At 60.4% G+C, this 57,671-nt stretch carries 48 protein-coding genes (2 of these 48 only partly in view); 17 read left to right on the forward strand and 31 right to left on the reverse strand.

Annotated elements, in window-relative coordinates; all coding sequences use genetic code 11:
- The 6 genes from ACO6TG_RS12190 to ACO6TG_RS12215 form a co-directional block, all read right to left on the reverse strand.
- Nucleotides 1–825, reverse strand: the 5' portion of a protein-coding gene (locus ACO6TG_RS12190) for a dihydropteroate synthase (RefSeq protein ID WP_422378415.1). 60 nt of this gene lie to the left of the window's left edge; only the first 825 of its 885 coding nucleotides appear in the window; it begins with the start codon at nucleotides 823–825; its stop codon lies beyond the left edge, outside the window.
- Between the two features lie 91 nt (nucleotides 826–916).
- The gene (locus ACO6TG_RS12195) at nucleotides 917–1,336 is read right to left on the reverse strand and encodes a dihydroneopterin aldolase (RefSeq protein WP_422378416.1); all 420 of its coding nucleotides are present in this window, start codon (nucleotides 1,334–1,336) and stop codon (nucleotides 917–919) included.
- 94 nt (nucleotides 1,337–1,430) lie between these two features.
- Nucleotides 1,431–2,606 carry a mannonate dehydratase gene (uxuA, locus tag ACO6TG_RS12200; protein WP_422378417.1) on the reverse strand — a complete coding sequence of 392 codons (1,176 nt, stop codon included), beginning with the start codon at nucleotides 2,604–2,606 and terminating at the stop codon, nucleotides 1,431–1,433.
- Between the two features lie 55 nt (nucleotides 2,607–2,661).
- Nucleotides 2,662–3,402, reverse strand: coding sequence for an FCD domain-containing protein (locus tag ACO6TG_RS12205; RefSeq protein WP_422378418.1), 741 nt, complete (start codon nucleotides 3,400–3,402; stop codon nucleotides 2,662–2,664).
- Nucleotides 3,399–5,219 (reverse strand): glycoside hydrolase family 2 protein, encoded by a 1,821-nt coding sequence (locus ACO6TG_RS12210; protein ID WP_422378419.1) that lies wholly within the window; start codon nucleotides 5,217–5,219, stop codon nucleotides 3,399–3,401. Before ACO6TG_RS12210 ends, ACO6TG_RS12205 begins: the two co-directional genes overlap by 4 nt.
- A 45-nt stretch (nucleotides 5,220–5,264) precedes the next feature.
- The gene (locus tag ACO6TG_RS12215) at nucleotides 5,265–6,245 is read right to left on the reverse strand and encodes a TRAP transporter substrate-binding protein (protein ID WP_422378420.1); all 981 of its coding nucleotides are present in this window, start codon (nucleotides 6,243–6,245) and stop codon (nucleotides 5,265–5,267) included.
- A 244-nt stretch (nucleotides 6,246–6,489) separates the two neighbouring features.
- On the opposite strand from ACO6TG_RS12215, the gene ACO6TG_RS12220 reads away from it, so the two are divergent.
- Genes ACO6TG_RS12220 through ACO6TG_RS12235 form a run of 4 tightly spaced genes read left to right on the forward strand, consistent with a single transcriptional unit; the run spans nucleotide 6,490 to nucleotide 12,183 of the window.
- Nucleotides 6,490–7,017 (forward strand): TRAP transporter small permease, encoded by a 528-nt coding sequence (locus tag ACO6TG_RS12220; protein ID WP_422378421.1) that lies wholly within the window; start codon nucleotides 6,490–6,492, stop codon nucleotides 7,015–7,017.
- A gap of 17 nt (nucleotides 7,018–7,034) precedes the next feature.
- On the forward strand, nucleotides 7,035–8,342 hold the full coding sequence (locus tag ACO6TG_RS12225) for a TRAP transporter large permease (RefSeq protein ID WP_422378422.1): 1,308 nt from the start codon (nucleotides 7,035–7,037) through the stop codon (nucleotides 8,340–8,342).
- Nucleotides 8,343–8,347: 5 nt separating this feature from the next.
- A complete protein-coding gene (locus ACO6TG_RS12230) occupies nucleotides 8,348–10,741 on the forward strand; it encodes a TIM-barrel domain-containing protein (RefSeq protein WP_422378423.1) in 2,394 nt (797 codons plus the stop codon).
- On the forward strand, nucleotides 10,741–12,183 hold the full coding sequence (locus tag ACO6TG_RS12235; protein ID WP_422378424.1) for a mannitol dehydrogenase family protein: 1,443 nt from the start codon (nucleotides 10,741–10,743) through the stop codon (nucleotides 12,181–12,183). The genes ACO6TG_RS12230 and ACO6TG_RS12235 overlap by 1 nt, the downstream gene beginning before the upstream one ends.
- Before the next feature lie 17 nt (nucleotides 12,184–12,200).
- Here ACO6TG_RS12235 and proC read toward each other — a convergent pair whose 3' ends face one another.
- The 11 genes from proC to ACO6TG_RS12290 form a co-directional block, all read right to left on the reverse strand.
- Nucleotides 12,201–13,055, reverse strand: coding sequence for a pyrroline-5-carboxylate reductase (proC, locus tag ACO6TG_RS12240; protein WP_422378425.1), 855 nt, complete (start codon nucleotides 13,053–13,055; stop codon nucleotides 12,201–12,203).
- A gap of 258 nt (nucleotides 13,056–13,313) precedes the next feature.
- Nucleotides 13,314–14,339, reverse strand: coding sequence for a trans-3-hydroxy-L-proline dehydratase (locus ACO6TG_RS12245; RefSeq protein ID WP_422378426.1), 1,026 nt, complete (start codon nucleotides 14,337–14,339; stop codon nucleotides 13,314–13,316).
- Nucleotides 14,340–14,348: 9 nt separating this feature from the next.
- Nucleotides 14,349–15,452 (reverse strand): cis-3-hydroxy-L-proline dehydratase, encoded by a 1,104-nt coding sequence (locus tag ACO6TG_RS12250; protein ID WP_422378427.1) that lies wholly within the window; start codon nucleotides 15,450–15,452, stop codon nucleotides 14,349–14,351.
- Nucleotides 15,453–15,470: 18 nt separating this feature from the next.
- A complete protein-coding gene (locus ACO6TG_RS12255; protein ID WP_422378428.1) occupies nucleotides 15,471–16,721 on the reverse strand; it encodes an NAD(P)/FAD-dependent oxidoreductase in 1,251 nt (416 codons plus the stop codon).
- A gap of 57 nt (nucleotides 16,722–16,778) precedes the next feature.
- Nucleotides 16,779–18,209 carry an aldehyde dehydrogenase family protein gene (locus ACO6TG_RS12260; RefSeq protein ID WP_422378429.1) on the reverse strand — a complete coding sequence of 477 codons (1,431 nt, stop codon included), beginning with the start codon at nucleotides 18,207–18,209 and terminating at the stop codon, nucleotides 16,779–16,781.
- 15 nt (nucleotides 18,210–18,224) lie between these two features.
- Nucleotides 18,225–19,157, reverse strand: a complete 933-nt coding sequence (locus ACO6TG_RS12265; protein ID WP_422378430.1) for a proline racemase family protein — start codon at nucleotides 19,155–19,157, stop codon at nucleotides 18,225–18,227.
- Entirely contained in the window at nucleotides 19,148–20,107 is a 960-nt protein-coding gene (locus tag ACO6TG_RS12270) for a dihydrodipicolinate synthase family protein (protein ID WP_422378431.1), read from the reverse strand. Before ACO6TG_RS12270 ends, ACO6TG_RS12265 begins: the two co-directional genes overlap by 10 nt.
- Nucleotides 20,108–20,199: 92 nt before the next feature.
- Complete coding sequence (locus ACO6TG_RS12275) at nucleotides 20,200–20,922, reverse strand: amino acid ABC transporter ATP-binding protein (protein WP_422378432.1); 723 nt, start codon at nucleotides 20,920–20,922, stop codon at nucleotides 20,200–20,202.
- Complete coding sequence (locus tag ACO6TG_RS12280; RefSeq protein WP_422378433.1) at nucleotides 20,919–21,581, reverse strand: amino acid ABC transporter permease; 663 nt, start codon at nucleotides 21,579–21,581, stop codon at nucleotides 20,919–20,921. Before ACO6TG_RS12280 ends, ACO6TG_RS12275 begins: the two co-directional genes overlap by 4 nt.
- 11 nt (nucleotides 21,582–21,592) lie before the next feature.
- A complete protein-coding gene (locus tag ACO6TG_RS12285; RefSeq protein WP_094072626.1) occupies nucleotides 21,593–22,255 on the reverse strand; it encodes an amino acid ABC transporter permease in 663 nt (220 codons plus the stop codon).
- A gap of 272 nt (nucleotides 22,256–22,527) precedes the next feature.
- Complete coding sequence (locus ACO6TG_RS12290) at nucleotides 22,528–23,328, reverse strand: transporter substrate-binding domain-containing protein (RefSeq protein ID WP_422378434.1); 801 nt, start codon at nucleotides 23,326–23,328, stop codon at nucleotides 22,528–22,530.
- A 262-nt stretch (nucleotides 23,329–23,590) separates the two neighbouring features.
- Here ACO6TG_RS12290 and ACO6TG_RS12295 point away from each other — a divergent pair, with 262 nt between their 5' ends.
- The 3 genes from ACO6TG_RS12295 to ACO6TG_RS12305 all read left to right on the forward strand — a co-directional run bounded on the left by ACO6TG_RS12295 (nucleotide 23,591) and on the right by ACO6TG_RS12305 (nucleotide 25,962).
- The gene (locus ACO6TG_RS12295) at nucleotides 23,591–24,247 is read left to right on the forward strand and encodes a GntR family transcriptional regulator (RefSeq protein WP_422378435.1); all 657 of its coding nucleotides are present in this window, start codon (nucleotides 23,591–23,593) and stop codon (nucleotides 24,245–24,247) included.
- A gap of 25 nt (nucleotides 24,248–24,272) precedes the next feature.
- On the forward strand, nucleotides 24,273–24,665 hold the full coding sequence (locus ACO6TG_RS12300; protein ID WP_422378436.1) for a hypothetical protein: 393 nt from the start codon (nucleotides 24,273–24,275) through the stop codon (nucleotides 24,663–24,665).
- Between the two features lie 169 nt (nucleotides 24,666–24,834).
- Entirely contained in the window at nucleotides 24,835–25,962 is a 1,128-nt protein-coding gene (locus ACO6TG_RS12305; protein ID WP_422378437.1) for a patatin-like phospholipase family protein, read from the forward strand.
- Between the two features lie 27 nt (nucleotides 25,963–25,989).
- Here the strand turns inward: ACO6TG_RS12305 and ACO6TG_RS12310 are convergent, their stop codons facing one another.
- The 3 genes from ACO6TG_RS12310 to ACO6TG_RS12320 all read right to left on the reverse strand — a co-directional run bounded on the left by ACO6TG_RS12310 (nucleotide 25,990) and on the right by ACO6TG_RS12320 (nucleotide 29,374).
- Complete coding sequence (locus ACO6TG_RS12310) at nucleotides 25,990–27,015, reverse strand: Bug family tripartite tricarboxylate transporter substrate binding protein (protein WP_422378438.1); 1,026 nt, start codon at nucleotides 27,013–27,015, stop codon at nucleotides 25,990–25,992.
- 79 nt (nucleotides 27,016–27,094) lie between these two features.
- The gene (locus tag ACO6TG_RS12315) at nucleotides 27,095–28,060 is read right to left on the reverse strand and encodes a tripartite tricarboxylate transporter substrate binding protein (RefSeq protein ID WP_422378439.1); all 966 of its coding nucleotides are present in this window, start codon (nucleotides 28,058–28,060) and stop codon (nucleotides 27,095–27,097) included.
- 432 nt (nucleotides 28,061–28,492) lie between these two features.
- Nucleotides 28,493–29,374: a LysR family transcriptional regulator gene (locus ACO6TG_RS12320; RefSeq protein ID WP_422378440.1), complete on the reverse strand. Its 882-nt coding sequence runs from the start codon at nucleotides 29,372–29,374 to the stop codon at nucleotides 28,493–28,495.
- Nucleotides 29,375–29,430: 56 nt separating this feature from the next.
- Between ACO6TG_RS12320 and ACO6TG_RS12325 the strand changes: the two genes are divergently transcribed.
- Complete coding sequence (locus tag ACO6TG_RS12325) at nucleotides 29,431–31,035, forward strand: proton-conducting transporter membrane subunit (protein WP_422378441.1); 1,605 nt, start codon at nucleotides 29,431–29,433, stop codon at nucleotides 31,033–31,035.
- Nucleotides 31,036–31,052: 17 nt separating this feature from the next.
- Nucleotides 31,053–33,428, forward strand: coding sequence for a YbcC family protein (locus ACO6TG_RS12330; protein WP_422378442.1), 2,376 nt, complete (start codon nucleotides 31,053–31,055; stop codon nucleotides 33,426–33,428).
- 76 nt (nucleotides 33,429–33,504) lie between these two features.
- Here ACO6TG_RS12330 and ACO6TG_RS12335 read toward each other — a convergent pair whose 3' ends face one another.
- The 8 genes from ACO6TG_RS12335 to ACO6TG_RS12370 all read right to left on the reverse strand — a co-directional run bounded on the left by ACO6TG_RS12335 (nucleotide 33,505) and on the right by ACO6TG_RS12370 (nucleotide 43,491).
- Nucleotides 33,505–34,188, reverse strand: a complete 684-nt coding sequence (locus tag ACO6TG_RS12335; protein WP_422378443.1) for a hypothetical protein — start codon at nucleotides 34,186–34,188, stop codon at nucleotides 33,505–33,507.
- A 327-nt stretch (nucleotides 34,189–34,515) separates the two neighbouring features.
- Nucleotides 34,516–35,970 (reverse strand): caspase family protein, encoded by a 1,455-nt coding sequence (locus ACO6TG_RS12340; RefSeq protein WP_422378444.1) that lies wholly within the window; start codon nucleotides 35,968–35,970, stop codon nucleotides 34,516–34,518.
- 213 nt (nucleotides 35,971–36,183) lie between these two features.
- The gene (locus ACO6TG_RS12345; RefSeq protein ID WP_422378445.1) at nucleotides 36,184–38,013 is read right to left on the reverse strand and encodes an aminopeptidase P family protein; all 1,830 of its coding nucleotides are present in this window, start codon (nucleotides 38,011–38,013) and stop codon (nucleotides 36,184–36,186) included.
- Between the two features lie 3 nt (nucleotides 38,014–38,016).
- Nucleotides 38,017–39,003, reverse strand: coding sequence for an ABC transporter ATP-binding protein (locus ACO6TG_RS12350; RefSeq protein WP_422378446.1), 987 nt, complete (start codon nucleotides 39,001–39,003; stop codon nucleotides 38,017–38,019).
- Nucleotides 39,000–40,001 (reverse strand): ABC transporter ATP-binding protein, encoded by a 1,002-nt coding sequence (locus tag ACO6TG_RS12355; protein WP_422378447.1) that lies wholly within the window; start codon nucleotides 39,999–40,001, stop codon nucleotides 39,000–39,002. The genes ACO6TG_RS12350 and ACO6TG_RS12355 overlap by 4 nt, the downstream gene beginning before the upstream one ends.
- Complete coding sequence (locus ACO6TG_RS12360) at nucleotides 39,998–40,804, reverse strand: ABC transporter permease (RefSeq protein ID WP_422378871.1); 807 nt, start codon at nucleotides 40,802–40,804, stop codon at nucleotides 39,998–40,000. Before ACO6TG_RS12360 ends, ACO6TG_RS12355 begins: the two co-directional genes overlap by 4 nt.
- Before the next feature lie 56 nt (nucleotides 40,805–40,860).
- Entirely contained in the window at nucleotides 40,861–41,802 is a 942-nt protein-coding gene (locus tag ACO6TG_RS12365) for an ABC transporter permease (protein ID WP_422378448.1), read from the reverse strand.
- A gap of 90 nt (nucleotides 41,803–41,892) precedes the next feature.
- Nucleotides 41,893–43,491 carry an ABC transporter substrate-binding protein gene (locus ACO6TG_RS12370; protein ID WP_422378449.1) on the reverse strand — a complete coding sequence of 533 codons (1,599 nt, stop codon included), beginning with the start codon at nucleotides 43,489–43,491 and terminating at the stop codon, nucleotides 41,893–41,895.
- A gap of 282 nt (nucleotides 43,492–43,773) precedes the next feature.
- On the opposite strand from ACO6TG_RS12370, the gene ACO6TG_RS12375 reads away from it, so the two are divergent.
- Entirely contained in the window at nucleotides 43,774–44,370 is a 597-nt protein-coding gene (locus ACO6TG_RS12375; protein WP_422378450.1) for a helix-turn-helix domain-containing protein, read from the forward strand.
- 87 nt (nucleotides 44,371–44,457) lie between these two features.
- Here the strand turns inward: ACO6TG_RS12375 and ACO6TG_RS12380 are convergent, their stop codons facing one another.
- Entirely contained in the window at nucleotides 44,458–45,951 is a 1,494-nt protein-coding gene (locus tag ACO6TG_RS12380; protein WP_422378451.1) for an aldehyde dehydrogenase family protein, read from the reverse strand.
- A 2-nt stretch (nucleotides 45,952–45,953) separates the two neighbouring features.
- On the reverse strand, nucleotides 45,954–47,060 hold the full coding sequence (locus ACO6TG_RS12385) for a mandelate racemase/muconate lactonizing enzyme family protein (RefSeq protein WP_422378452.1): 1,107 nt from the start codon (nucleotides 47,058–47,060) through the stop codon (nucleotides 45,954–45,956).
- A gap of 313 nt (nucleotides 47,061–47,373) precedes the next feature.
- On the opposite strand from ACO6TG_RS12385, the gene ACO6TG_RS12390 reads away from it, so the two are divergent.
- From ACO6TG_RS12390 to ACO6TG_RS12420, 7 genes are all read left to right on the forward strand, one after another.
- Nucleotides 47,374–48,873, forward strand: coding sequence for a PLP-dependent aminotransferase family protein (locus ACO6TG_RS12390; protein WP_422378453.1), 1,500 nt, complete (start codon nucleotides 47,374–47,376; stop codon nucleotides 48,871–48,873).
- Between the two features lie 100 nt (nucleotides 48,874–48,973).
- Complete coding sequence (locus ACO6TG_RS12395; protein WP_094072647.1) at nucleotides 48,974–50,050, forward strand: extracellular solute-binding protein; 1,077 nt, start codon at nucleotides 48,974–48,976, stop codon at nucleotides 50,048–50,050.
- Nucleotides 50,051–50,198: 148 nt separating this feature from the next.
- Entirely contained in the window at nucleotides 50,199–51,323 is a 1,125-nt protein-coding gene (locus ACO6TG_RS12400; protein WP_422378454.1) for an ABC transporter ATP-binding protein, read from the forward strand.
- Nucleotides 51,323–52,189 carry an ABC transporter permease gene (locus ACO6TG_RS12405; protein WP_094072649.1) on the forward strand — a complete coding sequence of 289 codons (867 nt, stop codon included), beginning with the start codon at nucleotides 51,323–51,325 and terminating at the stop codon, nucleotides 52,187–52,189. The genes ACO6TG_RS12400 and ACO6TG_RS12405 overlap by 1 nt, the downstream gene beginning before the upstream one ends.
- Nucleotides 52,190–52,200: 11 nt before the next feature.
- The gene (locus tag ACO6TG_RS12410; RefSeq protein WP_094072650.1) at nucleotides 52,201–53,061 is read left to right on the forward strand and encodes an ABC transporter permease; all 861 of its coding nucleotides are present in this window, start codon (nucleotides 52,201–52,203) and stop codon (nucleotides 53,059–53,061) included.
- A gap of 8 nt (nucleotides 53,062–53,069) precedes the next feature.
- Nucleotides 53,070–54,692 (forward strand): GMC family oxidoreductase, encoded by a 1,623-nt coding sequence (locus ACO6TG_RS12415; protein ID WP_422378455.1) that lies wholly within the window; start codon nucleotides 53,070–53,072, stop codon nucleotides 54,690–54,692.
- 8 nt (nucleotides 54,693–54,700) lie between these two features.
- Nucleotides 54,701–55,999: an FAD-dependent oxidoreductase gene (locus tag ACO6TG_RS12420; protein WP_422378456.1), complete on the forward strand. Its 1,299-nt coding sequence runs from the start codon at nucleotides 54,701–54,703 to the stop codon at nucleotides 55,997–55,999.
- A gap of 200 nt (nucleotides 56,000–56,199) precedes the next feature.
- Here ACO6TG_RS12420 and ACO6TG_RS12425 read toward each other — a convergent pair whose 3' ends face one another.
- A protein-coding gene (locus ACO6TG_RS12425) for a GMC family oxidoreductase (protein ID WP_422378457.1) crosses the window boundary here: on the reverse strand, nucleotides 56,200–57,671 show its 3' portion. It continues 148 nt past the right edge of the window; 1,472 of the gene's 1,620 nt are visible here — the last part of the coding sequence; its start codon lies off the right edge, out of view; its stop codon occupies nucleotides 56,200–56,202.

Raw genomic sequence — 57,671 nt, forward strand, 5'->3', positions numbered from 1 at the left:
CAGGTTGGCTTTGGACATGACCGCGATGGTGGCTGCACTGGTCTGTGCCACCCGAACCTCGTCCCGGAAAAGATAGACTGCACCGGTCAGCTGCACGGTAACCGGCCAGCCCAGCTCCCGCAGGCGGAAGGACTGCAGGATGCTGTCGGTCTGATAGCGGATCCGGTCCGGCCCGTCCGGCAAATGCAGGGCAAACCCGAACCCCGGATCGACCCAGAGCCGTTCGATGCCTGCCTCCGTCGCCATGCGGATACGCTCCTTGAAGAAGGTCAGCTGGTGATCGAAGATATCTTCCGCCGGTGGCAGGTAATCATCGGACCGGGCATTTTCACCGGGCGTGTAACACAGGACAATACCGGCCTTGTGCGCGGCAATCGCTTCGTAGAAAGCCGTGTCATCGACACGGCCGGTCAGATTGACAACACCGGCGCCGGCCTCAAGCAGGGCAACACCCACTTCCGGATGATAGGTTTCCACCGAGCACAGGATGTTTTCCTCTGCCAGCGCCTTCACCACAGGCCGCATACGGTCAATCTGCCGTTCGGCCGCAACAAGATCCGCCGTTTCTCCAGTCGACTCGGCCCCGATATCGACCATTGCCGCCCCTTCCAGGGTCATGCGCCGCCCGCGATAAAGCGCGGCCTCGAACGTGTGGCAGACCGTTTCGCGATAGGTGCTGTCCGGAGAGAGGTTCAAAACCCCCATCTGGTAGGTTTTGTCCTCGAAGGTCTTGTTGAATTTTTCGAAGGAGAAAGTGCGGATCGGGCTTTCGAGCGCATCGCGGTACTTGAGCCACAAGGGCAAAAGGCGGTCGGCGGAAATCATCTGGGAAAAGGCTCCGGAAAAAGGAAGGGGAACAATTGAGGAAGACGTCGGAAGTCAAATAGGCGGCCCGGACATCCCGGCAAGCCGGCGATCAACCGCGCCTTCGGGTGATACGGATGCCAACTCCACTGGCATCTTCAAAAATGTCCGGCTTTGTTACCTTCACCGACACCTCATCGGCGAGCGGATTGCCAAGCGTAAACTCCGCCACGGCTTCGGCCCATTCTTCCACCAATTCGACATGGCCGCCGGTCGCCGCCTTGTCCTGAATGAATTCGACCGTATCCGCATAGGACACATACTGCCCGGTCTCACGGACGATCCTGCGGTAGTCCGGCACCGTGACGATCTCGACATCGAAGCGCACGGCCTGCCGACGTCCCTTTTCGCTGTCAAGTACACCGATTTCCGTCGGCAGCAGCAGCCCTTCGATCAGGATCGTGTCCCGCCCCTTCTCCAAAAGAGTGGTCTCATGTGTTTCAGGGCGTTCGGTCAGCGAAGATGAAGTCATGCGGGATCCGGCAGGCTGGAACAAAGTGTGCCCGCAGTCATGTAACTTCAACGGTGGTGCCGTCAAGCAAGACGCCCCCAGCAGCACCAGCAACCTAGCCTGCAGTCATACCCTCGAACGCATCAACCGCGCGGGTCACACCGCGCAGTTCCGCAAGGCCGCGCAACCGGCCGATGGCAGGGTACCCCGGCGTGGAAGTCCCCGACAGGTCGTTCAAAATGCGGTGACCGTGATCCGGGCGCATCGGCAGATGGTTGCCATTGCCGCGTTCCAGGCGCCGCAAGGCCCGGATAATGGCGACCATGTCGATATCGCCCTCCAGATGGGCATCTTCATGGAAACTCCGCGGATCGGCCTCGCGCCTGGTGGCGCGCAGATGCACGAAGTGAATGCGCTCGCCAAGCGCTTCGACAATCGCCGGCAGATCGTTTTCCGCATGCACCCCGAGAGAACCCGCGCAGAGCGTGAAGCCATGCGCCTTCGAAGAAGACAAGCCCGCGATACGTTCCAGGTCGGCCTGCGTCCCGGCAATCCGCGGCAGACCGAACAGGGATCGCGGCGGATCATCCGGGTGCAAGGCCAGCCTTGCGCCTGCCGCCTCGATCTCCGGCACCACAACCTGAAGAAAATTCTGAAGGTTCTGGAACAGTTCCTCCCGACCAATACCCCTGTAGGCGGCAAGACGCGCGCGGAAGCCGTCCAGACTGTAGCTTTCCTCCGAGCCCGGCAGACCTGCAATGATGTTTGCCGTCAATCGGTCGTGCGCCTCTTCGGACATCCCGGCGAACCGGGCTTCGGCCGCCGCAATATCCTCAGCCGAATAGTCGGCCTCGGCGCCCGCGCGCTGCAGGATGAACAGGTCGAAGGCCGCATAGGCCGTGAACTCGAACCGGAGCGCGGTTGCCCCATCGGCAAGTTCATAATCAAGATCCGTGCGGGTCCAGTCGAGAACCGGCATGAAATTGTAGCAGATCGTGGTGATGCCCTGCCGCGCCAGTGCCTTCGCCGTTTCCGCCCAGTTTCGTGCCCACTGCTCCCAGCCCGGCGCGCCGGTCTTGATGTCCTCGTGCACGGGAATGCTCTCGGTGACCAGCCATTGCAAACCCGCGTCTTCTATCATCTGGCGCCGGGCCGCGATCTCTTCTTCCGGCCAGAAGGTGCCGTTCGGAATCTCGTGCAACGCGGTTACGATCCCGCGGGCGCCGGTCTGGCGGATGTCTTTCAGGGAAATGGGGTCCTGAGGTCCGAACCAGCGCCAGCTTTCAATCATCGCATCCGGTCTTTCTTGTTATCGCGCGAGTGGTTTAGGTCGATGGGGCAAGAGTTCAGGGCGCTGCCCTGGCAGGGGTGTAGAGATATCCGTCGAAGTCGGGATCGCCAACATCCGACAGTTCCAGCAGCGTCAGGCGGACATTTTCAAGGTGCTGCCACATGGCCAGCCGGGCCTTCTCGGAATTGCGGTGCCGCAAGGCTTCCAGGATCTCGGCGTGGTCATCAAGCCATTTCGCCCGGTAGCTGAGATCGAAGATACGGTCATGCAGACGGGCCCACATGGAGCTGTTTTCCCGCTTCGACCAGAGATCTTCCACCTGGGCGACCAGCACGCTGTTCTGGGTGGCTTCGGCGATCAGAAGGTGAAACTGTCGGTCGGCGGCATAGTCCTCTACGCCCTTTTCGATGGCCTTGCGTTCCAGTTCCAGGGTCTCGCGCAACTGGACGATGTCATTCTTGGTGATGGTCGTGGCAGCAAAGCCGGCTATGCTGCTTTCCAGGAGCTGGCGCGCCTGCAGCAGTTCGAAGGGACCAAAATCGCCTTTTTGCACATTCAGCGAAATCTTCTCGCCGGAGGCGACATAACTGCCGGACCCCTTGCGCACGTCAAGATAACCTTCGATCTCCAGCATGATAAAGGCTTCGCGCACAAGCGAACGGCTAATGCCGAGTTCGAGCGAAATCTGCCGCTCCGTCGGAAACTTGTCTCCGGGTTTGTAGCCTTCATCCGCAATGCGCCGGGCCAGCAGCTCGGCGATTTCCTGGTAGCGGCGTTTTTGGGCGTCATTCGTCATGAAGCCTTCCTTGCTTCCACATTGCCGGCCGCGATCTCCCGATAATAGTCAGCCAGAATGTGGAATGCCTTTTTCTTGGTTTTCTTGTCGGCCGCAATCAGCCCCTTGTGATTATAGCCGTTCTGAAAGATGTTTTGGCGCCTCTCAACACGGAAATCATAAAGTATCCACGGCGACATTCCCTTGATGTAACCGAGCTCGCGCAGGGTCGCGATCTGTCTGACATAGACCTCGGCCATGTAGGCCTCGCTGAAAAGCCCTCGCTCAGGGCCTTTTTCCCCGATTACCCCATCAGCTCCCGTCTCCGAAATCACCACTGGACGATCAGGGTTGGAGTTTTCGCCGATGGCCGCCAGGTCCTCGAAATTCTCTTCGTACCAGCCGTAATATTCATTGAGGCCGATGATATCGATATGGGCGGCCAGCCGATCCTCGATCCGGTTCTGCGTGTGATTGACAAGGCAGGCCGCCGACGTCAGCCGGCTCGGATCGAGCGCCTTGCAGGTCTCGGCAAGACCTTTCATGAATGTGAGCCGTGCATCCGTATCCGGATTTTCATTGCCGACAGACCAGATGATCACGCTTGCCCTATTCCGGTCCCGCTTGATCAGCTCCTTCAGCTGATTGTCAGCGTCGCGATATGTCGCGGGATTTTCAAAGTCGATTGCCCAATAGACCGGGATTTCCTCCCAGAGCAGAAAACCGAGCTCATCGGCGATTTCGGCCGCGCGTTCATGGTGCGGATAATGGGCAAGACGCAGATAGTTGCAGCCAAGCTCGCTTGCATGTTCAAACCGCCGGCGCAGATCCGCTTCACTCGTCACCTTGCCAAGGACTGCGTCATCCTCGTGAACGGAAATGCCGCGCAGGAACAGCGGCACCCCGTTCAACAGGATCTCCGTGCCGCGCCGTTCAATCTGCCGGAAACCGATCCGGTCGGTGACCCTGTCCTCACCGCAGGAAACAGAAACGTCATAAAGCACCGGCGTCTCCGGGCTCCATAGGTCCGGGCGGGCGACAATGTCAGCCGTTCCACGGCCCTCCGTATCTAAGAAAACCTCGACGTCCACACCAAGTTCCGGGATCGACACGACGACAGAACCCGTTCCTGCGCCATCAACCGCTACCTCGGCCCGCAAGGTCGAATAGGTTCCGTCCGGCACGAGGTACAAGAAGAAATCCCTGATCAGGCTCTTCGGAGTTTCGAAGTAGGATACTTCCCGATAAATCCCACCATAGTTGAACCAGTCCGTATTGCGCATCGGCACCCGGTCGCGGGTCCGTGTGTTGTTGACACAGGCCATGATCCAGTTGCGGCCGGGCTTCAGCTTCCCGGTCAATTCGACACAGAAAGGCGTCGAGGCTCCGTAGTGGTTGCCGATGAATTCGCCGTTCAGAAAGATCTTGCAGTCATAGGCAGCGGCCCCGAAGCGCAGAAACTGCCGCTTCGTCTCATCGACATCGGCAAGGTCCAGCGGCCGCGTGTACCAGGCGCTGCCTTCGAAGAAATACCATTTCTCCTTCAGCATCGCCCAGTTGGACGGAACCGGTACGGTCTCGCCCATATAGGGGTCGTAATCCCAGGGCTCCGTCCGGTCTTCCGGAGCCTCCGGCAGCATGGCGAACCATTTCTGCCGGAGGCCGGTGTCGAGAAGGTCAACGCAGAAAGTCCAGTCGCCGTCCAGGCTCGTCACGCTGCGCCCGCCCATGAAGACCAGACCGTCATGATTGAGGGACTGCGTGTTGAAGGGCACGTCATAGTCCTCGTCATGCAGCGCCTGCAGGGCGTTGTCGGCGAGATGGGAACGTTCGAGCATCTTATGAAGGTCTCCGGACCGGACTGACTGCTGTTTGAAAGCCGCTTATTCGGCAGCCGCCTTGATACGCTTGATCAGGTCGGCGACAACCGGTGACTTCTGCGCAGCTTCTTCATGCATCGGCAGCACGGCCTCAATGAACGGGCCTTTTTCCACGTCGATGAATTCCACGCCGAGTTCGGACTTTGCGGTCTCGACGGCGGCCGCACTCATGGCGTCCCACTGCTCGCGGTGGAAATCCATGGATTCGCTTGCGGCGGTCCGGATGGCTTCCTTCTCGGTGTCGGACAGCTCGCCCCAGGTCTTGGTGGAGATCATCACGACAGACGGGATCATGGTGTGGCCGTCATCGGAATAGAACTTGGAAACTTCACCGTGACGGGCGGAGGTCAGGGCCATCGGGTTGTTTTCCGCACCGTCGACCACGCCCTGCTGCAGAGCACTGTAAAGTTCACCCCAGGCGATCGGGGTCGGGTTGGCACCGAGCAGTTCGACCATGCGGATGGCCGACGGGCTCGGCTGCACACGGATCTTCATGCCTTTGAGATCCGCCGGCGAATGGATCGGCTTGTTGGCGTAGAAGGAGCGCGCGCCCTCAATATAATAGGCAACACCGATGAAACCCTTGTCTTCGGAAGCTGCGAGGATGTCGGCACCGATGTCACCGCTGAGAACATCGTAATAGTGGTCAGCGCTGACAAAGATGTATGGCAGGTTCAGGGCACCGTAAGACTCTTCAAAGGCTTCCAGCTCCGAAGCGTTGGAACGCGCCATGTCGAGGGCACCATTCTGCATCAGCTCCATGGATTCCCGCTGGGTGCCGAGCTGGGCATTGGCGTAGATCCGGATCTTCAGATCACCATTGGTCAGTTCTTCCACGCGGTCCGCCATGAACTCCATGGACTTGTGCAGCGGATGGTCTTCCGGGTTGTTGTGATTGAGACGCAGGGTCTTGGCATTGGCAGCAGAGCCCAGCGCCACCACGCCTGCAGCCAACACGGCTGCGAGCTTTACGAATTTAGACATGATTTCCTCCCAATCGCGGCCTTGGCCGCTGGATTTGCGCCCCTCCCGAACCACCGGTCGAACGCGTCACGCGCAGCTGATCTCTGCTGCGGATGGCGAATTGTTCGTCCAATTTTCAAAATCAGTCAACCTTTTTTACAAAATTGGTTGACCAATTTTCATTCCTGACGCATGTCTAACCCTGCCGGTTCCTGACTCACTGCCCTTCAATGCAGGGCACATCCGCCGGCGCGGGAGGTATATCGTGACACTTTTCACCAGGGGCGTGGATCTGATCCTGCGCTTCGTCATCACCATCGCCTTTTCGGTTCTGGTCGCCTGTGTCGTCTGGCAGGTGTTTTCGCGCTACGTGCTGCAAAGTCCGAGCACCGTCACCGACGAAATGGCGCGCTTCCTGTTCATCTGGGTGGCGCTGCTGGGAGGAGCCTACACACTTGGCCAGCGCCGCCACCTGGCAATCGATCTTCTTCCCGTGATCACGACAGGCACCACTCGCCTGCTGGTCAATGCGGCCATCATCGGTGCTATCGCCTTTTTCGCCGGCGTGGTGCTGATCTATGGCGGCATCGATCTTGTCGCCCGCACGCTGGAGACGGGCCAGGTCTCACCGGCTCTGCGCCTGCCCATGGGACTGATCTATATCGCCATCCCGTTTTCCGGCACCTGCATGCTCTATTACTGCCTGACCTTCCTGATCGACCTGCTGCGCGAAGGCCGCGGCCCCAATGAACAACAGACGGCGGCTCCCAAGGCCGGCGGCCCGCTGGACTGACAAGGACAAGACCTTTCATGGATATTCAATCTGTTGCGGTCCTGTTCGGGACCTTTGCGCTGCTCATGATCCTCGGTGTGCCGATTGCCTATGCCATCGGCCTGGCAGCTTTTGCCACCTTCCTTCTGTTCATGTCCTTCGATCAGTCGGTCTATATCGTCGCCCAGCAAGTGGCATCAGGCCTCGACAGTTTCACGCTGCTGGCCATTCCGTTTTTCATCCTGGCCGGCAACATCATGAACCGGGGCGGCATTGCCATGCGCCTGATCGAGTTTGCCAAGGTGCTGGGCGGACGCCTGCCTGGCGCACTTGCCCACTGCAACGTGCTGGCCAACATGATGTTCGGCTCGATTTCCGGTTCCGCCGTCGCCTCTGCTGCCGCCGTTGGCGGGGTGATGGCCCCCTTGCAGAAAAAAGAAGGCTATAGCCCGGCCTTCAGCGCCGCCGTCAACATCGCCTCCTGCCCGACGGGATTGCTGATCCCGCCCAGCGCCACCTTCATCGTCTATTCGCTGATCACCAACGGCACCTCGGTCGCGGCCCTCTTTGTCGCCGGCTACATTCCCGGCATCCTGATGGGGCTGAGCCTGATGGTCGTCGCCGGGATCATTGCCAAGCGCCGCGGCTATCCGGTCGCTGACCGGGCAACAACGAAGGAAGTCGTCGACAAGACCCTGGCGGCGATGCTGCCACTCGGCCTCATCGTGATCGTCATGGGCGGCATTATCTTCGGTGTCTTCACAGCGACCGAGGCCTCGGCCGTTGCTGTCCTCTACACGCTGTTCCTGGCACTGGTCGTCTACCGCGAAGTCACCATCCGGGATCTGCCCGGCATCATCCTGGAAAGCGCCGTCACCACCTCGATCGTGTTGCTGATGATCGGCTGTTCGATTGCCATGTCCAAGGCGATGGCCTTCGCCGACATCCCCTATTCCATTTCCGACATCCTGCTGGGACTTTCTGAAAACCCGATCGTCTTGCTGCTGATCATCAACCTGGCCCTGCTGGTTGTCGGCACCTTCATGGACATGACACCTGCCCTCTTGATCTTCACCCCGATCTTTCTGCCTGTCGTTGAAGATCTCGGCATGGACCCCGTCCACTTTGGCGTCGTCATGACCTTCAATCTGTGCATCGGCATCTGCACGCCGCCGGTCGGCTCGGCGCTTTTTGTCGGCTGTTCGGTCGGCGGGGTGAAGATCGGCGAAGTCCTGCGGCCGATGTTCGGCTTCTACGGTGTTCTGGTCGCCCTGCTGATGGTGGTCACCTTCATCCCCGAACTCAGCCTGTTCCTGCCGCGCCTGTTGCTTGGCTACGGAGGCTGATCCAGATGAAGGCCCTGCGCAACTGGCGTTTCGCAAACCGCTCCGGAAGCGGTTTTGCGCTTGAAGTCGAAGGCCGGCACCGGCTGGTGGTCAAGGTACTGGAGCACGACCTGATCCGGGTCTGCCTACTGAAGAACGGCGATTATCGGCTGAACCGGACCTGGGCAATCGCACCGGCCGGTGACGTGCCCTGGGAGGGGCGTCCAAGGGACGATGTCAGCGGCTTCACCTGCCCGGATTTCAACCTCAAAGAGACCGACCGGAAGATCGTTCTCGAAACCGACAGGCTGCGTCTGACGGTGGAAACACCGCTGGCGCTTGTCTGGGAAGCACGTGCGCAAGCTGACGCGCCATTCCACGAGGTCGCCAGGGATCGCCCGCAAGATGCCTACATGATCGGACGGCGGGACCACCGCAAACATCATTTCATGCGCCGGCATCCGGATGAACGGTTCTATGGACTTGGCGAGAAGACCGGCCGGCTGGAGCGATCCGGCCGCCGGTACGAAATGCGCAATCTCGACGCCATGGGCTACGACGCCCGAACGACCGACCCGCTCTACAAGCATGTCCCCTTCACGATCACAGATCGCGGCGACCTCGGTGCCTTCGGGATCTACTACGACACGATGGCGCCTTGCTGGTTCGATCTCGGCAACGAAAAGGACAATTATCATCCGTCCTTTCGCGCCTTTCGGGCCGATGACGGGGATCTCGACTATTATTTCAGCTGGGCGCCGACCATCCTGGACATCACCAGACGCCAGCACTGGCTGACCGGCGGCACGGCCTTCATGCCCCGCTGGGGTTTCGGCTACTCCGGCTCGACCATGGCCTATACGGATTCGGAAAATGCCCAGGAACGGCTGATGGAATTCATCGGCAAGCTGTCTGATGAAGACATGCCTTGCGACAGCTTCCAGATGTCGTCCGGCTATACCGCCATCAAGGGCAAACGCTACGTGTTTCACTGGAACACCGACCGCTTCCCGGATGTCGAAGCGATGAGCGAAGCCTACCGGCAAGCCGGCATTCACCTGATCGCAAACATCAAGCCTGTTCTCCTTGAGGACCATCCCCTGCGCGATGAAGCCGAAGCAAAAGGCCTTTTCATTCGCGACAGCGAGACAGGCGCACCGGAAAACTCGCCGTTCTGGGACGGCTACGGATCACATCTCGATTTCACCAATCCCGACACGGTCGCCTGGTGGCAGAAGAACCTCAAGGACCAGCTTTTTGCCAAGGGCATTGCGAGCACCTGGAACGACAACAATGAATATGAAGTCTGGGATGACGAAGCAGTCTGCTCCGGCTTCGGTGATCCGGTCCCGGTTAACCTGATCCGCCCGCTGCACAGCCAGCTGATGACACGGGCGTCTTATGATGCTCAGTGGGAAAACCAGCCGGATCGGCGCCCCTATCTGATTTCCCGATGCGCGTCGCCGGGCACCCAGCGCTACGCACAGACCTGGACCGGCGACAACTACACCAGTTGGGAAACGCTCCGCTGGAACATCCCGATGGGTCTCGGCCTCAGCCTGTCCGGTTTCTACAATATCGGCCACGATGTCGGCGGTTTTGCAGGTCCTCGGCCCGACCTGGAACTGTTCCTGCGCTGGGTCCAGAACGGCATCTTCCATCCGCGTTTCACCATCCACTCCTGGAACGATGACGGCACGGCGAATGAAGCCTGGATGTATCCGGAGATCACGTCGCTGGTCCGCGAAGCCCTGAAACTGCGCGCACAGCTGATCCCCTATCTGTACGCCCTCTTGTTCGAAGCCGTGACGCGGGGCGAACCGATGCTGCGGCCGCTGTTTCTCGACCATCCTGACGACCCGGCCTGTCGAGAAGCCGAGTTCGATTTCCTTCTGGGCAAGAACCTCCTTGTCGCAACAGTTGTCGAAGAAGGGGCAAAAATCAGGCGGATCACGCTGCCCGCCAATCCCGAGGGTTGGTGGGCCTTCGACGGCAGTCAGTGGTTTGCCGGTGGCCAGGTGATCGAAGTTCCGGTCACAATGGAAACGATCCCGCTGTTTGTGCGCGGTGGCACTGTCCTGCCAATGGCAGCGCCAAATCTGCGCGCAGCCCCGAGCCTTGACCGGAAACGAACCTGGCGGATCTACCCGCAACCGACGGGAACCCCGGCCCGGTCCTCCATAGGTTATGACGACGACGGCGAAACGGTCGATGCCCTCAGTGGAGCCCATTGCCTGACGCAATTCACCCTGTCAAACGAGGGCGAGGGTGTCAGCCTGCATTGGCAGCGCAGCGGAAACTGGCAACCGGCCTTTGACAGCATTTCGCTCTGGCAGGCAGGGTCGGACCCGCTGAAGATCAATGACATGGTCCATGTGCCCGGCACCCGGATCCCATTCCAGAAGCCTGAAGCAAACTGATGAACCAACGTACTTCCGACCTGTCCAAACCGGACTACGACCGCACACGGCTGAGACCTCGCCTGTTTCATCTCGGCCTTGGAGCCTTTGCCAAGGCCCATGTCCTGGTGTTTCACGACGAGATGCTTAGGCAAACGGGATCCGATTGGGGCGTGGTGGCAGCGCGTCTTCATTCCGGAGCAAAAGACCTGACCTTGCTTGACGAAGTCTCCGGGCTTTTTGCGGTCGGAGAAATGTCGGGCGAGGATCTTGCCCTGCGCCAGGTCGGGGCAATTCTAAAGACGCTCCATCCACAGCGCGACGGGATGGCGACGCTGCTTGCGCAGATCGCCGATCCGGAACTTGCCGTGATCACGCTGACGATCACGGAAAAGGGGTACTGCCTGAAGAACGGAGACCTGGATCTGGATCACGACGGCATCCGGCAGGATCTGAGCTCGCCGGACACGCCGACAACCGCCATCGGCCTGATCGCGCAGGGATTGCGCCTGCGCCAGACGGCTGGATTGCCGGGCCTGACGATCCTGTCCTGCGACAATCTCCCGTCAAACGGTCATCTGTGCCAAAAGGCCGTTTCCGGCTATGCCGCGCAGCTGGATCCGGCACTCACAAAATGGATCTTGAAAACCTGTCGCTTTCCCTCTTCCATGGTCGACCGGATCACACCAGCCATGACCGAAGCCTCCCATCTCCAGTTATCCGAGGCTCTTGGTCATCCCGATCCGAATGGTATTCTGTGCGAGCCTTTTCGGCAGTGGGTGATTGAAGACACCTTCGCAGGTGACAAACCGGCGTGGGACCTTGCCGGTGCTGAGTTCGTCGAGGATGTGGCCGCTTATGAAGAACTGAAGCTGCGGCTGCTGAATGGCAGCCATTCCTTTCTGGCTTATCTCGGCGCCCTTGCCGGTTTCGACACCATTGCCGAGTGCATGAAATCGCCGGTCCTGAAGGCTTCCGCCAGACGGCTCATGCTGGACGAGCAGGCCCCGACGCTGAAGCTGCCGGCAGGCGTCGATGTCAACCAGTATGCCGACGCCCTGATTGCGCGCTACGCCAACACGGCGCTTCACCACAAGACCACCCAGATCGCCTCCGACGGCAGCCAGAAGCTGCCGCAAAGACTGCTGGCCTCCGTGCGCAACCATCTTCAGGCAGGGCGGCCCTGGCCTTTGACGGCCCTCGCCATAGCCGGCTGGATGCATTATTGCCGCGGCAACGCGGAAGACGGCAGGGCGCTGCCACTCAACGACCCGCTTGCAGACCAGATTGCAGCGCTGGCCGCGCGATCCAAAGGACGGGACTTCGTTGACGGAATGCTGTCGCTTCATGAGGTCTTCGGTGCGGATCTTCCGGAAACGCCCGAGTTTGCCGAAGCCGTTCAATCCGCCTACGAGCGGCTGATGTCAGTTGGCGTGCTGGACTGCCTCTCGGCGGCCGACTGAGCAAAAGGTGTAACCGCTCAATCGCGAACGACGCGAAGACGAGATGTGACAGGCGCCTGGTGCTGGCCCGACAGTTCGCCGCAGCGGATGGCAGCCGCCTCGATGGTCCGCTTGACCAGCTCGTGAATGCCCGTGTCGTCGGCCATGAATTCCAGCATGCCGGCTTCCGTCGTGCCGCCCTTCGAAGTTACGGCAACCCGGAACCCGGTGGCATCGGCATCCGGCTGGGCGAGCATGCGCCCGGCACCGGCAACCATTTTTATCGCCAACTCGTGGGCCAATTCTTCTGGAAGGCCGAGCTCAAATCCGGCGGCTGCAAAAGCTTCCGCCATCGCGAACACATAAGCGGGACCTGAGCCGGAAAGCGCCGTGACGATCGGAAGCAAGTCCTCCGCCGGCAGTTCCACCAGCGATCCAACCGCCGACATCAGCTTTTCAAACAGTGCCTTTTGATCCTCGCGCAGATGCGCATTGGCAACATATGCCGTCACCGCCGCCCCGACCGTTGCCGGCAGGTTGGGCATAGCCCGGATCACCGGCGTTCCCTCGGCAAACTTCTCTTCAAACAACGAGACAGGTTTGCTCGCCGCAATGGACAGGACCAGTGTGTCGCCCCCCCCAAACGTCTTCAGTTCCGACAGAACTTCGTCGACATCTGCCGGCCGGGTGGCAATCACAATCGCGGCCGGGCTTTCCGGAAAAGCAGCATTTACGTGAACCCCTTTTTGCCGCGTCAGCCATTTCGACGGACGCGGGTCGCGGACGAAAAAGCTCTCCGCCGGCAGGCCGTCCGCCAACCAGGCCGTCAACAGGGCCTGCCCCATGAAACCGCAGCCAATGAGGCCGATGCCCCGGTCCAGAAGTTCGCTCACTCGTGCCATCGCTCAAAATCTATTATCTGTTTCACCCGACGATTTGGGCAGGTGGCACTTGCCTTCTACCTGAAACTGCCAAGCAAATTTTCAAATGGATCACAGCATCAAGCTGCTACTATAGTGATTAATAGACTGGCTTTTCATCGCCACGACAATACGGAACTTACAGAACTATCTAATTTTTCCTTTCAACTTGCGTCCAGTTTCGAGTGACTGGCATAAATATTCGTTTTCCAGTCATTTCCGGCGATTTTCTCAAGCCCCCCAAGTGTCGCTCAGCCGATACCCTTCCGGCCAGGGGTCGCTGGGATCGAGCATGTGCTGATGAATGCCTGTTACCCAGCCCCGGCCGGAGATTTCCGGAATGATGCCCGGACATCCACCCACCGGCTGCTCGGCAACGATGCGCCCCCTGAAAGTCGAACCGATAATCGAAACCGCTTCGAACGTATCGCCGCCCCTCATCTCGCCCTTTGCCGCCATTAACGCCATCCGGGCGGAAACGGCTGTTCCAGTCGGTGATCTGTCGACCTTGCCCGGCTGAATGGCGACGGCTGACCTTCCGGACAAACCTGTCTCCGTTTTCGATAGGGGACCGCAAAAAGCGCAGAAGGAAATGTGATTCCAGTCCGGGTTGTCCGGGTGCGAAAAGCCGAGCTGCGCGTTGGCCGCGTTGGTGATCTTCACCCCAAGCCGGGCAATTTCCTTGGCTTCGTCCTCGGCAATGGCAAACCCGAGCGCAGCGGCATCGACCACTACAAAACTGTCGCCGCCATAGGCCGTGTCGACGATGAGGGTGCCAATGCCTTCCACTTCCAATGGCGCAGATAGTTTGCCGGCAAAGCTGGCGACGTTCTGCACAAAAATGCGCTCTGCCTTGCCGGCACGGCATTCGGCCCGGACACGCACCAGTCCGCCCGGCGCTTCCAGCACCATCTCCGTGACCGGTTCTGTCATCGGAATGATGCCGCCGTCGAGCAGGACGGTAGAGACGCAGATCGAGTTCGATCCGGACATGGGCGGTGTGTCTTCCGGCTCCATGATGATGAAGGCAGCATCCGCTTCCGGGTGTTTTGGCGGCACCAGCAGGTTCACATGGCGAAATACGCCGCCGCGTGGCTCGTTGAGAACGAAATTGCGCAAGGTCTGATCCTTGGCAATGAAACTGCGCTGTTGCCAGAGGGTCTCGCCGGGAGGTGGCGCAACACCGCCGACAATCACATCGCCGACCTCGCCTTCCGCATGGCAGGAAATCACGTGAATGGTTTTGCTGCTGCGCATGGCATCACCTCAGAAGTAGCGGGCAACGGGTTCGCCGAGGGCGTCAAGGATCGGGGTGATGCCAAGGCCGGGCCGGGCCGAGGCGGTCATCCGGCCATTGACCCGTTTGGGAGCCCCCTCTGCAATATCGACCGTGCCGTAGCTGTTGAAATCTGTCGCGGAGAACGTGAACTCCGCCGGCGTGGATCGCGCCAGATGGGCAATCGCGGCCGTCGTGATGTCCCCGCCCCAGGTGTCCTCGATGGTCATTGGAATGCCGTGCGCCACGCAGAGATCGCGCATCAGCTTGGCCTTGGTGAGCCCGCCGACCTTGGAGATTTTCAGGTTGATACAGTCCATCGCGTCTTCGGCAATACCGCGCACCAGCATGTTCGGGCCATCGATCACTTCATCCAGTATGAAAGGCAATCCCGTGCGCCGCCGGATCGAGACGCTTTCCTCATAGGTGAGACAAGGCTGTTCGATATAGACATCGAGCGACGACACCGCGCCGGCAACCCGGGCCGCCTCGTGCCGGGTCCAGCCCGTATTGGCGTCGGCGACCAGAAGGTCCGACGGCTTCAGCACCGCGCGCGTGGCATGGATCCGGTCGATGTCGTCACTGGCATCACCGCCCACTTTCAGCTGAAACTTGGTGTAGCCCTCCGCTGCATAGCCCTCGATTTTCTTCGCCATCACCTCTGGGTCTTCCTGACTGATCGCCCGGTAGAGAACGACATCATCCTGGGCTGCTCCGCCGAGCAGCGTATAGACCGGCTGCAGCGTTGCCTTGCCAAGCAGATCCCAGCAGGCAATGTCGATCGGCGCCTTGGCATAGGGATGTCCCCTCAACGCAGCATCCATCACACGGTTGATCTCCCCGATATTCAGTGGGTCCCGACCGATCAGCTGCGGCGCCAGTTCCTGAAGGCCGGCGCGAACGCCAAGCGCAAAACTTGGCAGATAGGCCGAGCCCAGCGGGCAGCACTCCGCATAGCCTTTCAGGCCCTCATCCGTTTCAACCTCGACCACCGTGCTGTCGAACACCTCTATAAAATTGCCGTTTGACCAGCTGTAACGGCCTTCTTTCAGCGGAAGGTCGACCTGATAGACATTAATGGCCGAGATTTTCATGAGGTCCTCCAGATTTCATTAGAAGCGCCGCGCGGAAAAGGCGGACATATCGATGGGGGCCGGTGTTTCACCAGCAAGATGCGCAACCAGTTCTGCGGTTCCCGCCGACTGGGTCAGGCCGAGATGGCCATGGCCGAAGGCGTAGATGATCCGTCTGTCTTTTGATGACCGGTCGATCACCGGCAGGCTGTCGGGTAACGACGGCCGGAACCCCATCCATTGGCTCCCGCCCTCACTCTTCAGCCCGGGCAGAAAGCGTTTGGCCTTGTTCAGGAGAATGTCGGCGCGCTTGTAGTTGGGCTTCAGCCTGAGGCCGCCCAGTTCCACGGCACCGCCAACACGGACACCGCCATTGATCCTGGTGACCACAAAGCCATGCCCGGAGAAGGTCAGATGGGTTTTTAACTCGAAGGCGCCGGCCGGTAAGGTCGTGTTGTAGCCGCGTTCGGTCTCCAGCGGGATCCTGTCTCCAAGACCATGCGCCAGATGGTGTGACCACGCACCCGCGGCAACCACCACCTGTTTGGCCTCGTAGGAACCAGAGCGTGTTTCAACGCCGACCGTATTTTCCCCCGGCCGCAAGGCCACCACATCCCCCTCGCCGATCCGCCCGTTGCGGGCAGTGAACGTTGAAGTCAGGTGCGCAAGCCATCGGGCGGGATCACATGTGTTGGTCCAGTCCGGCGTATAGGCGGCATGGGTAAATCGTCGGTCAAGACCGGGCTGAACGGCGGCAATCGCGTCCGGGTTCTCCAGGAGTTCGAACCGGATGCCGTGCTCTTTTCGCAGCTCCCATCCCGGCAGGCTGGCCTGGAACTCCCGGTCACCTTCATAAAGCTGCATCTGCCCGTCCCGCTGGAACAGGTCCGCGCCGCCAACGTCCCCGGTCTGCCGGTCCAGCGCGGCCTGCGAGACTTGCATCAGGGACGCTTGCGCCGACAGAGACGCCTGGTAGCGGTCCGGCCAGCTCGCCCGCCAGAACCGCAGCATCCAGGGCGCGATCGGCAAGGCGTAGGCCGGCGGCACGGAAAGCGGCCCCAGCGGATCGAGCAGCCATTTGGGCGCCTTGCGCATGATGCCGGGGGTCGCCAGCGGAACGATGTCGGTAAAGGCGAAGGCCCCGGCATTCATGTCCGACGCACGGCGTATATCCGTCGGCCGGTCCAGGACGAGGACTTTCCTGCCTGCCTTTTGAAGCGCAAGGGCGCTGCTGATCCCGATGATCCCGGCCCCGATCACGAGGACGTCATGGACCTCTGCGTCCGTCATGAAGTTTTCCTTGAAAAAGACCTGCGGAGCGGCGCGCCCCGCAGGCCAGTTGCTGCTCTATGGGAGGGTATAGGCAGTCTTGACGGTGGTGTAGAACTCGGCCGCATAGCGGCCCTGCTCGCGCGAACCGAAGCTGGAGCCCTTGGTGCCCCCGAACGGCACGTGATAATCGACGCCGGCCGTTGGCAGGTTGACCATCACCATGCCGACCTGGGCGTTGGCCTTGAAGTGGCTGGCATGTTTCAGGCTGGTCGTGCAGATGCCTGCGCTGAGACCGAACTCGGTGTCGTTGGCAACGCTCAGGGCTTCGTCGTAATCCTTCACCCGGACAACGGATGCGACCGGACCAAAGACCTCTTCCTTGTTGATGCGCATGGCATTGTCGGTCTCTGTCACCAGCGCCGGCGCCATGTAGAAACCTTCCGTTTCCCGGTTGAGCCGCTCACCGCCCTGGACGTTGCCGCCGTCCTTGGCGGCAATGTCGACATAGGAAAGGTTCTGCTGCAGCTGACGGTCGTCGACGACCGGGCCCATCTGGATGCCGGCTTCCAGGGCATTGCCGACTTTCATGGCCTTCATGGCGTCGGAAAGAGCGGCCACGAAGCGGTCATGAATGCCTTCGGTGACCACGAGGCGCGAGCTCGCCGTGCAGCGCTGGCCGGTGGAGAAGAACGCCCCGTTGAGGCAGGCGGCAACGGCCAGATCCAGATCGGCATCGTCCAGAACCACCATCGGGTTCTTGCCGCCCATTTCCAGCTGGACCTTCTTCAGGTGCTGACCGCAGGCCGCCGCGATACCCCGTCCGGTCGGCACAGACCCGGTAAAGGAAATCGCATTCACCTTGGCGCTTTCAACGAGGCGCGGCCCGATTTCGGAGCCCTTGCCCATGACCAGATTGACGACGCCCTCAGGCAAGCCGGAGCGCGACAGGATCTCCACCAGCGCATGCGCACAGCCCGGCACCAGTTCGGCCGGTTTCAGCACAACGGCGTTGCCATAACAAAGTGCAGGCGCAACCTTCCAGGCCGGAATGGCAATCGGAAAGTTCCACGGTGTGATCATGCCGATGACACCCACAGGCGAACGGGTCACATCGACCTCGACGCCGGGACGCACCGACGCCAGTCTGTCGCCGGTCTGGCGAAGCGCTTCGCCGGCAAAGAACTTGAAGATCTGGCCGGCTCGTGCGGCTTCACCGACGCCTTCAATCAGGGTCTTGCCCTCTTCGCGCGACAGCAGATGGCCGAGCTCTTCCTTGCGGGCCAGGATCTCTGTGCCGACAAAATCCAGAACATCGAAGCGCTGCTGCGGCGTCGAAGCCGCCCAGCCTGCGGCAGCCTGATGCGCAGCGTCGATGGCCTGTATCATCTGGTCCGCATTGCCCCTGGCGCCGTGACCGACGATGTCGCTGATGTCGGAGGGGTTGATATTGGCAACGCTATCGGTGGTCTCGACCCATTGGCCGCCGACAAAATTCTTGTAATCCATGTGTCTGGTCCAGTCTTAAAGACGGATCCCCGAACGGTAGGGATCCGCGGGATTGAAAATCAGAGTGGCATCGGAAGTGACATAGGCGTCTCCGGTGATGGTCGGAATGACACCGCCGTTTCGCCCCGGCTGATAGCTGAGCTTATAGATACTACCTATAACACTTTCCTGAATGTAATCCGTGCCGGGCGCCAGCAGGCCATCCGCCGCCAGACAGGCCAGTTTCGCCGAACAGCCGGTGCCGCAGGGCGAGCGGTCATAGGCGCCACCCGGACAGAGCACGAAGTTGCGGCTGTCGGCGCCAGCCGTGGCGGGCGGTCCGAACAACTCGATATGGTCGATCCAGGCGCCGTCCTTGCCGGTGACACCGGCCTCATCCAGCGCGCTCCGGATCTTCAGCGTCAGGTCGGTGAGCGGCCGGATATTGGCTCCGGTAAGCGCAATCGGACTGTCCTTGACGAGGAAAAACCAGTTCCCACCCCAGGCGACATCGCCTGTCACCTGGCCGATGCCATCGACCTCGACCGCGACGTCCTTTGCCAGCCGGTAGCTCTCGACATTGACGACGGAGACCGTGTTGGCGTCGAGAAGATCGATGCCGACCTGCCCGACCGGCGTGTCGAGCCTGTGCTGACCCGGTCCGATTTGTCCGAGATGAGCGAGGGTCACACCAAGTCCGATGGTGGCGTGGCCGCACATGCCGAGATTCTGCAGGTTGTTGAAATATATCACCCCGGCCGCACACTCCGGGTCATCCGGCGGCACCAGCAATGCGCCGATAATCGCATCATGCCCGCGCGGCTCCAGCACCACGGAGGCGCAGAAATCGAGATGCTCCGCCTCCAATCGCGCCGCGCGTTCGGCGAGCGTCCCGGCTCCGAGATCCGGGCTGCCCTCCAGCACGACGCGGGTCGGTTCACCCGCCGTATGGCTGTCGATTACGCGCATTCGGCGATCACGCCTCCCTGCTTGCACCAGTCGGCATACCAGGTCTTGAACAGCGCATATTGCGCCTCGACATAGTTGCGCTGTGCATCGGTGAGCGCGTCGGTCTCGTTGAAATGCAGCCGGTATTCCTCTTCACCGTTCAGCACCATGAGGTGCTTGTAGTAAAGCACCAGGTCCGGGCCTTCATCGAAGCTGGACAGGACCCCGAGCGCCTCTTCCAGTTCCTTCGCCCGCAACCGGGCTTCGGCATGACCTTCGGCAGCCTTCTTGCACAGGTTGACCAGATGCAGGACTTCCTTCGGGATCGCGTTGCCGATGCCGGTGATCGCGCCGGTGGCGCCGCAATTGAGGAAACCGTGATAGACGGCCGTGTCGACGCCAACCATAAGCGTCACCTGGTCGTCCTGAGAGGTGATGTTTTCGGCCGCATAGCGCAGGTCGTCGAAGCCGCCGAATTCCTTGAATCCGATCAGGTTGGGGAATTCCGCTCGCAGGTCGAAGAAAAGATCGGCGCGGGTGGCAAAGCCGTAATAGGGGCTGTTGTAAATCACCGCCGGCAGGCTCGGCGCCGCCTTCAGGATCGCGCTGAAATGGTGACGCTGCGCGCCAACCGAACTGCCGCGCGACAGAACCCGCGGGATCACCATCAGACCATGGGCACCGACCTTTTCCGCATGGGCGGCATGGGCAACGGCGGATCTGGTGTTGACCGCGCCGGTGCCGACCACGACAGGCACGCCGGCTTTCACCAGGCGCTCGACACCTTCCATGCGCTCCGCATCCGTCAGAAGCGGCCAGTCGCCCATGGAACCGCAATAGACAACGGCAGACATGCCGGCCTCGATCAGCTCCTTGCCCTTCTTCACCAGCGCATCGTAATCCGGGGTGCGGTCGGCCTTGCAGGGGGTCATCAGGGCCGGCATCGTGCCGGAAAAGATATTGGACGTCATAGTTCACTCCTTGAAGGTCAGACCTGCCGCAAGTGGTTCCCACGCACCTGGCACGGGCCCGTAAAGGCCTGACAACTGATATTGGCGCCGGGTCAGCGCACGTTAGCAAGAAATTTTCGGGTGTTCTCGGATTCCGCCTGGCCGAAAATCTGGTCCGGCGGGCCGATCTCCTCCATCACGCCCTTGTGGAAGAAGGCGACCCGGTCCGACACGTCCCGGGCAAAGCCCATCTCATGCGTGACACAGATCATGGTCATGCCTTCTTCGGCCAGCAACCGCATCGTGTCGAGCACCTCGCCGACCAGTTCCGGGTCGAGAGCAGAAGTCGCTTCGTCGAACAGCATGTAGGCGGGTTCCATGGCCAGCGCCCGGGCAATCGCCAGGCGCTGCTGCTGACCGCCGGACAGGGCATTCGGAAAGACATTGAGCTTGTCTTCCAGACCCACATGCTTGAGCTGCTTCTCGGCGATTTCCTTCGCCTCGGCCTTTGACTTGCCTTTGACGATGCGCGGCGCCAGCGCAACATTTTCCAGCGCCGTCAGATGCGGGAAGCTGTTCCATTGCTGGAACACCATGCCGAGCTTCTGGCGCAGCTTGTTGATGTCGGTCGCCTTGCCGTGCACGTCCGTGCCGTCAACGACAACGGACCCTTTCTGGATCGGCTCCAGGCCGTTGATGCAATAAAGCAGCGTCGACTTGCCGGACCCTGACGCCCCGATCACGGAGAGGACCTCGCCCTTTTCGACATCCAGGTCGATGCCCTTGAGCACCTGCAAGGCACCGAAATACTTTTCTAGACCGCGAATCTCGATCATTGGGCCCACCTTTTTTCCAGTTTTGCGGCATAGCGCGAGATCGGGAAGGACAGCGCGAAATAGAACGCGCCGGCGATTGTCAGGATCAGGAACGGTTCCTGCGTCCTGGTGATCAGGATCTGGCTGGCCTTGAGAAGTTCCACGTATCCAAGCACGGAGACGAGTGCGGAATCCTTCATCACGCCGAGGGCGACGCCGACCCAGGCCGGAAACACCGCCCGGCCACCGATGGGCAGCACCACGTAGCGCATGTCCTGCCAGTAAGTTAGGCCCAGGGAGCGCGCGGCCCGGCGCATCGGCCGACCGACCGCCTCGATGCCGCCACGGGCGACATTGGCGACGAGCGCCGCCGTATAGATCGTCAGGATCACGGTGCCGGAGCCGAACGGGTCCAGATTGAGCCCGACAATCGGCGCGAAATTATAGAACAGCACCAGCTGGATGATCAGCGGAACAGAGCGGAAGATGTCCAGCACCGGCGCCAGCGTCAGCGCCGCCCAGAGCCGGCCCTCGTACAGCATCCAGCCAAAAAAACCGCCGAGCAGAGTGCCGATCGTGATCGACAGGGCCGATATCCAGAGCGTGCGCAGCGCGGCTTCCCCCAGAAACCAGAGGTCGTTGAGATTGAAGCCGGAAAAGAAACTGATGGATTGGTTCATGTCGGCCTCCCTCAATACCGGAACAGGCGCATGGCGAGCAGCCGGGAGGCGCCGAGAATGATCTTGACGATCACGTAGTAGATGATGGCCGTAACTGCGAAATACTCAAAGATCCGGAAGGTTCGGCTGGCAAAGAACTGCGTCTCGCCGGACAGTTCCCGGAAACCGACCAGCATGCCGAGCGAGGACATCAGGACAGCCCAGACCATCTGGTTGGTGATCGGGTGATAGACGATCTTGAACACCTGCGGGATGACAATGCGCGTATAGGCCTGCCAGGCCGTCATGCCGAGCGAACGCGCCGCGCGCAGCTGCGTATCGGGCACGGCCTGGAAGCCACCCCGGAAGTTCTCCGCCAGGTAACCGGCACAGTTGAAGCTGAGACCGGCCAGTACGATGGCAAAGGGTGACAGATGCAGACCGAAAGCGCCCAGGCCGAAGCCGAAGAAAAACAGCTGGAACAGGGCCGGCGTGTTTCGCGCCAGCTCCACCCAGCTGGTCGCCAGCCAGTAAAGCGGCCCTTTCAGCTTCAGCCGGATCAGCGCCAGCCCCAGCCCGATGACAATGCCGAGGACCATGGCAAGCGAAGCGACCTGAAGCGTCAGGAGCCCTGCTTCCAGAAGGTCCGGCAGGCTTTTCATCACCGGTCGCCAATGGAAATTGTAGTCGAACATTTTTTAGCTTTTCGTTCCGGCGACCCTGCCAACCAAGGCAAGGTGTGGAGAGGAAAACTGGGTGTCACCCCGGACAAGCGCAGCGCCGATCCGGGGCCTACTCGCAGTGCAACTTTCGAAAGCGGGAGACGGGTCCCGGGAACATCCGGACGCCACTCAACCGCTCTGGTAGTGAGTGGACCCCGGGTCTCCCTTTGGTCGCCCGGGGTGACACAAGTGTTTGCGGTAAGCTGCCGGAAATCAGCCCAACGAGATTTCCGGCGTCACATGCCTCAGTACATCACGCCCGGGATGCGCAGTTCCGGAGCGTCGCCGCCGACATATCTGCCCCACAGCTCTTCATACCGGCCGGAGCGCACCTGGTGAGTGACGAACAGGTTGAGGAAATTCAGCCAGGTAACGTCTTCCCGCTTGCCGACAACCGAGGTGTAGTCGGTCGTCCAGGGCATGCGCGGGCCCGGCTCGACGGTTTCATACTGTTCGGTGATCGGCTTGACCGCCGTGTTGGTGGTGATGCCGATATCGGCCTTGCCCTGGGCCACGGCGAGGAAGACCTCGTTCTCGGACTGGTAGCCCTGGTAGAGATGCTCTTCACCCCATTCAGCGGCAATCTTCAGCCACTCCTGCTCCGGCACGGTTCCGATGGCGCCGGCAACGCGCTTGCCGCGGATGTCCTCGAAGGACTTGATGCCGCTTTCGGCATTGACGACACCCTGGGCGTAGTAGATCGCGTAGGGAATGGTGAAGCCGACGGTGCGGGCACGCGCCAGGCTGTCGGAGGTCGCGCCGAAGACGACATCGGCCCGGCCGGTCACGATCACCGGCAGGCGCTCCGCCCAGGTCACCGGATAGATGATCGGCTCGACCTCGAGCGCCGCTGCGAGATCGTTGCAGTATTCAACATCGAAACCGGCCGGCTCGTTGTTTTCGTCCCGGTAGCCGATCGGCGGGAAGTCGAGCACGACACCGCAGCGCAACTGGCCGCGATCGACCACGTCGTCCAGCGTATCGGCCTGAGCCGGCAGCGCGACCGTGACGGACAAGGCGGCAGCCGCCAGAATTTTCTTGAACATGTTTTCCCCTCTTCCTTTCGAAGATTTTCAGGCCCTGGGCTTCCCGTGCCCATGCCCCTGTCTTGTGCCTTCACCCTCGGCGGTTTCGCCGTCACGCAATGGCAATTCCGGTTCAGAGCGTCTTCCGCCCCGTGTTTTTGGTCCGGTGCAAGATTGATAAACCAAATTGGATCCAATATTCAATATAAAATATTCAAAATGATTTTCCACTTCAAAGCGGGGCACCCTTCCCGTAAAAGATGGGCTTAAGGAGAGACGCCCTATGAAACTGAAATCGATGGATATTTCCGCGACCGCATCGGCCTCGTCGATCGTCTTCGACGCATTGCGGAAAGCCATTATCGAGGGCCAGCTCGAAGAAGGCGAACCGCTGCGGCAGGACGAAATTGCCCGACTTTTCAACACCAGCCGGATTCCGGTGCGCGAGGCGATTTCCCGCCTCGAGGAACAGGGACTGGTCAAGACCCAGCGCTACAAGGGCGCCGTCGTTGCCGGGCTGTCACCGAAGGAAACGGCAGAGATCTTTGACCTGCGTGCGCTGATCGAGCCGGAGATCATCCGGGACGCTGTGCCCCGCATGTCGAAGGACCTTTTGACCGAAGCGCGCGAAAAATGTGCCGCCTTCTCGTCCGCCACAGATCCGCTCACCTATGGCGATCTCAACCGGGACTTTCACGAAACACTCTACAGCGCCAGTGACCTGAAGTTTTTCCAGGAGATTGCCGACAACGCCATCGACCGGGTCGAACGGCAGATCCGCGCCCAGCTGGTCCTTTCCGACGGCATGGACCGCGCCGGACGCGAACATTTCGGCATTCTGGTGGCCTGCGAGAAAGGCGATGCGGACCTGGCCTCAAGGCTGACGAAAGAACATATCCAGGGCGCCAAGGCCTCGCTGCTGAAACATCTTTCCACCTGACACCGACAAGAGTTTCGCAAACGGTATGGACAAGAGCCCGCTGGAGAAATCCATCCTGGAAACGGACTGGTCCCGTTTCGACGGCCCGGAGGAGTACAATCCCGATGAGGTTGCTCCTGCACTGCTGGATCTCTTGCATTTGCAACACGAAGGCCAGGCCGACAGGATTCAATCAATGGTACTTTTTGCTGTCGGCAATAACCATCGCGGCACCTATTACCCGGCTCTTGCCATCGCCATAGATTTCATCATCGAAATAGAGAGGCAGGCGGCAAGCCGGGTCGGCAAAAACAGCGCCCGTGAAATCCTCTACGATCTCAAATGTTTTGAGCCCGATCAGCAAGGCCAAAAGGTCTTGTCACAGGAAGACCACAGCCGCCTTCAACAGAAGCTGAAACCCTTTGCCAACTGGCAGTAACCCGAGCTGCACCAGCCTGACCTCACGGTTTTGTGAGTAGCCATTGCCGATGTTGCGGCGCACCATTCCTATCAATCAAGACCTTCAACGATGTCTGGAAGAAACGTTTCAAGGCGATCCCGCAGCCGCACTGCGCGGTCGAGGCTCCTCGATATGAAGGTGCATTGTCTTGAAACAAAAACCGTTTTTCTCCTCCCCGATGCGCCTCAACGTAGCGCTGCAAGGTGGTGGTGCGCATGGCGCTTTCACCTGGGGGGTTCTGGATCGGCTTCTTGAAGATGAAACGCTCCGTTTTAACGCTGTTTCCGGTACATCTGCCGGCGCCATGAACGCTGCGGCCCTGATCTCTGGACTAGAAAATGGCGGACCGGAGGCGGCGCGACAATCGCTCAGATCCTTCTGGCGCAGCGTTTCCAGTCGAAGTCGACTCATCCCGTTCAACCGGTCGACAGTTCAGGCCGTGCTCGGAGGATTGGGACTTGATGTCAACGCGCTCCCGTTTTTCTTCGGCTCGGGGTCACAGGTCTTCTCGCCCTACGATCTCAACCCGGCCGGCTTCAATCCACTGCAGGAAATCATCCGCGACACCATTGATATCACCGCGATCTCAAGGTCTTCCGTTGCTTTCTATGTCACGGCCACTCATGTCGGCACCGGGGAGGCCCGGGTCTTTTCTCAAGACGCCGTAACGGAAGAGGTTCTGCTGGCCTCCGCCTGCCTGCCCGCCCTGTTCCACGCCATCGAGATTGACGGCGAGCATTATTGGGACGGCGGTTATTCCGGAAACCCCAGCCTGATGCCGCTCGTTGGCGAAACCGACGCGAGCGATCTGTTGCTGGTACAGACCAGCCCGACACAACGTCCTGACTTGCCGCAAAGGGCGCAACAGATCGCGGCCAGGGAAAAGGAAATCTCGTTCAACGCTCCGCTCATCAAGGAACTGCGCCTCCTGGCCGAGTTGCAATACCAGGCGCGTCTGCTGCCGGGCTCAGGTGCACCGGGGTTTCTGGAAGGCCTGGTCGGCAAGTTCACACGGAGAAAACCGCATTTGATCCGCTCCATATCTGCGTTGAAGTGCCATCGGATTACCAGCGCCGCAATGAACGTTCGCGACAGTCAGACAAAACTGGATTCCGCATGGCTCTTTCTCACGCAACTGCGTGACGAAGGCAGAGATGCTGCGGAGTTGTTTCTGAAAAATCATGGCGGCGATCTCGGCAGGCGCTCAACGCTGGATCTGTCCCGCTGGCTTCACGGCGCATCCACACATGAGACAGAGCTGGCGAAGGCATCCTGACCTGCCTCGGCGCATGCAAGCCTGCTTTTACCGCCAGTGGCGCGCATGCGAGCGGGACGCCATGCGGCCGAACCGTTCCGGTGAGCTTTGCAGCATGGTCATGATCCTGAAGAGGCTTCGTTCCTGTTCAATGAGAAACCTTTTCAACGGGTCCCCAACCAGAAGCAGCGGCTCCCACCTGTACTTGGAGCGCTGATTTGCCCAGGCCGTCGTTGCGGCCAGCTCCGTGAACATAGCCTCGAAGGCCTGAATGTCTTTCTCGTCCGTCGCGCTGGCGGCGAAGAAACCGCGCCAGTTGGAAAACACCACGTCCAGCCCCTGGCTTCGGAAGGTCGGCACGTCCAGACCCGGCAACGGGTCGGCAGAGGTCACTCCGAGGATCCTGATCTTGCCCGCCTGGGCAGCTGGAAGCAGCTCGCCGACGCCGGAAACAACAGCCTTGACCTTGCCCGACAGCAGGCGGTCGAGTGCGGCCTTGCCACCGTCGGCGGGTGAATATCGCAGCGCATTCAGATGAATTCCGGCGGCCTGGGCCACCAGACCGAGGGTCAGGTGATCAAGTGAAAGATAGGTGGAGCCACCGGTTACGGGAACGTCTCCGGGAGACAGCCTGATCGCCTGCATCAGTTCATTGATATCGCGATAGGGGCTGTTCGCAGGAACGGCAATGGCCTGGTAGGCCGAGATCAGGATCGCAACAGGACGCGTATCGCGCCAGCTGTTGCGATAATCGCCGCGAAAGGACCGGACGATGATCGGCGTTGATTGCACCATCAAGGTGTTCCGGTGACGCTGCGGATGATGGATCAGGTCAAGCAAGGCGCGATCGCCGCCGCCACCCACCAGGTTTTCATAGGCAACCACAGTGGCAAGACCTGTTGCCGTCAGAACCTCTCCGACCGCATGCGCCGTCGTATCCCATCCGCCGCCCTTGCCACCTGGAATAAGAAACCGTATCTCGGGCATGTCTGCAGCACGCACCGGCAGGGTCCCCAGGATCAGGGCGACCGCCGCAACTGCAGTCCGAAACATTTTCTGACGCAAACCAGCCATCGCTTCGCTCCCTTCAAAGCTCCGGGTCTACGTTGACCGGCCGGAAAAGCCGCTCCGGCCGGTCCAGCGTGGACTGGGATTATTGGAGTTCCTTCAGGATCTGACCGAGATCCTGTTCCTGTTTGGCCAGAAACGCATCCAGGTCGGCGCCCACCAGCAGGAGAGGCTCCCATTTGTAGGTTGTTCTTATCGCCGTCCAGGCATCCGTGTCGGCCAGGGCCGTCAATATGTCCCGGTATTGGGCCACCTCGTCGTCGCTGGCACCTGGCGCTGCAAAGAAACCGCGCCAGTTCGCGAACACGACATCCAGGCCCTGGCTTGCAAGCGTCGGCGCCTCCAGGCCAGGGATCGGTTCGGCGGAAGTGACACCAAGAATGCGGGTCTGCCCGTCGGCCGCTGCCGGCAGAAGTTCACCGACACCGCTGACCACCGCCTTCACCTTGCCGGACAGCAAACGGTCCAGGGCCTCCTTGCCGCCATCGGCCGCCGAATAGCGCAATTTATCGAGCTCGATACCGGAGGCCTGTGCGATCAGGCCAAGGGTCAGATGATCGAGCGACAGCCGCCCTGATCCGCCGGCAACCACGACCGCATCCGGCTTTGCCTTCAGGTCGGCAACCAGCTGACTAATGTCCTGATAGGGGCTGTCCGCTGCGACCGCGACCGCCTGATAGGCCGAAATCATCGTGGCAACAGGCGTGATGTCCTGCCAATTGTTCTTGTAGACGCCGGTCAGGGCGCGAATGACAAGCGGCGTGGACTGGACCATCAAGGTGCCCTCACGCTTTTCGCCATCCGAGATGAGGCTCAGCAGGGCGCGCCCACCTCCGGCACCCGACAGGTTTTCATAACCGTTCACCTTGGCCAGGCCGGCCTCCTCCAGAGCAGAGCCAACAGCGCGCGCCGTGGTATCCCAGCCGCCGCCTTCGCCGCCCGGGATCAGGAATTTGACCTCCCCATTGGCCAGCGCCGCCCCGTCCAGGGTGAGCGCCAGTGCCGCCGATAGTGCCACGACCTTGATTGTTTTCAGATAGTTTCCGCGCATCTCGAATTCTCCTCCGTTGCAGTGACAATCGGGATTTGAGGCACATGCACGCTCATCCGGGACCGCGCAAATGAAAGGCGTGTCCCGGCATAACCACGTTTGGCACCCTGAAAATGCTCTAGGCAGACCGCTCCTGCCCGACGGCTCCCTCAAGACTGTCGAAGTCTTGAAGGCGCGCGCACGGTATCATTGCCCCGAGAACCCGGGACTGCACAGTAAGCAGTCTTCTTTGCCATATGCCGACAAGAAAAACCTTAGATTAAAAAACTGTCATCAACCTGTCAGATCATATATTTCAGCGTCAAAAAAATTTAACACTAGCAAATGCGCCAAATTTCACGAATTTTATTTTCAACCCTCAGGTTTAAACTATTTGTTTACGATTAGAACACTCTGCAAACCCAGTCCACCCAAACAATTCGTGGGGACAGGCTATTCCTGTGCACCAGAGAAGACCGACAGTAGCTCGGCCACCAGCGGGTTCGGGAACCGCCGTTGCAGGGTCACGGCGAAGAACCCCTCGCTGATCCGGTCCAGCCGGGCATATTCAACCAGCCTGCCACTGGCGAGCTCATCTCGAACCACAATCGGCGGGATCACGGCCAGGCCAGCGCCCGTCCTTGCCAGAAGACGCAGCATTGCCATGTCATCCGCTTCTGCTGCGATTTTGAGAACGAGACCAAGGCTCTCCACAAGACCATCGAAGGAGGCCCTGAGTGCGGTTTCCGGGGTTGGCAGGATCAGCGGCTCGTTGCCGAGCAGATCCGCCACTCCCTTCGCCTGCAGATCCGGATTCGGCAACCCCACCAGGCTCACCGGCTGCTCAGAGAGATTGTGAATGAGGTACCGGCTCGACGCATCCCTGGCCGGCACCAGGTTGGTCAGAACGATATCCAGCGACAAGGCTTCCAGCGCTCGCAGCAATTCACCCTGTGACCCCGATCGCAGCACGACTTCGACATCCGGCCGTCCGATCAGGGGCTCCAGGAAACCGATCTGGAAATTCCGCGACAAGGTCGCCAGGGACCCGACCCGAAGCGCCCGGCGGGTTGTTCCTGTGTGTTTCAGCGTAGCCGTCAGATCGTCCGCCGTCCTGAAGATCGCTTCGGCGTGATCCAGGGCGATGCGACCGGCTTCCGTCAGGACCAGGCCCCGCCCCCGCCGCTCGAACAGATCGTTGCCGAGCGAGGTTTCCAGCGTCTTGATCTGCGCCGACAGGGCTGATTGCGACAGGTTCAGGCTGCGCGCCGCCCCGGTGAGCGTACCGTCCCGCGCGACAGCTCTGAACAACCGGAGATGATGGAGATTGATCACGAAACTCTTCTAATTTATCGAACGATTTTTGAGATAATATATAATTTTTTGAAAGAATGCGAGACGCTATACCGGCGGCATCCGTATCAGCCAGGAGCAATATCGTGTTCTCGACCATCCCCCTCCCCGTGTTCGCGCCAGTTCTTCTGGTGATCGCAGCTGTTCTTTTGGGTGGTCTGAGCTCCCGGCGTTTAACGATCCTTCCCTGGCTGTCCGAAGGCGCCGCGCTGGCCACACTGGGTCTCGCAGCCCTCGGGGTGGGCCAGCTGATACAAGCCGGCCCAATTCAGATAACCTGGTTTGAAGGTCCGCTTGCGTTCGCCTTGAGACTGGATGCGGTCAGCGCAACCATGTCTCTCCTCGTTGCCTTTGTCGGCTGGATCGTGATGCGGTTTTCGAGAACCTACCTGGCGCACGATCGGAAAGAAGGTGCATTTCACACCCAGATGCTGGTGACGCTTGCCGCGGTGCAGTTTCTGGTCCTGTCGGGCAGCTTCGCCGTCCTGCTTCCGGCATTCATCGCCGTGGGCATCACCTTGCGCAAGCTGCTGCTTTTCTATTCGGACCGGCCACAAGCGCAAAGGGCCGCCGCCAAATTTTCTCTGGTCTGGCATGCCGGTGACATCGCCCTTCTTCTGGCTGCGCTGCTCTTTGCGCTTGCAACGGGCACCGGCGTGTTCAGCCAGCTTTCCGGGTTCACCGGATCGCATCTGGAAGTTTTGCCGCATGGTGCGGTGGCTCTGGTCGTCCTGGCTGCGGTTCTCAAGACGGCGAGCTTTCCGCTCCATGGCTGGCTCACGGAGGTGATGGAAGCGCCAACACCGGTGTCCGCGCTGCTGCATGCCGGTATCATCAACGCTGGCGGCCTTCTCCTGATCCGGCTTGCCGAACTTGTTCAGGCAAGCCCGGGGGCCATGGCATTCCTGGTAATGATCGGCGGTTTGACGGCCCTTTTTGGCGCCGTGGTCATGCTGACCCAAAGCGCGGTCAAGACAGCACTGGCCTGGTCGACCGTTTCTCAGATGGGATTCATGCTGCTGCAATGCGGCCTCGGTCTCTGGCCCCTTGCCTTGTTGCACATCGTTGCCCACTCGCTCTACAAGGCCCATGCCTTCCTGAGCTCGGCAGGTGCGGTCGGCGCCGTTGCGAAACAGCGTAGACCCGGTGCGATCGCCGTTCCGAACCTGGCAGCGGTCGCGAAATCCTTCGCCCTTTCCCTGGTGCTGTACGGCATCGTCTCCACGGCCTTTGTCTGGCTGGCAGGCCCCAAGTCGGCGCAGGCATTTGCCCTGGGGGCCATCCTGATTTTCGGCGTCGCCTATCTCGTTGCGCAGGGTCTCGCCGATGCAGCCCCCACAGCGCTGACAAGACGTACCGGCCTCGCAGCCACAGGTGTCACCTTGGCCTATTTCGCCTTTCAACAGGTTGCCAACACCCTATGGGGCGCCGCCCTCCCGGCCACGCCTGAGGTCGGCCCGCTCGAATGGGCCCTGCTTGCGCTCGCGGTTACCAGTTTTGGTCTGGTTGCGTTGGCCCAGACACTCTTCCCGCTCTGGGCGCATCACCCGGCCTCAGCCGGATTTAGGGTCCATGTTGCCAACGGCTTTTACCTCAATGCACTTCTCGACCGCCTGACCGGCGGTTTCCGGGTCGCAAAATAGAAAACGAGGATCAATCGATGTTTGTCAAACACACCCAATTCACGTCGACCCGGATCGCTCAAATCCTGAAGGCCGGAGAGGCTGCAATCCGCGCCATTCCGCCTGCATTCCCACTAGAAGCAACCGTCGCCGTCAACCCGTTCCTCGGCCAGGCGGGCGAAGACCTCGCCACGGCCTCTGCGCGTCTCGCCCGGGTGGCCGGCACCACGCTCACACAGGATCGCCAGACACTCGCCGCTGCCATCGAAACAGGCTGTATCACCGATGAGGATCTGGCCGGGGCGCTGGCTGCCAGTCCCGCCCTGGCAAAACCCGCGAGCGTTGCCGCATTGAAGAAACAGGCACAGGCAGAGTGTGAACAGCCTGTGGCGCTGCCCACCCTGGCAGAGCTGGCGGCCGAGGCGACCGGCATCGACTGGCCGGCAGTCATTGAAAAGTCTGTCGGACTTTGGGCATCCGGATTTTTCGACCAGGGCCAGGCACTCTGGTCGCCTGCACCAGGAGCGCGGGCCTTTGCCGCCTGGCGGTCCTGGGCATCACGAGATCTCACACCTGAAATCGCCGGCCTGAAAGGGTTTTGCGAACACGTATCCACCTCCCCCGACACAACGGAACGCGCGATCCTGCAGGCTGCAGACAAGCTCGGCATCAGCGACAAGGCTGCCGAAACGGCGTTCCACCGGTTGCTGATAGATCTCGGCGGCTGGGCCCAACACGGTCGCTGGTTGCTCTGGCAGGCCGAACTGGAAGACCGTACGGACGGAACGCTGGCCGATTTGCTGGCCATCAGGCTGATCTGGGAAGACGCGTTGCTGACAAGCTTTCCCGAAGTTCAAAAGCGTTGGCAGGCCATCGTCACCCGGCACGAACAGAAAATTGCAGCGACACCCGACCAGATCGTCAATGCGATCTTGCAGGAGGCATCCGAGCGGGCCTTTCAGCGAAACCTCGTCGAAAAACTGAAGCCAGGTAAAGAACGGCGGCAACAGGCCGCAATCCAGGCTGCCTTCTGCATTGACGTCAGGTCGGAGATCTATCGGCGGGCGCTGGAAAATCAGTCGCCCACCATCGAAACACTGGGCTTTGCCGGGTTCTTCGGCCTGCCCGTGGCACATCAGGGTCATGGGTCGGATGTGGTCGAAAATCACCTTCCGGTTCTTCTGAAACCTGCGCTGACCTCAACCGGCAACGGTTCGAAACAGGCGGAACACAAGACCCGGATCAGTGCCCGGGCAGTGCGGGCCCTGGGGCGTTTCCGGCAGGCGGCCGTATCGTCCTTTGCCTTTGTCGAAGCGGCCGGTCCGCTTTACGGCTGGAAGCTCATGCGTGACGCGATGGGGCTTGGCGATGGCTCAAAACAGGATCAGACAGCACCCAGGCTTGCCCCCGGTCTCGACGCAACTGTCAAGGTGGAGACAGCCGCAGCCGTCTTGCGCGCCATGGGCCTGACGAAAGACCTTGCACCACTGGTGCTCTTGGTGGGCCATACGGCCCAGACCTGCAACAATCCGCATGACAGCGCCTATCATTGCGGCGCCTGCGGCGGCTACTCCGGCGAAGTGTCTGCACGTTTGCTGGCAGACTTGCTGAACGATCCGGAGACCCGTGCAGGACTTGCCGAGCACGACATCGAGGTTCCCGCCGATACGGTCTTCCTGGCCGGCCTCCATAACACCACGACGGACGAGCTGACCCTGTTCGAACGGGAAAGTGTCATCGACAAGGAAGACCTTGCTCAGCTTCGGGTCTGGCTGGAGCGCGCCAGCGCAGAAGTGCGTGAGGAGCGTGCCCTGAAACTGCCAAACGAGAGTGCGCAGACGATATCGGCGCGTGCCCTCAACTGGGCAGAGATCCGCCCGGAATGGGGACTGGCCGACTGTGCCGCTTTTGTTGCGGCCCCGAGGCAGGTCACTTCCACAACCGATCTTGAGGGCCGTGCCTTCCTGCACAGTTACGACTGGCAGGGCGACGAAGGCTTCAACACCCTGGAACTGATCCTGACGGCCCCGGTGGTTGTCGCAAGCTGGATCAGCCTTCAGTATTACGGATCTTCGGTTGCACCGGACATCTTTGGCGGAGGCAACAAACTCATCCACAATGTCGTTGGCGGCATTGGCGTCGTGGAAGGCAACGGCGGCCGGCTCCGGCCGGGCCTGCCCTGGCAAGCAGTTCATGACGGCAAGCACCTGGCCCATACGCCGCTGCGGCTCACGGTTCTGGTCGAAGCGCCCACCGAAGCAATTCAGGCCGTTTTGACCAAGCACCCGGAAGTGCGGGCGCTTTTCGACAATGGCTGGCTGCACTTGTTTGCCCTGAAGGAGGGTTGCGTCTCGGCACGTTATCTTGCTGGTGGCAGCTGGAGCCCCGACATGGCCGCACAACGCGCAGCCTGACCCTTAAAAAGGGCCAGGCAACATCGCGCAATGCCGAAGGAGACAGGCGCCGCCGGGAGTGCCCGGCGGCCTCGGACTACGACCGCAACAGGCGCTTGGTCGAGCCAACCGCGGTGGCGATCTGGGAATAGTGCGCCTTGCGCTTTTCCGAGTTCCCCGCTGAACGCAACAGTTTCGTCACCGTCTCGTCAATTGCCGCTGCTGCTTCCCGGTTCGCCCTCGCCAGGCTTTCCTGCGCCACCGCCCGGTAACTGCGACGACCTTTCTTGGCGCGTGGCGCGCCTGTATCCTGATATTTTGAAACAATGCCGTCCAATTTGCGGGACAGGCTCCTGAGTTCGCGAGCAGCTTCGCGGTAACCTGGCCTATTGTCGATTGTCGATGCCGCACGAGCGAGCACGTTTTTCAGGCAGTCAAACCTGTATTCAGGCCGTATCCCGCTCCGACATTCATTGCTGCCACGCGTGATCAACGAGGCAACTCCGCGTGCAATGCCATCATCCAGGCCCGGGTTATTGCTCAGCCGCGGGTCTCGTTCACTCCGGTCCGGGTCATAACTGGGTTCAGCCGGTGAACTCTCGGTGCTGTCATTATATTGCTGAAGGTGAAACAACCCAGACAGTGGATCATGGCTTTCCAGAAATGTCAGGTTGGGTGCGGCAGGCAGAGCGCTGGCTCTGTCCGGCGAAAGCGCCGCGCCAATTGTATTCCCAGCCAGCGCAAGGGCGAGGCTGCAGGCGATGCGTGATCCAAAAGTCATGATTCCCCCAATCATTATCGACGCCCGACCGGCGCCTCAACAAACCGCAAGTAGCTCGAGGTGTGGCGATATCCAGGGATACGTCTGCAGATCGCCTTTCCTCGAAAGTCTTACCGATGCAGGTATATGGTGGAATTATACTTGATTTTATCTATGGCTTCTTAGGCAAGTCGAAAGCCGACTAAAAATCCACCAAAACTTGCAAAGACATTTGAAATTCTACATTTCCAGACCGAACAAATAAAGACAAAGCACCTAGGTGACTTTACGTAATCAATTCTACCTTTGACAACAGAAATAGCCCTCTCTCCCGGCCTGCATCATTGCCTATTCGCTTAAACCGTAAGCCTTGCGCAAGCCGCGCTGTGTCTGAGGTCCGAACTGCCCGTCGATGCTGCCCGAGTAGAAGGCCCGCTCAGACAGTTTCCTCTGCAAGGACCGGCGCGTTGCTGCCTTGAACATGTTCGGATTGTCGGAGAGCTGGCCCAGAACCTCCTCATTCCCGGACCGGAGGGCTCTATAAAGATACTCGGCTGCATCATCCGGCGTCTTGCCGTCGACAACCCCGTCATCGATCAGGGCCGCATAATTGAACATCGCCTCCGGGTGGCGCTGATCGGCCGCCTCTCCAAAGAGCACGATCGCCTTCTTGGGATCGCGCACGATCCCCAGCCCGCCCTGGTAGTGGAGGAAACCGAGATCGTTGATGGCGTCCGCAAATCCGTCGGCCGCCGATCGGCGGAACAGGTCCAATGCCTTTTCGACATTCTGCTCAACACCGATACCGCGTTCATACATGCGGGCCAGCTCGAACATCGCTTCCGGATCGCCCACCTCCACGGCCTTTTCCAGAAACGCAGCAGCGCGGGCCGGATCGTAGCGTTGCTCATTCGGATTGAGACGCATATAGGCGAGGCCTTTCAGGGCGCGGCTGTCACCATCACGGGCGGCCACCTGCAGCTGCTCTTCCTGATCAACCTCAAGTCGGCCCCAGGCATTTCGCCGTGCACTCGCCTCCAGTCCGTTCACTTCCTGACTGTTGCCGGCAAGAAAGTAAGGCTTACCGGAAAGCGAACCGTAAGTATGCGGCTCCTGAGCATTACCGGTTGCCTTCAGGACGGAATCCCGCACCTGGCGAAACGCCAGTCCGATCTCGAGATCCTGCATCCTCAGCGTCTCGGCGAGCGCAAGGGCGAAGGGACTGTTGTCGCCCGCACCGTCCAGTGCAACTTTGCCAGCTTCAGCGGCATAGGCGACCAACGTGCCACGATCGGGTGATGGCGGCGCAAGACTGCTCCTTGCTGCCGCGGAAGCAACAGTCAGCGTCTCTTTCAGACCGCCATCGGCAAAAGGGTCGTTGCGGCAGGAATCCAGGATCACGATCCGCAGCTGACGGGCCTTGTCAACGGCCTGCAGGATATCGTCCAGCGAAACGGAGGTATCGGCTACGCGCTGCCGACTGCCGGCATCTGCATCTGCCGGCACCAGGAAATTCCGGCCGCCAACCTCGATGCCGTGACCGGCGAAATAGACCAGGGCGACATCTGCGGTCTCCGCCTCGAAGGCAAACCGCTCCAGAAGGCCCCGGAATTCATCGAGGCCGATGTCAAAATGTTCGGAAACCTCAAAGTTGAGCGCGTAGAGCGTGTCCGAAATCAGCCGCCCGTCGCGGGTCGTGTTGTCCAGATCCGGTGCATTGGCATAATCGGCTATGCCGACGATCAGCGCCATCCGGCGTTCTGCAAACGGATCGGTCGATGCCTGCCCTGCAAACGCCAGCATCAAGAGGAACACAAGGCTCAGGCATACTCGAAACGCCTGAAACCCAGTACGGCAAGTGCCCCATGTGACCGAACTTGCGGCTTGACACAAGCGCATGAAAACCCGCCCTGCTGTTGTTCTCGTCGCAAACACGAGATCCATCATTGAGGCAAAGCGGGTTCAAGACAAGTTACTTTTCGTTGCGTCACGCTCGGATTACCTATCGGCAGCGGATCAACCGACAGCGCGCAGGCTGCCCTCACCGGAACCGATAGGGGCGCAGGCCTTGGCGAGCCAGACCCTTGTCTCTGCCGAGCAGCGATCGGCAATCAGCTCTTCGACCTTGGCATGATAGGCATTCAACCAGCGCAACTCGGTATCTGTAAGGTGCTCGACCAACAGGGCGTCGGTCTGGATGGGGATCCAGGTCAGAGTGTCGAAGCCGAGAAAACCGTCTTCCAGTTCGACGACTTCGTAAAGATTCTCAAGGCGAATGCCGTAGCGCCCCGCCAGATAGTGTCCTGGCTCGATGGACATCACCATGCCGGAGGCAAGGTCGACCGGACTGTAAGGTTTGCCGATTCTCTGCGGTTGTTCGTGGACTGACAGGCGATGCCCGATACCGTGACCTGTCCCGTGATCGTAATCAAGTCCAAGATCCCAGAGCGGACGACGGCAAATGGCATCGATGTGATGGCCCTGCGTCCCTTTGGGAAAGCGCAGTGTCGCCAGCGCCACCAGAGCCTTGAACACTGCAGTGAATGCGCGCGCATACCCGTCCGGCAAGGTTCCGAACGTGTAGGACCGTGTCGCATCCGTGGTACCGGTGTCATATTGCCCACCGCTGTCCATCAGGTAACAGCCTGACGGCAGCACCGGCGCGGAAGCACGCGGGTCCGCCGCGTAATGACACATGGCCGCATTGCCGCCGGCACAGGAAATCGTTCGGAAGCTCTCCGACAAGAACGTCGGTCGTGCGCTCCTGCAGGCCAGGATGCGTTCCTCCGCTTCATATTCCGAAATGGGTTCACCGGCCGCGGCCCGCACAGGCACTTCCCGGGTCAGCCAGGCTCCGAAATCGGCCCAGGCAACGGCGTCGTCCAGATGACAGGCACGGATCCCTTCCAGCTCGGTGCGGTTCTTGCGCGCCTTGGCGAGCGTCGCCGGGCTTCGCTCCAGAACTGGCTCTGCCTGTTTGGCAGTTGCCAGGCGCGCCACGGCAGCCGGAGAAAAGTCGGAATCGAGCAACACGCGGTCGCCTTCGTCCAGAAGGTCGGCCAGCACGCCAAGGAAGGCCACTTTCGGATGAACACTCAGCCAGGCGGGCAGACTGTCCGCCAGCCCATCCTCGAACTTACGGGCGTCAACAAACCAGTGCGCTGCTCCATTTTGCTCCAGCACCAGAAACGATTGCGGCATCGGGTTATAGGCAACGTCGTCGCCGCGAACATTCAAAAGCCAGGCGATGTTGTCGGGCTGGGTCTCGACCATGAACCGGCAGTCTTTTTCCGACATCGTCTGCAGCATGTTCTGGCGCTTCTCGTCAGCCGAAGCACCGGCGAACTGCAGCGGAAATGCGGTGATCAGTCCAAAGGGTTCGACCGGCTGGTCGCTCCAGACTGCATCGACCGGATTGCCGGTGACCGGTGTCAGCTGCGCGCCGGTGCGCTTCAGCGCCGTTTCAAATCGTTCGACCCAGCGTGGCGGCAGCAACATAGCGTCATAGCCGATCACCCAGTCCGGGCCCGCCTCGCCCGCCAGCCAGATTTCCGGAGGGTGTTCAAAAAGATGGTCCCGTTCAATCAGGTCCGCCGGACACTGGTTCTGGGCCTGAACGGTATAACGGCCATCGACAAAGAGGCGAACACGATCGGCCGTGACAATGGCGGCACCGGCAGAGCCGGTAAAGCCGGTGACAAACCCCAGGCGTTCGTCATGCGGGGCCACATATTCACCCTGATGGGCATCAAATCGCGGCACGATAAGGGCTGTCAGCCCGCGAATAATCATCTCCGAACGCAGGGAGGCTAGCCGGTCGGCCAGGACGGCGCGCATGTCAGTCATTGATCAGATCTCTTCAGCGTGGTGGCAGGCGACCGCGCCACGCCCCTCAAGGGCGCGCAACACGGGAAGCTCGGCAGTACATTTCGGGGATTTGTGGCGACAGCGCACATGGAACGGGCAGCCAGGCGGAATGTCCATTGGCGACGGCAATTCACCTTCGAGGTGGATCTTCGTGCCCTTGTCGTCCGGGTCAAGCGACGGCGCGGCGCTCAACAGCGCCTGGGAATAAGGGTGCGAAGGATTGGCAAACAGCGTCTCGCTGTCGCCGATCTCGACGATCCGGCCGAGATAGATCACCGCCACCCGATTGGACACATGCCGCACCAGACGCAGGTCGTGGGCGACAAACAGGATCGTCAGACCCAGCCGCTCCTGCAGTTCCAATAGAAGGTTGACGATCTGCGCCTGCACCGAGACGTCCAGCGCGGACACCAGCTCGTCCGCGATCAAGACTTCCGGCTCGACGGCCAGCGCCCGGGCAATCGCGATGCGCTGACGCTGACCGCCGGAAAATTCATGCGGGTATTTCTCAAGGGCGTCCTGGGGCAGCTGGACCAGATCCATCAGCCTGGCCAGACGTTCAGGGACCTCACTCTCCCCGCACATCTTGTGCACCAGCAGCGCCTCTTTCAGGATCTGCCCGGTGGTCATGCGTGGATTGAGAGAAGAATAAGGGTCCTGGAACATCATCTGGACGCGGCGGTTGTAACTGCGGTCCCGCCGTTCTTCCGGCGCAAAGACATCCGAGCCGTGAAACAGGATTTCGCCGCCACCCGGCTCGTGCAGCCGCACGATGCAGCGTGCCAGGGTCGACTTGCCGCAGCCTGATTCCCCGACCACGCCGAGTGTTTCCCCGCGCTTCAGATCAAGCGACACCCCGTTCAGCGCATTGACATTGCGCGGCGGCCGGCCGGTCACCACGTCGAGCACGCCGCGCTTGCCTTTGAACATCAGGCTGACGTCGCGGATTTCCAACACTGTTTCGTTCATGCCGCAGCTCCGTCCCTGGCTTGCACCTTGTTGAAACAGGCCAATGCCCGGCCGGTGCCGCTTTCCTGAAGCTCCGGCCGGCCGTCCTCACACACACTTGTCTTGTTGGCGCAGCGCGGGGCAAATGCGCAGCCCTTCGGCAAGTTGAGCAGGCTCGGCGGTGTTCCGGGAATGGAATAAAGAGGCGTTCTCGGCGGCACGTTCTGGGGCACGGAGCGCATCAGCCCGACCGTATAGGGGTGCTGAGGCGTCTTCAGCACATCACGGACAGCGCCTTCTTCCACAATCCGGCCGGCATACATCACCGCCACCTGGTCGCAGGTCTGCGCAACCACGCCAAGATCATGGGTCACCAGGATCACGCCCATGTCGAAATCCCTGGCAAGCGACAGGATCAGATCGAGGATCTGCGCCTGGATGGTGACGTCAAGCGCGGTGGTCGGCTCATCCGCCAGAAGCAGCTTTGGCCGCGCCGCCAGCGCAATCGCGATCATCACCCGCTGACGCATCCCGCCGGAAAACTGGTGCGGGTATTCCGAAAGCCTGGAACTTGCCGCCGGAATGCCGACCAGGTCGAGCATCTCCACCGCACGTTTTTTCCGCTCCGCCGCCGACATTTCGGTATGCGCCTTGAGGGTCTCGTCAATCTGCAACCCGACCGTCAGAAGCGGATTGAGCGATGTCATCGGCTCCTGGAAGATCATGGCGATCTCGCCACCGCGAATGGTGCGCAAGCGGCTTTCCGGCGCGCTTACCAGATTGTCGCCACGCCAGAGCACGTCGCCGGTCGTGGTGCCATAGCGCCTCGACAGGCCCAGGATCGACCGCAAGGTCACGCTTTTGCCCGAGCCACTCTCCCCGACAAGGCCAAGCACCTCGCCCTTGTTGAGGGTAAAGTCGACATCGCGTACGGCCGGAATAGAGGCTCCGCCTGCGGTGAAAGTAGTGCAGAGTTTACTGACCTGCAACAAGGGGGTTTGAACGCTTTTCAAGGTCATCCGCGGGGCCTCAACAGATCTGCCAGACCATCGCCGATCAGCGAAAAGCCGAGCCCGGTCAGGACGATGGCAATGCCCGGCATCAGGCTCAGCCACCAGGCGGTGGTGATGAAATTGCGCCCCTCGGCGATCAGCACACCCCATTCGGCCTGGGGCGGTTGTGCGCCGAGGCCAAGATAACCGAGCGAGGATCCGAGCAGGATGGCCAGCGCCATGTCGGTCATCCAGTAGACGATGATCGGGGTGATCGCATTGGGCAGGAGATGCCGGAAGATGATGCGCCGGTCGGAATAGCCCATCACCACCCCGGCGGAAGCATAGTCATTGGCCATTTGCGAGATCACTTCGGCCCGCATCAGGCGCGCGTAATAGACCCAGCCGACCAGAGTGATCGCGATATACATGTTGATCAGCCCCGGCCCGAGCACCGCGACCACAGCAATGACCAGAACCAGGAACGGAAACGTGATGATCGCATCGACCACGCGACCGAAAATCATGTCGGCGATACCGCGGTAGTAGCCGACCAGCGCACCGACGACGACACCGATCAGAAGGGCGAATACCGTTGCCAGAAACGCCATCTGCATATTGACGGAATAAGCCCAGATCACCCTGGAAAAGGTGTCGCGACCGAGCAGGTCCGTGCCGAAGGGATGCAGCCAGCTGGGGGGCTGGCGCACAGCCGTGTAGTTGATGAAATTCGGGTCATAGGGCGCAAAGACGGATGGAAACAGTGCCAGGATCAGGGACGCACCGATGATGACAACACCGGCCATGAAACCCGGTTTGGCCAGCGCCATTTGCAGGCGGCCCGGCTTCTTTGCGGCCCTGTTTGCCGCGGAAACAGTTGCGTCACTCATTTCAGGCGCATCCTCGGATCAAGCCAGCTTTGGAACAGGTCCGTCATGAGAAAGACCGCCGACACCAGTACGGCAAAGGTCAGGGTCAAGCCCTGGATGAGGGGATAGTCCCGGGCAAAGATCGCCTCCAGCATCGACCGGCCGACGCCTGGAACCGCAAACACCGTTTCGGTGACGAGCGTACCGCTCATGAGCTGACCAATGGACAGCCCCAGCAGGGTCACGGTGGAAATCAGTGCGTTTTTCAGAACGTGGCGGCCCAGGATCAACCGGTTCGGCAGGCCCTTGGCGCGCGCGAACTGAACATATTCGGCATCCAGCACCTCTATGATCGCGGACCGGAGGTTCCGCATCAAAATCGCGGAAGTGTAGAGCGCGACCGTCACCGCCGGCAGGAACAGGTGATACATCCGGTCCCAAAACGTGTCGCCATAACCGCCTACCGGGAAAAGCCCGAGATGGGCCGCCAGGAAGGTCAGCAGCAGCAGACCGATATAGAAGACAGGCATGGAGAGCCCGACCTGGAAAACGGCCCTGATAAGATTGTCCTGCCACTTGCCCCGATTGACCGCAGCCAGAAAGGCCAATGGCCCCGCGATCAGCATCGACAAGGTAACAGCGTAGATGGTCAGGAAGAGGGTGGTCGGCAGACGTGCCAGAACAACATCGAGGACTGGTGCCCGCATCAGGATGGATCGGCCAAGATCTCCCTGCAGCGTGTTGGTGACAAACAGCCAGAACTGGGTCCAGAGCGGTGCGTTCAGACCGAGCTTGTCGCGAATGGCGGCAATGTCGGCGTCAGAGGCCTTGTCACCCGCAATTGCAATTGCCGGATCGCCCGGCAAAAGCCGAACAAGAAGAAAGATAATGATCATGACCAGAAAAAAGGTCGGTATCATCAGAACCAGTCGGTTCAACGTGTATTGCACACCAGCCATTTCAATCGCCGTGCCTTGAAAGACCGACCGGGAGGTCAGGCACCCAGTGGGCTGGGTGCCTGAACCTCCCGCTCGTGGGAGGAACGCGGATCAGCGTTCCAGCGAGACGTTTTCAAAGATGTTGTTGCCGAGCGGCGTCTGGATGTAGCCATCCACCTTGCCCGACACCGCCACCGCGAAGGGGGTCTCGTACATAAACAGGAGCGGGGCTGCTTCCGCGTAGATCTCCTGCATCTGCCGGTATTGATCGGCGCGCTTTTCCGGATCCATCTCCGTGGATGAAGCTTCGTAAAGCCCGTTGAACTCGGCATTGTTCCAGCCCGTACCGACGGCCTTGCGGGTCGGATAGTAGCCCAGCCAGCCGGTGACCTGGCTCGGGTCGTTGACGTCGTCAACCCAGCCATAGGTGTGGATGTCGAACTCGCCGGAGCGGTTCTTTGCGCCACGGGTCGCACCGTCGACCTGCTCGGCGACCAGAGTGATGCCAAGCGGCTGCCACATCTGCTGAAGCGCTGCGAAGATGGTGGCATCGTCCGCCGAGCCGGCCAGCGTGGTCAGTGTGATTTCCGTACCCGGCTCCAGTCCGGCCTCTTCGATCAGCGCCTTGGCCTTTTCCAGATCAAAGCCGTAAAGCGGGCTCATGTCGACGGCGAGCCGCGTCGCTGAGGACATGACCGGAGAAGACATCGGCTTGCCCGCGCCCTGCAGGATCAGCTGGATCAACGCGTCCTTGTGGGTCGCATAGTTCAGAGCCTGACGGACGCGCTTGTCGGCCAGCGGGTTCGGCGAACCGTCCGCACGGGTTTCCCGCGTGTTGATCGGCGAATAGATGATCCGCGTCGACGGGAACAGGTACATGTTGATCGCCGGGTCCGCATCGAGTTCCGATACGCGCGAGAACGGGATGAACTCGGCAATATCGACCTCACCGGCAGTCAGCTTGAGGACACGTGTTGCGTCATCCGGAATGACCTGGAACTCGACACCATCGACATAAGGCAGCGGTTTGCCGTCTTCACCCAGTTTCCAGTAATGCGGATTGGCGCTGAAGGACATCGAGGCGCCCTGTTCAAAGCCGCTCAGGAAGAACGGACCCGACCCGACACCGGGACCACCTGCCGCAAAGATGGCGGCGGACTTGTCCTGGTCCGTTTCGCCCGGCGCCGCCTCAAACGCCTTTTTCGACACGATGGCGGTGTTGAAGGTCGCCAGCATCGACAGAAGCGCCGGATCCGGATTTTCCAGGGTGACGGTCACCGTGTTGCCATCAGCACTCACGTCGGAAATCGCGGAAAGAAGTCCGGACCACGGACCGAGATCCGGATTGCGTGCCCGGTCCAGCGAGAAGATGACATCGTCACCTGTCAGCGCGCTGCCGTCTGAAAATTTCAGACCGTCGCGCAGGGTCAAAGTGATGGTCTTGCCATCGGCGGCCACTTCGTAGTTTTCGGCTAGGGACCCGACCAGCTCGCCGCTGTCCGGATCTGTCTCCAGAAGGGTCGAGAACAGGCTGCCGACCATCCAGATATCCGGATTGCGGTCCGCATAGATCGGATCGACCAGTTTCGAACCGTCATAGCGCGCGAAATTCAGGGTACCGCCACGCTCGAGGGCGTCGGCTGTCTGATAGGTGAAAGCGGTCAAAGCCGTGCTCATTGCCAGCCCGACGGCAAGCGCTGCAGCTTTCATGGTGTGTCCTCCCAGTGCACGTGTCATGAGGCCTCGGAGCTTAGTCGAAAGCAATCGCTCCGCAAGCCATTTTTTTAGTAAAACTTAGAAACTGACTCAGATTTTTAATACAGCTAAAAAACATTCATATCTATAAGACATTGTTTTAAATGAATTTTCTATCTCATAAACCGTCAACTCATTCACTAAAAAAAATTTTAGTATTGATAAATTTTAGCAAGTGTCGGAGGCTGGCATTCTTCGGCAGCGGAGGCTATAAGACTTGCCGGAACGGAGGACTTCATGACCATAGATGGGCCGACTGACACCCGGGAACCCGAAGCTGACACGCCGAATTACGGTCCAGTGATACGGCAACGGCGCAAGGCCCTCGGCATGACCCTTGAGGACGTGGCCAAGGCGACCAAGCTGACGATCGGTTTCCTGTCTCAGGTCGAGCGCGGCATCAGCTCGCCGTCCCTGTCGTCATTCCAGCGCATTGCCGGTGCGCTTCAGACCAGCCTGGAGCAGTTGATCAAGGTTCCCGAACCCTATTCGGAATTCGTTTCCAAGGACGACCGGCAAACCTATGTGCTCGGCAAGTCGAAACGGCTCTACGAGAAGCTTGGCCCCGGCTTTCCCGGCGCATTGTTTTACCCAACGATCATCCACCGCCCGCCCGGACATATCTCGGAGCACATGGAACACGAGGGCGAAGTCTTCTGTTACCTCCTGTCGGGCAGCCTGGAATATCACCTCGGCGACAAGGTCTTCATCATGACCCCCGGCGACAGCATTCACCACGACACGTCCAAGCCGCATTATTCCAAGGTGCTTGGCGAGGCGGAAACCGTGGAGCTCTGGGTCAGCTCAACGCCCATCAGCGACCCGAAAAGCTGAAGCGCTGGGTTGCAGCAGCTAGGCCTCCAAAAAAGAAGCCGGTTCGACGAAGCGAACCGGCCTTAGGGAGGTAACACAGATGCCCGGTCAGGCGATGCGGGCTGCAATGCTCTTGGTCTTGCAGTAGCTCTTCAGCCCTTCCAGGCCCTTTTCCCGACCAAAGCCGGATTTCTTGTTGCCGCCGAACGGCACTTCGATACCGCCGGCAAAATACTCGTTGATATAGATCTGGCCGGCGTCGATCTTGCGTGCCAGCTGATGCGCCTTGGCAAAGTCAGATGTGTAGATGCCGGCCACCAGGCCATACTGGCAATCATTCGCCAGCTCCAGCGCATGGTCAGCGTCTTCTGCCACCTGAACCGTCAACACCGGACCAAATATCTCTTCCTGCGCCAGCTCGTCATCGGCGGAAACCGCATCGACAATGGTCGGCTCGAAGAACCAGCCCTTGCCGGTTGCCGGGTCCTGCGTGATGGCTCCGCCAACGGCAATCGTCGCCCCGCGCGCCTTGGCGCGATCGATAAACCCTGCAATCTTGACAAGATGCTCGGCGGAATTGACCGGCCCGACATCCGGTTCGCCGAGCCCATGGCCGAGGCGCAAGGCCTGCACACGGGATACCAGCTCCGCGACGAATTCCTCGTGAATGCTCTTTTCGATCACGAGCCGCGATCCGGCCGAACAGATCTGACCGGCATTTTCGTAGATCGCACCGAGCACACCATCAATGGCCTGGGCCCGGTCACAATCGGCAAGCACCACCACCGGCGACTTGCCGCCCAGCTCAAGAACAACGCGCGTGATGTCGTCGGCCGCAGCCTTCATCACCGCCCTGCCCGTCTGAACGGATCCGGTGAAGGTGATGTGGTCGACAAGCGGATGACTGGTCAGCGGCGCGCCGGTTTCCGGGCCGGTGCCCGTGACCACATTGCAGACACCTGCCGGCAGACCGGCATCAAAAAGGATTTTCGCCAGGAGCAACGCGGTGAACGGTGTCTGTTCGGCCGGTTTGGCAACAACCGTGCAGCCGGCGGCAAGGGCCGGGGCAAAGCCGCGGGCCGCGGTCGAAATCGGGAAGTTCCACGGAATGATATGCGCCGTCACACCGACCGGCTCATGAATGGCATAGCCGATATAGTTCGGACCGAGCGGAAAGCTGTCGCCCTGCAGCTTGTCGCAAGCGCCGGCGTAATATTCAAAAGTCCGCGCCGCCCCGCGCACATCGCCCATCGCCTCCTGCAAGGGCTTGCCGCTGTCGAGGCTTTCGGTGACGGCCAGCAGGTCGAGATTCTCCAGGATCAGCTCGGATGTTTTCTGCAAGATCCGCGCCCGCTCGACCGGCGCCATATCGCGCCAGACCACCTCGAAGGCCTGCCGGGCCGAGCGAACCGCCTGGTCGACATCTTCCGCCGTTCCGGCCGTGAACCTGGCAAAAGCCTCGCCGCGGCCCGGATCGAAGCTCTCCATCGTCCGGTTATGTGAGGGCTGGGTGAAGATCCCATCGATGAAATGTCCGAGCGGCAACGCCGTGAGCGTACCGGTCTCGGTGTATTCCTGCATGAGGTCGCTTGCGGTCGGCATTCTCAGCGCTCCCAGGTACTGATCTTGTAGGTGGACCTCGCCAGCCAGTCCGGATTGATCTCAACGCCCCAGCCGGGCGCATCGGTCACCAGGGCATGACCATCGGTGATGTCATAGGGCGATTTGACATAAAGGTCGTATTGCCAGGGATAGTAGTCCTCCTGCTCGATGGAGAATTCCAGGTACTTGCCCGCATTCGGGATCGCCCGAAGCAAATGCATGGTGAAGAGCGTCACCAGAGACAGGTTCGCCGCGTGCGGGGTACAGGGCAGACCGGCCTCATGCGCCATATGCGCCACTTTCATCGTGCGCACCATGCCACCGAGATAACAGACATCCGGCTGGATGATGTTGACGACCCGGTCATCAACCATGCGCTGCCAGTCGACCAGGGAACAGTCCTGCTCACCACCCGTCACGTCGATCTCCAGCGCCTCGGTCACCTGACGGGTCTGGTCGTAATGCCAATAGGGGCAGGGCTCTTCATAATGCGAAATGCCGTTGTCCTGCAGAAACCGGCCGACCTCGATGGCCTTTTTTGGCGAGTAGCAGGAATTGGCGTCGACCAAAAGCGCGGTGTTGTCGTTGAACGCCTTGCGCATGGTCGGCACGATTTCTTCAGTTCGCCCCGGCCATTCATCCTGATCACGCCCACATTCGGCACCGATCCGGAACTTGAAAGCATCGAAGCCGAACTGGTCCTGCTGCCGTTTCAACCGGTCAGCCTCGTGCTGCGGGGTAATGTCCCGCTTCATCGAGGACCCATAGGCGCGTACCTTGCCGGGTGAGCCACCGAGCAGCTCGCAGACCGGCTTGCCTTCCACTTTGCCGCGCAGATCAAAAAGGGCGGTGTCGAGGCCGCCCATTGCCCGGCGCAAATAGGACCCGGGAAACTTGTGCTCGCGGTCCGGAATGATGTCCATCAGATGCTCAATGTCGAACGCATCTTCTCCAAGCGCGTAGGGCGCAACCTGCCGATGCACCACCTCGGCCGTGATGTCCGCATAATAGGGCGCCACCTGCCCCCAACCTGTCGCACCGCTGTCCGAGGTGACCCGGACAAAGCAGACAAATTCATTGGTAAATGTTTCTATTGATTGGATTTTCATGTCTTGCTCCGGTCCTTTGCGGACTCGTTTCGGCAGGGTCAGACTTGGCTCTTCGCAGACCCTACTCGGAATTGGACTTGAATTAAGGTCCGTTTTGCGCAAAGTCTCATACCAATCGGGAGAGCTAGAGCATGTCCACTCAATCGAGGCTCATTTCATGTCGACAAGCAGTTCACTCGGCGAGGCGCGTCGCGTCACGTCGCGAAGTGCGATGCGGTACATCGGTCAAGCGGCGTAACGCTGCCGATGGACTGCTTTGCGTCAACCGGAGGGCCAGGCTTTTGCGTCCGCTGATCACGTTGGTTTGCGCGACATGAAACGCCATGCCGGCGCGGTGCTGTCGTCGATCAAGATCGACAAGACGGCCGACAAGAAAATTTCCATTCAGCTCTATATGGCCTTGCGTGACCTCTTGATGACCGGGGCCCTGACACCGGGTGACCGCATGCCGGCGACCCGCACGCTTGCCCAGGAAATCGGCGTCTCCAGAACCACGGTGATCGACGCGATCGACCGGCTGATTTCAGAAGGTCTATTAGAGGCGCGGGTCGGCGCAGGCACGTTTGTCAGCGAAGCGCTGAACGAACGCCCCGCGCCCAAACCCTCGCAGAATATCAGCGATGTGCCCTCGGTGGTGCCGCGCCTGTCCCACGCCACCCGGCACGCCATCACCGACTTCGCGCCGCGCTCCCGCCTGCCGCACAAGTCCCAGGCCTTTGTCACCGCCCTGCCCGCGCTCGACGCCTTCCCGATGGCGCAATGGGCCAAACTGTCCGCGCGGCACTGGCGCAAGGACCGTGACCTGATCACGGGCTATGGCGAGCCGTTCGGCTACATGCCACTGCGCAGGGCCATCGCCCGCCAGCTGAATGCCTCGCGCGGGATCAAGTGCGATCCGGAGCAGATCTTCATCACCAACGGCGCCCAGCGTGCCTTCTCCCTGGTCGGGGGTATGCTGGTCAATCCGGGCGAAACCATCTGGTTCGAAAACCCGGGCGCTATCGGTGCGCGCAACGCCTTTGTCGCCATCGGCGCCAGTCCGGTACCGGTCGACGTCGACGAGGAAGGCCTGAGCGTCGAAGACGGTCTCGCCAAGGCACCGCATTTCCGGCTGGCTTTCGTCACCCCGTCGCATCAACAGCCGCTTGGCCATATCATGAGCCTGTCGCGCAGGCTGGCGCTGCTGAAAGCCGCCAATGAGGCCGACGCCATGATTGTCGAGGACGATTATGACGGGGAATTCTATTATGGCGATCAGCCGCCACCGACCCTGAAAAGCATCGATACCCATGGCCGGGTCATCTATGTCGGCACCTTCTCCAAGTCGCTTTTTCCCGCCTTGAGATTAGGCTTTGCCCTGGTCCCGGAAGGGCTCGTTGAGAGCTTCCAAAGGGTCTGCCTGACCTGGCTCAGCGGCGTTCCGACGGTCACGCAGGCGATCGTGGCCGAGTTCATGGACGAGGGCATGTTCGCAACCCACATCCGCACCATGCGGCAACTCTACAAGTACCGGCACGATATGCTGATGGAAGAGGCCAATAGTCTGGCCGGCAACATCGACCTGCAGCCGACCAGCAGCGGATTTCACGCCGTAGGGCTCTTGTCCGACAGGCTGGACGAGGCCAGACTGGTGGCCGGAGCGGCTGAAAACGGCATCACCACGGTCCCGCTTTCCCGCTACACGCCTGGCAAAATTCCGCAACGCGGCATCGTGCTCGGATTCGGCAGCTGCGCCCCGGAAGAGATCCGCAAGGGCGTCCAGATCCTGAAGTCGATCCTGCCTGAATGCTGCAAGGGCGAAGAGTTCTCCTGAAGTAATTGGACTGCTAAATTATCTGCAATGGATATATTTGGCAGGCCAATTCAGACCTACGCTTCTCGCCGGTTAGTTGCGTGTAATCAGGGAGGACGTCATGCATATCAAATCGACCCTCGCGGGCCTTCTGGCTGCGACCATGCTCGCCGGCGCCGGCTCGGCCCAGGCCGAGACACTGCGCCTGCTCACCTGGGGCTCCTATGCGCCCGATGAACTGGTGCAGAAATTCGAAGCGGAATATCCGGACATCGATGTTGAAGTCACCTTCTCCAACAACGAGGAAATGATCGCCAAACTGCGCGCGACCGGCGGTGCCGGGTTCGACCTGGCCCAGCCGAGTCATGACCGCATCTATGCCGCGCAGCTGGAATATGACATCTACAAGCCGCTGGATCTGTCCAAGATCGACACCGGCGTGATGGAAGCCAAGCTTCTCGATGGCGTGAAGGCCAACACCACCATCGAAGGCGACGTCTATGCCGTGCCGCACCAGTGGGGCACATCCGGCCTGATGGCCGACAAGAGCAAGGCCGCCGACTTCAAGAGCTGGGCCGATCTCTGCGACCCCGCCTACAAGGGCAAGACTTCGATGCGCCTGAAGCGCACGATCCTGCTCGGCACCGCCTTCTCCATGGGCGAGGACCCGTTCGCGGCCTATTCGGATCTTGAGAAATACCAGGGTATTCTGGACAAGGTCGCCGAGAAGCTGATCGAGTGCAAAGGCAACATCAAGGCCTACTGGAAAGGCGGCGACGATCTCTCCGCCATGATGCTTTCCGGTGAAATCGTCGCCTCCGAGACCTGGGATTCCACCGCCTACAAGCTGTTCGACCAGAACCCGAACATCGTCTTCGTGCCACCGAAGGAAGGCGCTCTGGCCTGGATCGACACTTTTGCCCTGCCACGCAAGGGCAAGGCGGATGACGCGGCCTACAAGTGGATCAACTTCGTGCTGCGTCCGGAAAACGTCACGCTGATGTCTGCCAGCACCGGTGCCATCGCAGCCGTCAAGGGTGGCAAGGACCTGCTGCCGGAAGACAAGAAGGCGGCCGTCAACGCAGCCTTCACCGATGCCGACATCGACAATCTGAAGTTCTTTGCCAACATTCCTCCGGGCGTGGAGGACATGGAAGGCAAGACGCTTGAGAAGATCAAGGCAGCCACCGGCGGCTGATCCCGTCGCTGAATGACGACACCGAGGCTGTCAGACGCTGTCCGCTCTGACAGCCTCATGTTCAAATAAGCCTGAAAAACCGACTTGAGGTTGGCCGCGACCTGTTGCCCGACCTCCACCTTAACGACCTATCCAGCTGGCCGCGTTCATGAAACAAGATACCCCGACCTACGACCTTGAATGTGTCGACATCGCCAAGAATTTCGGCTCCTTCCAAGCCGTGAAAGGCGTCTCGTTCGACATTCCGAGCGGGTCCTTCTTCTCCATTCTCGGTCCGTCCGGCTGTGGCAAGACCACCTTGATGCGCATGATCGCCGGTTTCGAGGATCCTTCCGGCGGCGACATCAAGATCAAGGGCAAGTCGGTGCTCGGCATGCCGCCCAACCGGCGCAACGTCAAGATGGTGTTCCAGCACCTGGCCCTGTTCCCGATGATGAATGTCTACGAGAACATCGCCTATGGCCTCAGATGCGCCGGCTTCGGCAAGGATCACATCAAGCGCAAGGTGCATGACGTCCTGGAACGTATTGCCCTGCCAGATGTTGCCGAACGCGAGATCCACCAGCTCTCAGGCGGCCAGAAGCAGCGCATTGCAATTGCCCGCTGCATGGTGCTCGACCCGGACGTCCTGCTGCTCGATGAACCGCTTGGCGCGCTGGATCTGAAACTGCGCGAAGCCATGAAGATCGAACTGAAGCTGCTGCAGCACCAGTTCAACACCACCTTCATCTACATCACCCACGACCAGTCGGAAGCGCTGGTGATGTCCGACAATGTCGCGATCATGAACCAGGGCGAGTTCGAGCAGATCGGCACGCCGCAGGAGCTTTACCACCACCCGAAGACCGCCTTCGTTGCCGGTTTTGTCGGTGACAGCAACCGCTGGTCCGGGACCGTGAAAGCCAGCGACGGCAGCGGCGGCAAGGTGGAAACCGACCAGGGCCTGCCGATGAGCTTTTCAGCGGCAGACGGCCAGCGCATTTCGGAAGGCAGCAAAGTCGAGATCTTCGTCCGGCCTGAGTTCATTCGCACGGTGCGCGTGTCTGACATGGGCACATCCGGCCAGGAGGGCGACAACCAGATGGACGGCACCATCGACAGCCTGCTCTTCAACGGTGCCAACAGCCGTGTGCTGGTGCGCACCGGCAGCGGCGAACTGATTGAATCCGACGTCACGCTCACCGGAGACAATGACCTCAAGCCCGGCGAGGCCGTTCGCCTCGTCTGGTCGTCGAAACAGGCCATGTGTTTCACCCGCCCGGAGGGCGCGTGATGCAGAAGGACATCAAACGTCTGACGCTGATCCTGCTGTTTGCACCCTTTGCGCTCTGGATCGCACTGCTGATCATTCTGCCGCATATCGGCATGGTGATCCTGTCGCTGAAGGAAAAGGTCGCCCCGCGCGTTTATGAATACAGCTTTGCCAACTACCTGGAATTCATCAACGAACCGATCTACTGGAACACGCTTCTGCGCACCGGGTCCATGTCGCTCCTGGTAACCGCCCTGGCGCTGCTGATCGGGTTTCCGATCGCCTATTACATCGCCAAGATCGCCGGCCCGCGCGCCCGCGGCGGCCTCTTCCTGCTGTGCCTGATCCCTCTCTGGGTCTCCGACCTGATCCGCTCCTTCGGCTGGATCCTGCTTCTGCGCGAGACCGGCGTGATCTCCAACTTCCTGCTCTGGACCGGCCTGATCGGCCAGCCGGTGGAGTTCCTCTACAACGATGCCGCCGTCATCGTCGGCCTTGTCTATACCGTCATCCTGTTCATGATCGTGCCGCTGGTCTCCACCCTCGACGGCATGGACAACTCCATGATCGAGGCGGGCTACAATCTCGGCGGCAACGGCTTTACCGTTTTGCGCCGGATCATCATCCCCTATGCAATGCCGGGCATTGTCGCCGGCTGCATCGTCACCTTCATGCTGACGGCCGGCTCCTATCTGACGCCGATCCTGCTCGGCGGAAAGAACTCCTCCTGGTTCACCGAACAGATCTACAACCAGTTCATCACGCGGTTTAACTGGGAAGGCGGCGCGGCCTTCGGCATGCTGCTGCTGCTCTTCACCTCGCTCGTCATCTGGCTCGGCCTGAAGCTGTCCGGTCAGACGCTTGCCAACACCGTCGCCAAGAGCTGAGGAGGACAGAGATGCTTGCGCAAAAGAAATCCTCGCCGTTCCTGCTCGGTTACCGGCTCTACGTCGTCGCCTTCTTCATCTTCCTGGCGGCCCCCCTGATCTCGGCCGGCGCCTTTGCCTTCAACGACAGCCTATTCCCGGCCCTGCCGTGGCAGGGCTTCACACTGGACTGGTTCTTCTCCGACACGGAGCCCAAGCTCGGCATGTTCCATGACCGGCGCCTGCTGCAGGGACTGTACTACTCCTTCGTCATCGCCATCTTTGTCGCCGCGCTCTCGGTCTTTGTCGGCACGACAAACGCGTTCCTGTTCGTGCGCGGCGAGTTTCCGGCCAAGAACTTCTTCTACATCCTGATGGTGGTGCCGCTGGTGATCCCCGGCGTGATCCTCGGCATCTCGATCCTGGTCCTGGCCAGCGACACGGCCAATTACGTCGAGAACCGCTTCGATCTGGAACTCGAATTCCTGCGCCCCGGCATCCTTCTGGTGGTGCTCGGCCAGTTCTCCTTCATTGCCACGATCACCTCGCTGGTCATCACGGCGCGGCTGAAGAAATTCGACGCCACCATGGAAGAAGCGGCCTTCAATCTCGGTGCCAGCCGGGCGCGCGTCCTGCGCACGATCACATTGCCGTTCCTTAGACCAGCCATGATCGCCGCCGGCATCGTCGCCTTCCTGGTCTCCTTCGAGAACTTCAACACGACACTGTTTCTCGTCGGCTCCGAAGCGCCGCTGACGATCACCATGTATGATCGCATGGCCAAGGTCGGTTCGACGCCCGTCCTCAACGCGGTCTCCTTCGTGTTGATGGTCGGCTCCGGTCTGCTGGCCCTGCTCTCCATCCTGGTCCAGCGCGACAAGTCGGCGGGGTAGGCAACGAGATGTCGGAGTATGACTTTGTCATTGTCGGCGCCGGCTCGGCGGGTGCCGTCCTGGCCGACCGCCTGTCGGAAGATGGCAAATACACCGTCTGCGTGCTAGAAGCCGGTGGCTCGGATCTGAATCTTTGGATCTGGATGCCGATCGGCTACGGCAAGGCTTTCTACAACAGATCCATCAACTGGATGTATTCCACCGAGCCGGATCCGGGGCTCAACAACCGGTCCGGCTACTGGCCGCGCGGCAAGGTGCTCGGCGGCTCCAGCTCGATCAACGCGATGGTCTATATCCGCGGCCAACATGCGGATTTCGAAGACTGGAAGGCCATGGGCAATCCGGGCTGGGGCTGGGACGATGTCCTGCCTTATTTCAAGCGGTCCGAATGCAACGAGAACGGTGCTGACGACTTTCGCGGCGGCGACGGCCCGCTGCACGTGTCCAGCATGGCGAAAAGCGTCCATCCGCTCTGCGCACATTTTCTGGACGCCAGCGAGGACGCCGGGTTTCGCCGCAACCCGGATTTCAACGGCAGCACGCAGGAAGGTGTCGGTCTTTACCAGATCACGGCCCGGAACGGCTTTCGCATGTCGACCGCCAGGGCGTATCTCTCGCGCGCGAAAAAACGCAAGACCGTCGACATCCTCACCAGGGCGCACACCACCCGTCTTGTTCTGGAGGATGGCCGTGTCACCGGTGCCGTCTACAGCCAGGGGGGCGACGAAAAAACGGTGCGGGCTCGGCGGGAGGTGATCCTCAGTGCAGGGGCCGTCAACTCACCACAGATCCTGATGCTGTCCGGCATCGGCGACGGCGACACGCTCAAGGCAAAAGGCATTGCGCCGAAGGTCCACGCTCCTGCCGTCGGCCGGAACCTGCAGGACCATCTCGGCCTGGACTATCTCTACCGCTCGAAAGTGCCCACGCTGAACCAGCAGCTCTATCCCTGGTGGGGGAAACTTGCCCAGGGCATCCGCTATGTCCTGACACGAAGCGGCCCCCTGTCGCTCAGCGTCAATCAGGCCGGCGGGTTTGTGAAGAGCAATGCGGACTGCGAGCGGCCGAACATGCAGCTCTATTTCTCCCCGGTCAGCTACACCAAGGCGCCCAAGGGCAAACGCCCGCTGATGAACCCGGACCCGTTCCCCGGCTTCCTGCTGGGCATGCAGCCGACCCGTCCGACGAGCCGCGGCCATATCGGCCTGCGCTCGGCAGACCCGTTCGACGCGCCGGAAATCCACCCGAATTCCCTCAGCACCAACCACGATCTCAACGAGATGATCGAAGGCTGCAAACTCCTGCGCAAGATCGCCGCGAACCCGGCCCTGCAGTCGGTGATCGACGCTGAAATCACGCCCGGCCCCGTCATTCAGTCGGACGAAGACATGCTGGAAGATGCACGCAACCGCGCTTCCACCGTGTTCCACCCCGTCAGCACCTGCCGCATGGGACCGGACAGAAGCGAGAACGTGGTTGACGCGCGGCTGAAGGTCTATGGTGTCGAAGGCTTGCGTGTGGTCGACGCCTCGGTTTTTCCGACGGTGACGTCCGGCAACACCAATGCCCCGGCCATCATGGTTGGCGAGAAGGGGGCTGACCTCATTCTGGAAGACACGCGGGCAGCTTAGGAGACCAGATGACAGAGGCGTTGTTTGCAGACGGGTACAAGACGACGCCCTACTGGCAGGACGTGGCGCCATCTGTCCCCCTGCCCGACACGGCTCTTCCGCCGGACATCGATGTGCTGATCGTCGGCGGCGGCTACACCGGGCTGAACGCCGCCCTGCAGACCGCTGGCGAGGGCCTGGGCACGCTGGTATTGGATGCCGAACACCCTGGCTGGGGCTGCAGTTTGCGCAATGGCGGTCAGCTCTCCACCAGCCTCAAACCATCCTTTGCAGCCTTGACCAGGAAATACGGCATCGAGCTTGCCACGCAGCTCTGTCTCGAGGGCCAGGCATCTCTCGACTACATGCACGCCTTGGCCAGCGAAGACGGCATCGACATGGGCCTCAGAGAGGTTGGCCGCTTTCATGGGGCTCACAAGCCGCATCTTTATGACACGCTTGCAAAGGACAGCGCAGCAGGACACCCGGTCTGGACCACCGACACTTTCATGGTGCCCCGGGACGAAATGGCTGCCGAACTCGGCACGGAAGCCTATCACGGCGGCATCGTCTTTCCGCGTCATTGCAGCATCGATGTCGGCACCTATCACCCCTCGCTGCTGAAAAAAGCGCTTCGCACCGGCGCAAAAGTCAAGGGCGCCTGCCGGGTGCTGTCGATCGAACGCAGCTCCACCGGCTTCACGGTCCTGACAACGGAAGGCGCGGTCAGGGCCGGCAAGGTGATCCTTGCCACCAACGGCTATTCCGGCGCCCTTTCCTCCTGGCACCAGCGCCGCCTCATCCCCATCGGCTCTTACGTGATTGCCACCGAAGAACTGCCAAGTGATCTTGTCGACAGGCTGTTCCCGACCGACAGGGTGCTCTCCGACACGCGGAAGCTCGTCTATTACTATCGCCTGTCACCAGACCGCAAACGTGTACTCTTTGGCGGCCGCGTCTCTTTGAGCGAAACCGATCCGCGCAAAAGTGCACTGAAGCTGCACCGGGACATGACGGCTCTTTTTCCCGAGCTTGCAACAGCAAGGATCAGCCATGCCTGGATGGGATTTGTCGGCTACACGTTCGACACGTTGATGCATGCCGTTGAAGACAACGGGCTTTATTTCGCCGGCGGCTATTGCGGCTCGGGCGTCGGCATGGCGAGCTATCTCGGCATGCGCATCGGCCAGAAAGCGGCCGGTCTTGAGAAGACCCCTTCGGCTTTTGAACGCATCCCCTTTCCGACAAGGCCATTTTACACCGGCACGCCCTGGTTCCTGGCCCCCTCGGTTCTGGTCTACCGGATGCGGGACAAGTTCGGGATCTGAGACGTCAAAGCCCCCTCACATCATCCCCCAACACCCGGCAACCGCGCCGCAAACGCGACCTCATCTTGAGCAGGACCGAAAGGCCCGTCTCGAAGGATCGGCCCCTTGTCTCGGAGACAGCAGCCCATCCTTCGAAACGCGCGCAAGCGCGCTCCTCAGGATGAGGCCGGTGTCTGTTGCTAGATGGATTGGAAATGAGCCTACGCCCGGGCACCGGCCCGCATCATGTCCACGGCCTTTTCGGCGATCATCACGACGGGGGACGCCGTGTTGCCCGAGACGATTTTCGGCATGATCGAAGCATCGATCACACGCAGCCCCTCCAGGCCGCGAACCCGCAGTTCAGGATCGACCACCGATCCCTCGTCAGCCCCCATGCGGCAGGTGCCAACGGGGTGGAAAATGGTGGTGCCGATATCGCCTATTCTTGACAGAAGCTCTTCGTCGCTCTCGACCTGCGGTCCGGGCAGGATCTCCTCCGGTCGATAGCCGGCAAGTGCCCTTGCGGTCATGATCTGACGCGCCTGACGGACCGACTTGACCGCGATGTCCTTGTCTCTTTCGGAAGACAGGTAGTTGAGTCGAATGTCAGGCTGCGCCAGGTTTCCATCCTGTGTGACATGGACAGAACCAACGCTTTCGGGCCTGAGATTGCAAACCGACATGGTGATTGCCGGGAACGGATGCAGCGGATCCCCAAGCTTGTCGGTCGACAGCGGCTGAACATGATATTCCAGGTCCGGCGTTTCCAGAGACGGGTCCGACTTGGTGAACATGCCGAACTGGCTCGGCGCCATAGACATCGGCCCGGATTGGGTCAGTGCATATTGCAGGGCGATCTTCGCCTTGCCGAACAGGCTGTTGGCCATCGTGTTAAGGGTCCTGGCGTTTTCCACCTTGTAGACCGTCCGGATCTGCAGGTGATCCTGCAGGTTCTCGCCCACACCGGCGCTTTCATGGCGCACCTCCAGGCCGCGCTCCTTCAGAATATCCGGCGCACCGATACCCGACAGCTCCAGAATCTTCGGTGAATTGATGGCCCCGGCGGCGAGCAGCACTTCTCGCTCAGCCATTGCCGTCAGAGTGCGGCCCTTGTGTGTAAACCGAATACCTGCGACGCGTTTGCCGTCCAGAACAAGACTGTCCGTCTCCGCATGGGTAAGCACGCGCAGGTTCGGACGTTTCATGGCCGGACGCAAAAAGCCCTTGGCGGTGTTCCAGCGCACGCCCTTCTTCTGATTGACCTCGAAGAAGCCGCTGCCCTCGTTGTTGCCGTCGTTGAAATCAGCACGCGGTTCGATCCCGAATTCCCGGGCCCCTTCCTGGACGGCCTTCAGGATGTCCCATTCAAGCCGCTGCTTGGCGACCTTCCATTCTCCGTTCTCGCCATGCATGTCGGTCTTGCCGGCATAATGGTCTTCCGATTTCAGGAAGTAAGGCAGGACATCCTCCCAGGACCAGCCGACATTGCCAAGCTGGCGCCAGTGATCATAGTCGGCCGCCTGGCCGCGCATGTAGATCATGCCATTGACGGACGAACAGCCGCCCAGAACCTTGCCGCGGGGATAGACCAGGCTGCGGCCGTTGAGCCCGGGCTCTGCCGCGGTTTTCATCATCCAGTCCGTGCGCGGATTGCCGATGCAATAAAGATAGCCAACCGGGATATGCACCC

Origin of the sequence: Roseibium sp., assembly GCF_965233565.1 — a bacterium.
GTDB lineage: Bacteria > Pseudomonadota > Alphaproteobacteria > Rhizobiales > Stappiaceae > Roseibium.

What these genes read in the sequence shown, in the direction of transcription:
- ACO6TG_RS12195 (WP_422378416.1), bottom strand. Translation starts at nt 1,336, where the DNA reads ATGACTTCATCTTCGCTGACCGAACGCCCTGAAACACATGAGACCACT.
- uxuA (WP_422378417.1), bottom strand. Translation starts at nt 2,606, where the DNA reads ATGATTGAAAGCTGGCGCTGGTTCGGACCTCAGGACCCCATTTCCCTG.
- ACO6TG_RS12205 (WP_422378418.1), bottom strand. Translation starts at nt 3,402, where the DNA reads ATGACGAATGACGCCCAAAAACGCCGCTACCAGGAAATCGCCGAGCTG.
- ACO6TG_RS12210 (WP_422378419.1), bottom strand. Translation starts at nt 5,219, where the DNA reads ATGCTCGAACGTTCCCATCTCGCCGACAACGCCCTGCAGGCGCTGCAT.
- ACO6TG_RS12215 (WP_422378420.1), bottom strand. Translation starts at nt 6,245, where the DNA reads ATGTCTAAATTCGTAAAGCTCGCAGCCGTGTTGGCTGCAGGCGTGGTG.
- ACO6TG_RS12225 (WP_422378422.1), top strand. Translation starts at nt 7,035, where the DNA reads ATGGATATTCAATCTGTTGCGGTCCTGTTCGGGACCTTTGCGCTGCTC.
- ACO6TG_RS12230 (WP_422378423.1), top strand. Translation starts at nt 8,348, where the DNA reads ATGAAGGCCCTGCGCAACTGGCGTTTCGCAAACCGCTCCGGAAGCGGT.
- ACO6TG_RS12235 (WP_422378424.1), top strand. Translation starts at nt 10,741, where the DNA reads ATGAACCAACGTACTTCCGACCTGTCCAAACCGGACTACGACCGCACA.
- ACO6TG_RS12245 (WP_422378426.1), bottom strand. Translation starts at nt 14,339, where the DNA reads ATGCGCAGCAGCAAAACCATTCACGTGATTTCCTGCCATGCGGAAGGC.
- ACO6TG_RS12250 (WP_422378427.1), bottom strand. Translation starts at nt 15,452, where the DNA reads ATGAAAATCTCGGCCATTAATGTCTATCAGGTCGACCTTCCGCTGAAA.
- ACO6TG_RS12255 (WP_422378428.1), bottom strand. Translation starts at nt 16,721, where the DNA reads ATGACGGACGCAGAGGTCCATGACGTCCTCGTGATCGGGGCCGGGATC.
- ACO6TG_RS12260 (WP_422378429.1), bottom strand. Translation starts at nt 18,209, where the DNA reads ATGGATTACAAGAATTTTGTCGGCGGCCAATGGGTCGAGACCACCGAT.
- ACO6TG_RS12265 (WP_422378430.1), bottom strand. Translation starts at nt 19,157, where the DNA reads ATGCGCGTAATCGACAGCCATACGGCGGGTGAACCGACCCGCGTCGTG.
- ACO6TG_RS12270 (WP_422378431.1), bottom strand. Translation starts at nt 20,107, where the DNA reads ATGACGTCCAATATCTTTTCCGGCACGATGCCGGCCCTGATGACCCCC.
- ACO6TG_RS12275 (WP_422378432.1), bottom strand. Translation starts at nt 20,922, where the DNA reads ATGATCGAGATTCGCGGTCTAGAAAAGTATTTCGGTGCCTTGCAGGTG.
- ACO6TG_RS12280 (WP_422378433.1), bottom strand. Translation starts at nt 21,581, where the DNA reads ATGAACCAATCCATCAGTTTCTTTTCCGGCTTCAATCTCAACGACCTC.
- ACO6TG_RS12285 (WP_094072626.1), bottom strand. Translation starts at nt 22,255, where the DNA reads ATGTTCGACTACAATTTCCATTGGCGACCGGTGATGAAAAGCCTGCCG.
- ACO6TG_RS12290 (WP_422378434.1), bottom strand. Translation starts at nt 23,328, where the DNA reads ATGTTCAAGAAAATTCTGGCGGCTGCCGCCTTGTCCGTCACGGTCGCG.
- ACO6TG_RS12295 (WP_422378435.1), top strand. Translation starts at nt 23,591, where the DNA reads ATGAAACTGAAATCGATGGATATTTCCGCGACCGCATCGGCCTCGTCG.
- ACO6TG_RS12300 (WP_422378436.1), top strand. Translation starts at nt 24,273, where the DNA reads ATGGACAAGAGCCCGCTGGAGAAATCCATCCTGGAAACGGACTGGTCC.
- ACO6TG_RS12310 (WP_422378438.1), bottom strand. Translation starts at nt 27,015, where the DNA reads ATGGCTGGTTTGCGTCAGAAAATGTTTCGGACTGCAGTTGCGGCGGTC.
- ACO6TG_RS12315 (WP_422378439.1), bottom strand. Translation starts at nt 28,060, where the DNA reads ATGCGCGGAAACTATCTGAAAACAATCAAGGTCGTGGCACTATCGGCG.
- ACO6TG_RS12325 (WP_422378441.1), top strand. Translation starts at nt 29,431, where the DNA reads ATGCGAGACGCTATACCGGCGGCATCCGTATCAGCCAGGAGCAATATC.
- ACO6TG_RS12330 (WP_422378442.1), top strand. Translation starts at nt 31,053, where the DNA reads ATGTTTGTCAAACACACCCAATTCACGTCGACCCGGATCGCTCAAATC.
- ACO6TG_RS12335 (WP_422378443.1), bottom strand. Translation starts at nt 34,188, where the DNA reads ATGACTTTTGGATCACGCATCGCCTGCAGCCTCGCCCTTGCGCTGGCT.
- ACO6TG_RS12340 (WP_422378444.1), bottom strand. Translation starts at nt 35,970, where the DNA reads ATGCTGGCGTTTGCAGGGCAGGCATCGACCGATCCGTTTGCAGAACGC.
- ACO6TG_RS12345 (WP_422378445.1), bottom strand. Translation starts at nt 38,013, where the DNA reads ATGACTGACATGCGCGCCGTCCTGGCCGACCGGCTAGCCTCCCTGCGT.
- ACO6TG_RS12350 (WP_422378446.1), bottom strand. Translation starts at nt 39,003, where the DNA reads ATGAACGAAACAGTGTTGGAAATCCGCGACGTCAGCCTGATGTTCAAA.
- ACO6TG_RS12355 (WP_422378447.1), bottom strand. Translation starts at nt 40,001, where the DNA reads ATGACCTTGAAAAGCGTTCAAACCCCCTTGTTGCAGGTCAGTAAACTC.
- ACO6TG_RS12360 (WP_422378871.1), bottom strand. Translation starts at nt 40,804, where the DNA reads ATGGCGCTGGCCAAACCGGGTTTCATGGCCGGTGTTGTCATCATCGGT.
- ACO6TG_RS12365 (WP_422378448.1), bottom strand. Translation starts at nt 41,802, where the DNA reads ATGGCTGGTGTGCAATACACGTTGAACCGACTGGTTCTGATGATACCG.
- ACO6TG_RS12370 (WP_422378449.1), bottom strand. Translation starts at nt 43,491, where the DNA reads ATGAAAGCTGCAGCGCTTGCCGTCGGGCTGGCAATGAGCACGGCTTTG.
- ACO6TG_RS12375 (WP_422378450.1), top strand. Translation starts at nt 43,774, where the DNA reads ATGACCATAGATGGGCCGACTGACACCCGGGAACCCGAAGCTGACACG.
- ACO6TG_RS12380 (WP_422378451.1), bottom strand. Translation starts at nt 45,951, where the DNA reads ATGCCGACCGCAAGCGACCTCATGCAGGAATACACCGAGACCGGTACG.
- ACO6TG_RS12385 (WP_422378452.1), bottom strand. Translation starts at nt 47,060, where the DNA reads ATGAAAATCCAATCAATAGAAACATTTACCAATGAATTTGTCTGCTTT.
- ACO6TG_RS12390 (WP_422378453.1), top strand. Translation starts at nt 47,374, where the DNA reads ATGAAACGCCATGCCGGCGCGGTGCTGTCGTCGATCAAGATCGACAAG.
- ACO6TG_RS12395 (WP_094072647.1), top strand. Translation starts at nt 48,974, where the DNA reads ATGCATATCAAATCGACCCTCGCGGGCCTTCTGGCTGCGACCATGCTC.
- ACO6TG_RS12400 (WP_422378454.1), top strand. Translation starts at nt 50,199, where the DNA reads ATGAAACAAGATACCCCGACCTACGACCTTGAATGTGTCGACATCGCC.
- ACO6TG_RS12405 (WP_094072649.1), top strand. Translation starts at nt 51,323, where the DNA reads ATGCAGAAGGACATCAAACGTCTGACGCTGATCCTGCTGTTTGCACCC.
- ACO6TG_RS12410 (WP_094072650.1), top strand. Translation starts at nt 52,201, where the DNA reads ATGCTTGCGCAAAAGAAATCCTCGCCGTTCCTGCTCGGTTACCGGCTC.
- ACO6TG_RS12415 (WP_422378455.1), top strand. Translation starts at nt 53,070, where the DNA reads ATGTCGGAGTATGACTTTGTCATTGTCGGCGCCGGCTCGGCGGGTGCC.
- ACO6TG_RS12420 (WP_422378456.1), top strand. Translation starts at nt 54,701, where the DNA reads ATGACAGAGGCGTTGTTTGCAGACGGGTACAAGACGACGCCCTACTGG.